Source organism: Zhenhengia yiwuensis (genome assembly GCF_014384995.1).
GTDB classification, from domain to species: Bacteria; Bacillota; Clostridia; order Lachnospirales; family Cellulosilyticaceae; genus Zhenhengia; species Zhenhengia yiwuensis.
Window position 1 is genome coordinate 1 of sequence record NZ_JACRSY010000027.1, and the last position, 44,462, is coordinate 44,462.

At 31.8% G+C, this 44,462-nt stretch carries 28 protein-coding genes and 1 pseudogene; 28 read left to right on the forward strand and 1 reads right to left on the reverse strand.

Features of this window, described 5'->3' with window-relative positions; translation table 11 throughout:
• The first annotated feature begins 908 nt into the window (after positions 1-908).
• The 28 genes and pseudogenes from H8718_RS14580 (at position 909) to H8718_RS21100 (ending at position 44,264) form a co-directional block, all read left to right on the forward strand.
• The gene (locus tag H8718_RS14580; RefSeq protein WP_330597731.1) at positions 909-1,808 is read left to right on the forward strand and encodes an acetyl-CoA carboxylase carboxyltransferase subunit alpha; all 900 of its coding nucleotides are present in this window, start codon (positions 909-911) and stop codon (positions 1,806-1,808) included.
• Positions 1,809-3,593: 1,785 nt separating this feature from the next.
• Complete coding sequence (locus tag H8718_RS14585; protein WP_249333453.1) at positions 3,594-4,691, forward strand: C39 family peptidase; 1,098 nt, start codon at positions 3,594-3,596, stop codon at positions 4,689-4,691.
• 1,986 nt (positions 4,692-6,677) lie between these two features.
• Entirely contained in the window at positions 6,678-6,953 is a 276-nt protein-coding gene (locus H8718_RS14590) for a transposase (RefSeq protein ID WP_249333454.1), read from the forward strand.
• A gap of 371 nt (positions 6,954-7,324) precedes the next feature.
• Entirely contained in the window at positions 7,325-8,923 is a 1,599-nt protein-coding gene (locus H8718_RS14595; protein ID WP_249333455.1) for an ABC transporter ATP-binding protein, read from the forward strand.
• A complete protein-coding gene (locus tag H8718_RS14600; RefSeq protein WP_249333456.1) occupies positions 8,920-10,515 on the forward strand; it encodes an ABC transporter ATP-binding protein in 1,596 nt (531 codons plus the stop codon). The genes H8718_RS14595 and H8718_RS14600 overlap by 4 nt, the downstream gene beginning before the upstream one ends.
• Before the next feature lie 15 nt (positions 10,516-10,530).
• Entirely contained in the window at positions 10,531-12,453 is a 1,923-nt protein-coding gene (locus tag H8718_RS14605) for a carbamoyltransferase C-terminal domain-containing protein (protein ID WP_249333457.1), read from the forward strand.
• Between the two features lie 165 nt (positions 12,454-12,618).
• Entirely contained in the window at positions 12,619-13,704 is a 1,086-nt protein-coding gene (locus tag H8718_RS14610; RefSeq protein ID WP_249333458.1) for a radical SAM protein, read from the forward strand.
• Between the two features lie 106 nt (positions 13,705-13,810).
• Positions 13,811-14,152: a carbamoyltransferase C-terminal domain-containing protein gene (locus tag H8718_RS21095; protein ID WP_408646581.1), complete on the forward strand. Its 342-nt coding sequence runs from the start codon at positions 13,811-13,813 to the stop codon at positions 14,150-14,152.
• A 153-nt stretch (positions 14,153-14,305) separates the two neighbouring features.
• Positions 14,306-15,433, forward strand: coding sequence for a radical SAM protein (locus tag H8718_RS14615; protein WP_249333459.1), 1,128 nt, complete (start codon positions 14,306-14,308; stop codon positions 15,431-15,433).
• Between the two features lie 25 nt (positions 15,434-15,458).
• On the forward strand, positions 15,459-16,988 hold the full coding sequence (locus tag H8718_RS14620; protein WP_249333460.1) for a serine hydrolase domain-containing protein: 1,530 nt from the start codon (positions 15,459-15,461) through the stop codon (positions 16,986-16,988).
• 1 nt (position 16,989) lies between these two features.
• Entirely contained in the window at positions 16,990-17,241 is a 252-nt protein-coding gene (locus H8718_RS14625) for an acyl carrier protein (RefSeq protein WP_249333461.1), read from the forward strand.
• Positions 17,242-17,244: 3 nt separating this feature from the next.
• Complete coding sequence (locus H8718_RS14630; RefSeq protein ID WP_249333462.1) at positions 17,245-18,486, forward strand: PLP-dependent aminotransferase family protein; 1,242 nt, start codon at positions 17,245-17,247, stop codon at positions 18,484-18,486.
• A 38-nt stretch (positions 18,487-18,524) separates the two neighbouring features.
• On the forward strand, positions 18,525-19,265 hold the full coding sequence (locus H8718_RS14635; protein WP_249333463.1) for a radical SAM/SPASM domain-containing protein: 741 nt from the start codon (positions 18,525-18,527) through the stop codon (positions 19,263-19,265).
• A 24-nt stretch (positions 19,266-19,289) separates the two neighbouring features.
• Positions 19,290-26,186 carry a non-ribosomal peptide synthetase gene (locus H8718_RS14640; RefSeq protein WP_249333464.1) on the forward strand — a complete coding sequence of 2,299 codons (6,897 nt, stop codon included), beginning with the start codon at positions 19,290-19,292 and terminating at the stop codon, positions 26,184-26,186.
• Positions 26,187-26,216: 30 nt separating this feature from the next.
• On the forward strand, positions 26,217-27,299 hold the full coding sequence (locus H8718_RS14645) for an aminotransferase class III-fold pyridoxal phosphate-dependent enzyme (protein ID WP_249333465.1): 1,083 nt from the start codon (positions 26,217-26,219) through the stop codon (positions 27,297-27,299).
• A gap of 18 nt (positions 27,300-27,317) precedes the next feature.
• Positions 27,318-31,640, forward strand: coding sequence for a beta-ketoacyl synthase N-terminal-like domain-containing protein (locus H8718_RS14650; RefSeq protein WP_249333466.1), 4,323 nt, complete (start codon positions 27,318-27,320; stop codon positions 31,638-31,640).
• Between the two features lie 18 nt (positions 31,641-31,658).
• Entirely contained in the window at positions 31,659-35,924 is a 4,266-nt protein-coding gene (locus tag H8718_RS14655) for an amino acid adenylation domain-containing protein (protein WP_249333467.1), read from the forward strand.
• A 106-nt stretch (positions 35,925-36,030) separates the two neighbouring features.
• Positions 36,031-37,152, forward strand: coding sequence for a glycosyltransferase (locus tag H8718_RS14660; protein WP_330597730.1), 1,122 nt, complete (start codon positions 36,031-36,033; stop codon positions 37,150-37,152).
• 2 nt (positions 37,153-37,154) lie between these two features.
• Positions 37,155-38,420 (forward strand): nucleotide disphospho-sugar-binding domain-containing protein, encoded by a 1,266-nt coding sequence (locus H8718_RS14665; RefSeq protein ID WP_249333468.1) that lies wholly within the window; start codon positions 37,155-37,157, stop codon positions 38,418-38,420.
• Entirely contained in the window at positions 38,413-39,153 is a 741-nt protein-coding gene (locus H8718_RS14670) for an SPASM domain-containing protein (protein ID WP_249333469.1), read from the forward strand. The genes H8718_RS14665 and H8718_RS14670 overlap by 8 nt, the downstream gene beginning before the upstream one ends.
• Positions 39,154-39,165: 12 nt before the next feature.
• Positions 39,166-40,350, forward strand: a complete 1,185-nt coding sequence (locus H8718_RS14675) for an ACP S-malonyltransferase (RefSeq protein WP_249333470.1) — start codon at positions 39,166-39,168, stop codon at positions 40,348-40,350.
• A 32-nt stretch (positions 40,351-40,382) separates the two neighbouring features.
• Positions 40,383-41,054 (forward strand): annotated as a pseudogene (locus H8718_RS20850) (ATP-binding cassette domain-containing protein).
• 264 nt (positions 41,055-41,318) lie between these two features.
• Complete coding sequence (locus tag H8718_RS14690; RefSeq protein ID WP_249333473.1) at positions 41,319-41,648, forward strand: ATP-binding cassette domain-containing protein; 330 nt, start codon at positions 41,319-41,321, stop codon at positions 41,646-41,648.
• A gap of 80 nt (positions 41,649-41,728) precedes the next feature.
• A complete protein-coding gene (locus H8718_RS14695; protein WP_249333474.1) occupies positions 41,729-41,893 on the forward strand; it encodes a P-loop NTPase family protein in 165 nt (54 codons plus the stop codon).
• Positions 41,894-42,462: 569 nt separating this feature from the next.
• Positions 42,463-42,618 (forward strand): hypothetical protein, encoded by a 156-nt coding sequence (locus tag H8718_RS14700; protein WP_249333475.1) that lies wholly within the window; start codon positions 42,463-42,465, stop codon positions 42,616-42,618.
• A 112-nt stretch (positions 42,619-42,730) separates the two neighbouring features.
• Positions 42,731-43,084, forward strand: coding sequence for an ATP-binding protein (locus H8718_RS14705; protein WP_249333476.1), 354 nt, complete (start codon positions 42,731-42,733; stop codon positions 43,082-43,084).
• A gap of 134 nt (positions 43,085-43,218) precedes the next feature.
• A complete protein-coding gene (locus H8718_RS14710) occupies positions 43,219-43,902 on the forward strand; it encodes a 4'-phosphopantetheinyl transferase family protein (RefSeq protein WP_249333477.1) in 684 nt (227 codons plus the stop codon).
• Between the two features lie 284 nt (positions 43,903-44,186).
• Entirely contained in the window at positions 44,187-44,264 is a 78-nt protein-coding gene (locus tag H8718_RS21100) for a hypothetical protein (protein ID WP_408646582.1), read from the forward strand.
• A 120-nt stretch (positions 44,265-44,384) separates the two neighbouring features.
• Here H8718_RS21100 and H8718_RS21105 read toward each other — a convergent pair whose 3' ends face one another.
• Entirely contained in the window at positions 44,385-44,462 is a 78-nt protein-coding gene (locus H8718_RS21105; protein WP_408646572.1) for an IS3 family transposase, read from the reverse strand.

Sequence of the window (44,462 nt, forward strand, 5' to 3'; positions counted from 1 at the left end):
AGGAAGACCACTTTTACGACACTCCATAATACGTGATGTCCAAAGATTTATTTTTTCTTGACTGGTCTTTCTCAATAAGAGTACCTCCTTATTTCAAATAGAGTTAGAGTAAAAGACTCCAAAACAATGAATGTCTTGGAGTAATTATCTCATTAATAAGGAAGTATGGAAATATACTCAGTTATTAACCGCTTACTTTAGATGAAGCTTAATAAGTAAATCTTTATCAAACAACTTTAACACTTCCTTCACTCTCCATACCTATAGGATATGGATTATTTTATTGCACTCGTGTAAAGTTTTCAACTGCACTGACTGTCAACTATTACGTTACCATATACATTTATTCAGGATGCAAAATACGAAACTCCTGAACAAGCTCAAAAAGATATCTTTAAATATATTGAAATGTATTCTAACACAAAGTGAACTCATTCTGCTCTTGGGTATATTTCACCTGCACAATTTGAAGCATTAAATTCATAAAATCAACTTAACTTTGTAGCTACTTTTTATTGACAACTCCAATAGATTCTTTTTATAAAAGTCTATCTTGTAGGGGATATTTTATACTGACTTAGTAACTACATTTTTATAGCACAAAAAGAACTTCTAAATATCTACCTCTAACATTGGATGTCAATAATGATTTGTATGAGTAAAAATGTTTTGGTATTTTAAAGTGATTAAATAATACAAAAACTTGACATAATTTAAAAATAAACTTAAAATAAAATTTATTATGTAAAAATGATAATAATTTATTTTGTTTTTTGATTGCAATTATTTGGACATATAATGCATGAGAGGGATTATAAGGTGAGATATATAATACAGAATATAGATATAAAAGGCAAAGGATGAGAGATGGATTATTTAATGAATGAAACAAGAAGCGATGTGCAGATATTAAAAAAAAAGAGGTACATGAAAAAAGAATAAGCTTAGAAAGTAAATCCCATAACTTACAACAAGAATGGGATAAAGTAATGCTTGCACGCAATTTAGGAAGACCTAAGGGAAGGTACTATATTGAAAATATATTTAATAATTTTATAGAATTACATGGAGATAGGTACTATGCAGATGATGAAACAATAATAGGGGGGATTGGAAAAATAGGAGAACATACAGTTACATTTATTGTACAGAATAAGGGAACTAATTTGCAAGAAAATATAAAAAGACATTTTGGAATGTCTTATCCAGAAAGCTATCGTAAGGCAAATAGGCTAATGAAACAAGCAGAAAAGTTTAGGCGTCCAATTGTTTGCTTAATTGATACACCGGGGGCGTATTGTGGAGTAGAGGCAGAAGTAAGGGGACAAAGTGAGGCTATTGCAAGCACTCTTAAACAAATGTTTTGTTTAAGAGTGCCGATTATCTCGGGAATCATAGGAGAAGGCGCAGGAAGTGGTGCATTAACACTAGCTATTGCTGATAGAGTATTTATGCAACAAAATGCTATTTATAGTATACTTTCACCTGAGGCATTTGCAAGTATATTATGGAAGGATGTAAATCGAAAGAATGAAGCCTTAGCAAAGATGAAAGTAACAGCAAAAGAGTTATTAGAAGATAATATCATTGATGATATATTATTAGAGCCTAACGGTGGGGCACATAAAGATCCAGAAGGAGCTGCCAGTATTCTTCAACAATATATTATAACACAATTAAACATTTTGAAGCAGCAGTCACCTGACAAATTAATTGAAAATAGATATAATCGTTACAGAGTATATGGACTATATAGGGAGGAGATTAAATGTGAAGAAGTAAAAGGTATGTGGTCTAGAAAAAGATGAGAGAGTATTAAGAAAAATATGAAAATTAAAACCCATTAATGGCTTTCTATGATAAAATAAAATCATAGGAGGCTATTTTTAATGGAAAAATGGGTGAAGGTAAGAAAAATATTATTGAGTGAACACTATGTTTGTAATATTTATTGTATTCAAAATAAAATTAAAAATTTATTGTGAGGTACCATTTAGAATATGATGGGAGTAGAGATAAATTATCATCTAGGTTGTGAAAACTACAAACGTTCTGCTAGTACTAATGCACATAATCGTCATAAGCCAAAGGCTTTTAGGAGTAGGTATGGTGAGTTTCAAGTTGAAGTTCATTAAGATCGTGAAAGTTCTTTCAGTTAATCTTTTTTAGTCCATCTTTGATAACTTCTCCTTATAATACCTAATACTTTACATGAGGGTTCTAATTGTGCACCATTTCTTCTAGCTTTATCAATAAGTTTAATAGAGTACTTGCAATATGATAAATTGTTTTGAATTGATTTATATTGACAAGTATAATTTTATGTTATTTAATATTAAGGTATAGTTTGATAAATTTAAATTTAACTATATATTTCATTTTAATTAATTTATAGAAATTTATTTTAATTTTATGGCAGATAAATTATAAATAGTATTACTATTACTTAATAGGAGGTGCATAGAGTATAAGAAAGAAGAAGTTTTTATGTGACTTTATTAATACAGATATTAATCGTTAAGAGGTTTTGAACAGTTACTTTAGAAACTGCACTAAATATAAAACTTTTAATTAGAGTGTTACAGGTAAAATGGAGAGAGGCTACTTACAGTGCCCTTTGTCAAAACAGCCTAAATCATTTCCTGTCGAACCATATCTTACTACTATTATAATAGAAGTAAGGGTATTTCCCTCTTTTAGGTATGACGAATAGACCTACATTGAGATGCCACCCTATTACCATAATAAACCTCATAGGTTGTCTTATAACTGTGGCTTTGGTGAGGGTGTTCTTCATTATAAATCTATTAATTCTTACAAGGAGTTCCCTTGGGATTTGATGATGGTAGATGGAGTTTTCATTATACATCAATATTCTAAAGAATCTTTTAATTATGATATTATCTGCTCTTCTTCTTTTTCCATCCATGCTGATTTTAATGCTATGATGGTTTAAAAGATTGATGTACTCAGGGTTTGTAGATTAACTACCTTGATCACTGTTCATAATTTTAGGGGGGCATATTTAGTACTAGTTTTTTTACACAATCTACTACAGACTCGACTTGTAAGGTATCAGAAACAACTATATAGTGAGAATGCCTATCAATGATAGCAGTAAGATGCATAAAGCTTTTGCCCATTAGAATATAGGTGATATCAATGGTAAGGTGATGTAAGAGATAAGGATGAACTTTGTACTATTTATTAGGCAGTGATCGATTAAGGTTTTGGATAGATGGCATAAATTCTTAATTCCTGCATATAAAGTCTGACAAGCTTTCTAGCTATAAAGTAACCTTGTGTAATAAGGGGTGCTGAATTTTTTTATTCCCTAAGGTGGAGGACCGATATGAATACGGTCAATCGTATTATAAAATTGATCGCTTTTTTTTCTTATGGACAACCTTTTCTTTCTAAAAAGAAGCCTCTTTTTATTAGAAAATGCATTTGATACATTGACTAAAAACTCTTTCTTCCAGTTACGAAGCATATTTGGAGCGATTTCATGCTCATAGGCAATCTTCTATTGATTTATGTGATATAAAGATAGAGATTGTATCTGTTGTATAGAAATTAATAGAGGTGAAAAGATGAATAGATTAGAACAAAGTTATCATTATGATGAAGATGGTGAAATAGATGAATTTTGTACATTGTTAGATTGTGCTGAACAAATCCTGTATTTTGCATTAAAAGAATATAAGGAAGAATATAAGGTAGATTATAAAAAGTTTTTTTGTCAAGATATAAATTTACGGCTAGAAGAAACCCAAAAAATTAGTTTACATTTTAATAAAGATTATGGAGATGATAATCCATTTTTTATAGAGAAAAAAATAGAGGTAGATCAAGAAAATGTATTTTTAAAATTAAAAGAGGAAATAGATAGAGGCAGTTTAATAGTAATCAGAACAATGATTGATATGCTACCACATTATGAAGCTTATAAGCCTGATATAATAGGAACAAGAGATGGACATTTCTTTTTGATAGTAGGGTACGATGAAAATAAATTCTTTTATGTAGATAGCCCGTTTATGTTAAAGGAAAGCTGTTGTATAAAATTAGAAAACAATAAGGCAATTGGTATAGTAGAAGAGGATGTTCTAGCAAAGGCTTTTGCTGTTTTGTGTGAGGCTAGCACTCTTTCCGTACAATCAGAACATCTATTAGATTGGAATATGGAAGATAGAATAGAACTCATATTAAACAGAATTGTAGAAAATTATTATTTAGAACCCCAGATAAATACTGATAATAGTACAAATAGACAAAAATATATAGGTAGAAGTGCACTTGAGCGAATTTTAGAATACTCTCAGTCTGAGCAACCAGTAGAAGTTTTATCATTAATATTAAAAGATTTTTACTTTACACATTTAATGTTAGCTAAAAGAAAGATATTAAGGATGTGCTTAATGGATGAAAAGAAATATTCTCAGTGCAATACTACAGAAAAGTTAATAGGATACATAGATCAAAGCATAAGAGAATGGGATAAGTTTAAATTGGTATTAGTCAAGAATTTGCATGTACCGAATAAAAACTTAAAACAGATAGTTTCAGATAAGGTCAATAAGCTTATAACAATAGAAGATAGCATAGTTAAGGAGATTCGTGAACTTATTAGTGAATCCAAACAAAATAGCTATACCAATAAAGACGTTTTAGTAAAAAATTATTACTAAAACGAGTGAATACAAGGATAATAGATTGAAAATTAGACATTTAATCTAAGTTATTCACAAGTTTTTATTGATACCCTATATAAGGGGGGGATTAGTTAATGAGCTGCTCTTGGTAGGTGTAAAGAAGTCCCTTTGTATTAGTGTTAAGTTACTCAAACCTAAAAAGGAGACTTTTTATGATTAGTTTGTTACAAGGATACCTTAATTTCAACTTTAAAATACAATTTAATTTTGGAGGTGGAGAGTTAACTTCTGATGCAAGGACTTTAGTATATATGAATTTGAACATAAGCTTGGATTTTTACCGTGTCTGAAAGATAACCTCCATATTGAAGATGATGATTATGATAATAGGATTTGCCGTAGTCAGTCTATTATCATTCAGAAAATCTATCAAATGTTGATAGGTTATTATCTTAGTGATGACTATGCCGATACTTTAAGATATGAATCGTTATTTACCGGATTTGGAAGTGTAGTCCGGAATTTCAGCAAACATATTATCTAGACTTAACATATGATTGAGTGATGATACAGTTGAGAAATTAGAAGTAACATGTAAAATCTTACAAGAATGCATTCGCACTTATGAAAAGCTAGAGTCTATGGTTTTAGAGTTAGATTCTAACTGTTTTGATACTTATGGGAATTAAGAAAAAACAGGTTTTAATTATTATTACACTACTTTACAAGAAAACTAGCTAGCAATATCCTCTGAATCTAAGTATTCTCGGAGTGAAGAAAATACTATAGCATTTTTCCTAAGTTGTAGTGTTTTCAATAAACCGTTCATCAATTAATTCATTATGTAGTTTTGCACTAAAACTATACTTTGTTTCTTGTAGGTTTTGAAAATGGTATTCACTAAAACTACTATATATAAATGGGAGTAAGATGGTTAGTGTATAGGTAGGCCCTACTGAATGAGCATACTTTTCTAAATCTACTTCTTGTGATTCTATTACTGTAAAAATTCTTAGAACCTCTAGTGGAATTAAAATATAATCTCACAAATTCAAAAGATGTTGTATTGGGTGTTGCATAAATTGCATAAGAGTTGTTAGGTATTGTACTGTTGACTCTAATAGATTTTCAGATAAACATTCTTCACTAAAGCTAAGTTTTTTTGTAATCTACTTTATCGCTCTTTTTATGGGGCAACCTTTCTTACCAATAGGAGTTTGTGATAATTCATAGGTATCATATCTACTTTTGAAGCCCCTATAAGTTCAACAAAATCAAAGGCAAGAATACGTGACAAAAATGGCTTTTTTGTATACCATGCATCACATAATACAATAACTTAGTAATCTTTAAGTTGAGGTGTTATTTCTTCTATTAACTCAGTGGTTAGTTCGAGTTTAGCCTTTGACTTGGCGTAGAGCTTGCAATTTATAAGAATGTTGACGTATTTGATAGATTCATTAATAAGTCGGGGTAATCCTATAGTCAATGAGAGAAAACAATGTCCATTTTAAAAGATGTGCCACTATAATCTGCATGATCAAACAAAGTACCACAACACTCACAGTTCTTTCTAAGCTTAGTTTGTAATGTATTATCCGTCATAAGATATACTATTACCTTATCTTTTACATGAGATTGAATAAGCGAAAGTGCTTTAGAAACAGTACAGATGGTGATCTTAGAAAAATCCAGATTTTCATTTGCTAAAAAGTAGTAAAGACTATTAAGGCATCCTTCTAAATATTTCTTTATAAACTTTTCATAGATGAACTTAATAGAAAGTAGTTCTTGAAATGAAAGGATTAAGCAGATAAAAATAAGGAATTTATTAAAGTTACGTTTATAGAACTTAGAAATTAATTACTTGTAAAGCGGTGTGATCATTATCTCATAACGGGTTATCATCAACTTTTTATATTTGATGCTTTAACAGTAGATATACTTAAGGATGTACAGAAATTTGCAAATAATTTTTTGAAAAGTATAATAAAATAATCCAGAAATGCAGCTATTATAAAGATGATTCATAGGAAGAGTCTTGTTAATCTAGAAAAATTTAGTGGTGAAATGGTTATAAGGCACACTTTCATTGTAAGTGACATGATGTTTGAGCTAAAACAAATGCTCGCTCTTTACTTTAATTTGGAGAAATTTATTAAAGAAGGTAAAACTGGTTTTGAAGTTAACCACATGAGCAACACAAGTTTTGTAGCAAACAAAAATAAGCTACAGATTTCAATGCCTGCATACAACTTTAATAACTGGTTTCAAATGCTATGTATGGCAAAAAGATGAATGGAACCGATTCGAACAAAGATTATTAAAGTAGCTGCTATAGAGTTATTATACATGCTAGAAAAAGAATATTTAAGCTATATAGTAGCCAACCTTACAAAGAAATATTTGAAAATATCTTAGTTAGGCTAAATACATTACCTCTTCTAGAGTAGAGCTGTGAAAAAATAATACAACTTAAAGCTGGAGCTTTCTATGGTGAGGGGAACTTTACATATTTCAAGAGGAAATAGGCATTTAAGTGAAATAAAATACCTTATATCAAGCTGAGTGATACTGTAAGCTTTAATATAAGTATCAAGATATTTGTATGAGCAATATAGGTTTATTTAATAATAAGTACATTTTATTTTATGGAGGGAAAAATACATATGGAACAAAAGAGTTCAAAATCATGGAGGTATTTTTTTAAAGAATTAATATATGCCAATAAGGGGAGTTCTTTTGGTAGTTCGTTTTTAATTCTTGTTTTATCGATTGTTACCATCATAAAGACAAAAGTAATTGAGAAGCTAATTGATGCAACTTCAGCATTTCTATGGGATGATATGATGAAGCAACTTATTGTTCTAATAGCAATTGTTGTAGTTAATATTGTAATTAATTATTGGAAAATTAAGTTGTCTACCTATTTTGGTGCATCGAGCAGTAACTATATGAAGAACAGCATCTGTTACAAGGTTTTACATAGCAGATATGAAGATATTAGCGCAGAGAACAGAGGAGATATTTTAAAGACAATTAATAATGACGTAGAAACAGTAAGTAATTTTTTAAGTAATGATATGACTACCCTGTTATCCCAGTTTGTCTTGTTTTTCGTAGTATTGGGTTACCTCTTTTTTGAAAATCCTATTATAGGGCTTGTAACTTTTTCCTATACACCTATCGGGATGTATATAACATATCAGATAAACAAACGGATGGGAGCTTATTATCCTAAAATTGCACAGGCAGAAGGTAATGCAACAGGAGCATTAGAGCAGGTTATTTCGCAGATTGCAGTAGTTAAGAGCTTTAAAATGAATGAACGCCGATTGAATAAGGTAAAAGAACGGTATATGGATGTACAGGGATTTGGTTTCGCAATTTCTAAATATAATGGTATGATGCAAACAGCCTGTTCAATGGTATATGCTGTGCCTCATATTGTATTTTATATTTTTGCAGGCTGGCTTGTACTTCATAATCATCTTACATTAGGTGCAATGGTTTCTATCGATCAGTTATTAGATTATGTGTTAGGACCAACAGTATTTTTTCCATTTATTTTAGATGGTTTAAATTATACCAAAGCTGCCATTTCAAGAATACAAGATTTTAGTAAACGGTTAACGCTCGAAGAAGATAGTCAGATTGAGTTGATGGAAGGTTCTGAAGTAGCTGTTGAATTAAAGGAAGTATCTTTTGTGTTTGGCGATAAAAAGATTTTCAAGAACTTTAGTTTGAATGTCGATAAGAATAGTATCACAGTTATTTCGGGAAGGTCAGGGAAAGGAAAGACAACTCTTTTTGATTTAATATCTGGAATCTATCAACCGAACAAAGGAGAGATAAATGTCAAGGGAAAAGTGTTTAATATGACTCAAGATACTTACATATTTACAGGATCAGTAATGGATAATGTTAGAATTGTAAAACCAGATGCAAGTGACGAAGAAGTGTTGGATGCATTAGAAAAGGCTTGCGCAAGTGAGTTTTGCAAATGTCTTGCAGAAGGTTATAATACTCAAATTGGCGATGGTAATGGAGAATTGTCAGGAGGACAGAAACAAAGAATAGGCCTGGCAAGGGTATTCTTATCAGATGCACAGATACTTCTACTTGATGAGCCTACAAGTTCACTAGATGAGGAAACAGAGCAGAAAATTATTGAGCAGTTCAATCTGATGTCAAAGCATAAAATTATTTTTATTTCAACACATAGAGATTCTCTATTTAAACTAGCAGATAGGAGAGTAGAACTATGATTACAAGAATTATTAGTTTAATGGAAAATAAGAAAGGTAGTTTTTTTCTTGCGGTAACATGTTTTTGTATGCTGGAAGTACTCACAAGTGCATTTTTACCATTTTGTATTAAGGGCATTACAAATGGAGCATTACAGCTAGATTCACAGAAAGTAACGATGTCTGTACTAGCATATACAGGTGTATTTTTAACATGGTGGATTGTATCACCATTATGCCAGATTCTAATAGATAGGAACCGTTACCATACAATGAGAAAATTTAAATGTAGCATGAGTGAGCATTTAGTGAAACTTCCTATTAGCTATTTTGATAATACTCCAACAGGAGAGATAATTTCAAAAGTAACTGGTGATATGTCCTGCTTAGAATCTATGATCCAGGATAATTTACAGAATGTAATTCGAAAATTATTAGGTGGTATCGTAGGACTTATTATTATGATCATCATGGATTACCGCTTTGCCCTTATTGTATTGGTATTAGGAAGTATTTCAATTTATATTACAAAATATTTTACAGAGAGAATGGAGGAAAAGAGCAGAAATCTTTTAGAACAGCAGGCAAATACATCGATTGACTTTATGGAGATGATTAAGGCGTGCAAAAGTATAAGACTATTAACATGTCAGAATCAAAAACAAAAAGTAATTGCTGATGCAGCAGAAAAAGAAAAGAAAATCCGAATTGAGAATGGAAATATTAATGCAAAAATGAATTCCATTATTCTTGCAATTGATATTATTGTGTATTTGATTCTGTTATTTGTTGGATGTCTGTTTGTATATCATTCATGGGCTAATTGGGGAAGTATTGTTGCATTGATTAGTATGAAAAGCAATACAGATATGTTATTTAGTGAGTTCCCTGTTGAATATGGTAAGTATAAAAATAGCATGGCGGGAGTTAAGAGGTTATTTGCATTATATGATTTAAAGGAAGAAGAAAATATCACACGCGAATATTTAACGGCAGAAGAAGGAACTAGACTGGCATTAAAACTGCAGGATGTATCATTTTCCTATGATGGAAGCGTTAGTGTATTACAGGATTTTAATATGAAAGCAGAAAAGAATAAGCTTACATTAATAGAAGGAGAAAGCGGAAAAGGAAAATCAACAATTATCAAACTTATTTTAGGTTTGTATAAGGTTTCAGATGGACAGATTCTATTTAACCAGGATTGTTCAGATGTAGCATATGTACCTCAGGAAGCACAATTATATCGTGATACAATTTATGAAAACATTAGTTGTGGCAATGAAAATGCTACGAAGGAAGAAGTCTATTTAGCCGCAAAACTAGCAGGCGTGGATGAATTTGTGAAAGGTTTGGAAGAAGGCTATGATACCCTTTTAAATGATGATGGAGATAAATTATCTGGTGGACAGAAACAAAGGATTTCTTTAGCAAGGGCGTTAGTGAAGAAGTCAGATATCTTACTTTTAGATGAAGTGACATCGGCACTGGATAAGGACAACACAGATAAATTGCTTGAGACAATTGAACATTTAAAACAATATTGTAGCATTATTTTTATTACACATGATAGGAGCATTGAAAGAATTAGTGACGAAGTTATTATGCTATAAGTTGTATAGGAAGAGGTGGGGAAAATTTTAAAGGATGGTTATTATTTATCAACGTATATTGCTATTAGTGACTATTGTAACCTTTACGATGTTTACACACAGCGACATGATCAGAACGTTTCATTATGGAAGAAAAAAGGTGATGACATAGAACTGGTACATTTTTGGGAACTGGAAAGAGAATCCAGACTTAAACATCACGAAGTAGCTTTCTATGACAAAAAACATGCAAGAGAATCTATAAACAAATTGTTGGAAAGGTACGATCTAAGTTTAGATGATATGAATGAGGTTTGGGGAACACCCCTGTTAGCAGAAAGCTGGGACTATGTGAATGATACAGAGTATTCATATCATAGTCTTTGTCATTTATTTTCTGCTATTATGCTGGATTCAGAACTGTTTTATAATGAAACTATTTTAGCATTATCAGTAGATTTAGCTTCTGATTATGATACGGAAGAACCAAGAAGTGACTTGGAATATACAGGCTGTGTTGTTAGAAAGGGGAAGATAGAGTATTTTCATATTGAATCTCCTGGTCCATTATGGGCGGTAGCATCAAGAGAAAGAAAAATGCAGGAAGGAACGTTGATGGCGCTTGCTTATGCAAGTAAAACGAAAAAAACTTCATCTATTAAATTTGATGAGGTACATATTAGAAATGCAGAACGAAAATATTGTGAAGATATTTTTGAACAAAGTATTGGAGCAGTGAAAGGTGAGAACTGCGAGGCAGAACATCTACTTGACTATGATAAAGAATATACTGCCAAGGATAATATAACCAGTGCTGTGATGAAAGAAATACAGCACTTATCTGAGCATATTATGGAACGGCAGATTGTAGAGATTATTGAAAAATATGGACTAGATCCAGAGTGTACGTATTTAGCTATAAGCGGGGGATTTGGCCTGAATTGCCCAACGAATGCATATTTAATGAAACGTTTTGGCTTCAAAGGTTTTATAGCACCTCCTTGTATTAATGATTCAGGGCAGTCATTAGGAGTTGCTTTATATATGTTTTATCGTAACATGGATAAAGTGAATTTCAAATTTAGAAGTGCTTTTTATGGTGATAGTTTTCATGATGAAAATGAAATATTGGATTACCTGGATAAGGAAGGATTTATTAAAAGTGTTTCTGCCATTGAGTATGATGTTGCAGTGCAAGATATCATAGAGGATCCGATTGTATGGTTTGATGGCAAGGCAGAAATCGGTCCACGTGCTTTAGGACACCGAAGTTTGATAGCAGATAGTAGATTTCAGAAAAGTAAGGATAAATTAAATATTATAAAAAATAGGCAAATGTGGAGGCCAGTTGCGCCAATTATTCTAGAAGAGTGTCTAGATGACTGGTTTGAAGATGCTTACCCATCACCTTATATGCTACATACATTTCAGATAAAGAAGAATAAATTGGATAAAGTTAAAGCAATTTTACATAATGATAATAGTGCAAGGATTCAGACTATTTGCAGGATTGAAGAGACAGAAAATCTATACAATCTAATTCAAGCATTTTATAAGGCAACAGGGATTCCGATTATTTGCAATACCTCACTAAATGATTGTGGTGAACCAATCGTGAATCGCCCATGTGAAGCACTTCATTTTGCACTGAAAAAAGGGATCAGGATTGTATATATAAATAACAAGAGAGTCGAATTAAAAAATCATGCTAAATATGCTAATCAGGCGTTATGTGAACCAATAGTAGATATTTATTTAACAGAAGAAGAGAGTAAAATTGAAAAGGAAAAAGTCAATCCATATCGGCTATCAAGGAAAGAAATAGGGTTTTACTATTGGATGAACCTATTTAAAGAATATAGCCTAAAAGAAGAGAAAGATGTTAAGCAAGTTAAAAGAATTATTAGAATGATGGTAGTAGCAAAAGGAGAAGACAAAGTCTATATTCAAAAAGTATAAAAATTTTAGGGAGGAAAATTTGTTAGTTAATTTTTGCTTGGAGATTGAATTTTACCATAAATCGGTGAGGAGGTATATTATTTTATGACAGAGAAAAGCCTGTATTTATGCACACTCCGACAGATTGTAAACGCCTATTAATAATTAATATGAGAGGTGAGTGTAATGGTTGAAAATCAAAAATCTAAAGAGAAGAGTTTTAACGCTGAAACAAATATCAGAAAAAAAATAGATTATTTTAACGCAAGGTATATTGGTAAAACAGTGAATGACTGCCCTATAATGCAAAAATCTTTATATTTAGAAGATAATGTATATAATTTCTGTTGTATTGGAAGCAAATCTATTCCTTGTATTGGTTTAATTGACGAATTTATGGATAAATTCACAAAAGAGTTTTTTGTTAATAGATATATCGACTGTTTCGATGAGTTACAATCTAAAACATGTAGAATTTGTGAAAATTGTGCTTTTTTAAAAAAGCAAAAATTTATTCCACTTAAATATGATGATCTATATTTAAAAACAATTGGTTTTGGTACTTTTCATAGATGTAATGTTGGATGTGTGTATTGCGGTGATATTACAAGAAATATTCCTGATGTTATTAATATATCAGAAGTTTTTGATAGACTTATTTCAGAATGCTTAGTTAATTCAGAGACACAAATAATACTTGCTAACGGAGAACCGACTATACATAAACAATTTGAAGAAATTTTGTCAAAGGCTTTTAACTTTGATACTAAAATTCAAGTTCGTACTAATGGGTTGTTATTTAGTGATGCTCTTTATAAAGGTTTACATTCAGGTAAAGCAAGTGTAAATATAAGCGTGGATTCTGGAAAAAAAGAAACTTATGCGAAAATCAAACGTGTTGATTGCTTTGATATTGTTTGGAAAAATATAAAAAAGTATCGTGAAACAGGTGGAGAAGTTCAAATTAAGTATATTATTTTTTCATATAATTCAAGCAAAGAAGAAATAGAAGCTTTTGTAAATAAATGTCTTGAAGCAAATATTAATTATGTAGTTATTTCTGCTGAATTGTATTCATTACGTCACCGTATAGAATGTGACTGGGAATTCGGAGAAAAAGAATTTGAAGCTATTTTCTATTTAAATGAACTTTGTAGAAAACATAATATTTATGTACATACTGAATTATATTTTACTTTAGAAGAGCAAGTGAAAAGGTTTCAAATTCTAAGAAACAAAATAAAGAAAAGAAAAATCGAATCTAACTTATAGTAAAACAATATTAATCTTAGTTTCTAAAATCAATGCGATTAAGTTTAAGTTAAGAGAATTATGGAGATTATTGTATGAAGTTTCTGGTTGACTGATATTTTAAGTAATTAAACAAAAATTCAAGCTATTACAAAATGACGAGATAGAAAATCTATACAATCTAATTCAAGCATTTTATAAGGAAACAGGGGTTCCGATTATTTGTAATACCTCACTAAATGACTGTGGTGAACCAATCGTGAATCGCCCATGTGAAGCACTTCATTTTGCACTGAAAAAAGGGATCAGGATTGTATATATAAATAACAAGAGAGTCGAATTAAAAAATCATGCTAAATATGCTAATCAGGCGTTATGTGAACCAATAGTAGATATTTATTTAACAGAAGAAGAGAGTAAATTTGAAAAGGAAAAAGTCAACCCATATCGGCTATCAAGGAAAAAATAGGGTTTTACTATTGGATGAACCTATTTAAAGAATATAGCTTAAAAGAGGAGAAAGATGTTAAGCAAGTTAAAAGAATTATTAGAATGATGGTAGTAGCAAAAGGAGAAGATAAAGTCTATATTTAAAAAGTATAAAAATTTTAGGGAGGGAAACATGAAATATTTTATCAAGGAACTATCTTGTTTAAATAGGAGAGACGAGATTAAAATTTTATGCAGAAAGCTAGATGCAATTGGCTATGAGCAGGTATTTGCACCAGAAGAAAGTGATTTGAGTTTTATTTATACTTGTGGTTCTGTAGACACATTTGTCAGTAGGAGCGCAAAAACAATTGAGGAATTCGTTAAGAAGTACAAGGAACAGAAGGTTATTGTATGTGGTTGCCTTCCAGCAACATGTCCAGATTTATTGAAACGAATATTTGGTGGAGTAACATGTACACCAACAGATTTTAGTGCTTTAAGTGATGCCTGTGACATTCAGATGACACGAGAAGATATGAAAGAGGTAATTTCATCTTATGATGAGAATATGCAAATTTCTAATATCGTTGTTGTAAAAGGTTGCGTCAGAAAATGTTCCTATTGTGTTATCAGTCGTGGTGTTGGAAGTATTATGAGTAAGTCATTAGAAAAAATAGAAATAGAAATAATAGATCAGTTATCAAAAGGTGTAAAGCGTTTTCAGTTACTTGGAGATAGTGTTGGTGATTACGGAATTGATATTGGATTGAGTATCGAAGATTTACTTAAAAGGATAGATGCAATAGATGAAAAATTTGAAATTTATATCCGAGACTTTCATCCATTTATGTTTCTGAAGTACTACGATACGATTAGGGAGCTGGTTAAGAAAAAACGTCTTGTTTCGTTAGAGGTACCAATTCAATCTGGAAGCGAAAGAATACTTAAACTTATGAATCGACCTGTAGATGTAACAAAATTAAAAGAGAAACTGATTGAAATCGCCCAGTACGATTGTAAGTTAGGGACAGACCTTATAGTTGGATTCCCTAGTGAAACGGATGAGGATTTTGATATGACAATGGATTTTATTAAAAAGGTTCATTTCTCATCCATTTCCGTTAATGTTTATAGCGATCAGCCTAATACAATTTCAAGCAAGATGCCAGAAAAAGTAAATAAAAAGAAGATATTTACACGTTGTATGATGATACATGATAATGGTTTAAATGCTGAAAATCAAGAATATATGGAATATCAAATTGGAAAGATATTTAAAGTAGAAAAAATAGCCAATGATTTTGAGTTTAATATATAGTTAGTAATTTAAAGGAGTTAATTGTGTGTTTACTGAGCAAGATATCAAAGCTTTGTGCAATAGAGAATATGAAACAATTGTTCGAGAAATACCACGCACAAAAATTGAGTGTAGCATAATCTATAATGATAAAATAATATGGAAAAAGCAAAATAATATGGACGAAAATATCAAGTCTGTGCATCTATATTCTATAAGTAAGCTGTATACGGCACTGCTTTGTTGTATTGCTAGACAAGAAGGTAGGCTAGACTTTGAAAAGAGTATAACAGAGTATCTAAAAGATTTTTCATTATTTTATGGAAGTAACGATGTATCAGAAGATGTAACTATAAAGAGATTGCTTACAAACTCTTCAGGTCTTTTTAATAATGCAAGACTAGGAAATAATTTTTACTCATGTGAAGACCTAGAAAAGCATGTAAATAGTATTTCAGGATGCAAACTTTTATTTCTGCCTGGGACGAATTATAAATATTCAAATACAGGATTTAATATTTTAGGTTTTATTCTGGAATGTATCTATGGAGAAAAATATGAAACTTTGGTTGAAAAAAAAATATTCAAGCCATTAGGAATGGAACATGCAGAATTTTCATCTACCAATAAATGCTTAAATCCTTCTACTGGGTTAATCGCAACATTTGATGATGCGTTAAAAGGAGTAAAAGCATTGATAAGTAAAAATTCTCCTATTGATTTATTATCGGAATTTGATTTTGCAAATAGCCTATATCGTATTAAAGATAAGCAGATTTCAGGTTTTGGATATGGATGCAAGGTATTTAAGTGTATGGCATCAAGTTTTTGCATAGTAACAGGTTCGTATTTAAATGAATATGTAGTCCAAGTGTGGTCAAAAGAGTATAGGCTGGGCATGCTCTTATATGCACAGAATGAGATTACAAAATTAATTGAGCTATTTGACAAACATGATTTATTCTGGGAAACGCTATTGGCATTGCAAGATGCCAGAAAGATTAAATCAGTTAATCCAGTAGCATGTAACACAAAGCCAGAGATCAATATTAGCAATCATGAGATAAAGAATTATATATCCAACGAAGGCAGTTTTATTTTTTTGTTTTTTTTTAATGAAGACTGTATATGTATATCAAATGATAAAAAAAAATGGATAAAGTTAATGCGACATGGAAATCAATTTGTAGGTAGTTCTTATACAGTAGAATTTGAGGTAGAGTTAGCTCGATTTTATATTGATAGTGATACTGAGTTTGGGACATTTTATAGAAATGATATGGAATTTACTTTGAAAGAAGGGGATAAAGATTGGTACCAGAATGAGTATATTTTAGATGAATCATTAGAAGAGAACGAAATGAATAGGCAAAATATTCGTGCCTTTAATAGAGTAAACAAAATTTATTTTACATATCAAAAAAATAGAATGTATCTAAATGGCTATAGTTCACTAGGTAGAATAGAGAAAGATACACTAGTAACTCCATATGGTGAAAAAATAATAATATATAAAGATTCTATAATGATAGGAAATGTTAAATACATTATAAAAAATAAGAAAGGAAAGAATTAATATGAGTAAAGATAAAATTTTTGAAGTAGTTACAGGGAAGATTAAAGAAATTATAAACAACAGTGAAATGGAGATTACAGTAGATAAAAAAATTGAAAGTATTGGTATGAATTCAATTGATTTTATTAGGTTATTAGTGTTTTTGGAAGATACCTATGATATGGAATTTAGCGACGATGATTTAGTAATCGGTGATTATGAGGTAATCGGCGATGTAATCGATAAAATTTATACTATGCTTGAAGAGGTATAAAATATGGATAATGAATTAAAGATATTAGATTATATAAAGAAAAATGAAGAACTTAGCAGAAAAACGATTCGACTTGTGGCAAGTGAAAATCTTCAAATGGTTGAGGAAAGACTTCCTTTCTTATTAGATATGTTTGCACGATATTCATTTGATAATGATTCTGTGTGGAAATATCCATCTTTTGAATTGGACAAGATTGAAAAAAGAGCAGCAGACTTATTGAAATTATATTTAAATTGTAAATATGTAAGTTTGAAAGCTATATCAGGATTAAATGGCATGCTTACTACAATTGCTTCTTATAATGAGATAGGAGATGTTGTTATGTCCCTTGACCCTAATGATGGTGGGCATTTTGAAACAAGTGCTATCATAAAGAAAATTGGATTTAAGAGTGAGTATCTTCCTTTCAACAAAGAAACGTGGCAGATTGACTGTGAAAAATTAAAGGAGTATGAAAATCTGGATAAGATCAGGATGGTCTATATCGATTTGTGTATGGCAGTATTTCCACAACCAATCAAGGAGTTAAAGAAAGTACTAAGTAAAGATACACTAATTGTTTATGATGCTTCACATGTTTTTGGACTTATCATAGGAGATAAGTTCCAGAAACCTTTAGAAGAAGGTGCAGATATTTTAATTGCCAATACACATAAAACATTTCCAGGGCCTCATAAGGCAGTATTTGCAACCAATAGAAGACTATTAAAATGGCAATTTGAGCAGACAGGAAACTGCTTTATCTCTCATCATCATATGGCAGATGTTGCATCCTTAGGTTTAGTACTAGAAAAAGGAAAACAGTATTTTATTCAATATGCAAAGAATATCCTCAAAAATACACAGACTCTTGCTAGAAAATTAGAAGCGAAGAATGTAAATGTACAATTACTGGAGTTAGGATACTCAGCTTCCCATCAGCTGTGGTTTGAATGTGGCGGAAAAGAAGATGTGGATCTTGTAATTGATTTATTAAGTCAGGTAAATATTACAGTGAATGGTGCAGTGTTACCATCATTAAATGGCAAATGGGGAATCCGTATTGGAACACAGGAGATAACTAATCGTGGAATTACAGAAGAGGGAATTGAAAAGATTGCTTCTATTATTTCCAAAATCGTGAATGATAAGGAATTATCAGATGATATAACTGCAATGCAGGAATATGTAGTTCAAAATTGTTTTGTATCACCTATTGCATATAAAAAGGTAGATAAGATAATGGAAATCCTAGAGCAGTAGGATAGATATAAAAAAATTGGAATACAGGAGGGAAAATAATGGACTTATCACAAACAAGCATACTATCATTTGAAATCGGTGATGATTGTAATCTGAAAAAATGTCATGATAAATGCCCTATTAATTACCGTAAATATGTAAATGACAAAAAATCTATAGATGTTGATTTAATCGTAAAGAGCATTAAGGAAGCGCAGGATTTAAATTTTAACGGCTACATAGCATTTCATAATTATAATGAACCATTATTGCATAAAAACAAACTATTAGAAGTGATTAAACGGACAAGAAATGGTAAGTTCTTATTGTGGACTAATGGATTACTGTTAGATCGAAATGATATGAAGAAAAATGAATTTTTGAAGAAGTTTAATCTCATTTGCATTACTTGTTATGACGAGAAAGACAGAAGCTTTTTTGAGCAGATTAAGCAATGGCATGGGGCAGTTGAAATATATGATTGGGAATTAGATGATAGACAGGATGCCTATACAAGGGATTATCATAATGAAATCGGCTGTAAGCGGCCTTTATTTGAATTGCCAATTGATTTTCATGGAAATGTTCATTTGTGTTGCTTTGATTGGAATACAACTTTTGAAATAGGAAATATCACAAAAAATACTTTAACGGAAATAGTAAATAGTGATGTTTATCAAAAGCTTCTTAAGGATACAAAACATAAATTACTGAATGTTGATGATTGCCCAGAAATTTGTAAAAGGTGTAATGTTCCTTGGCTAAGATATACACATTATTATGATATTTATACTGGATAAGGCTGAAGCTTGGAGGTTTTATATATGAAAAATAACATAGCACAAGTATTAATGATGTCCAAGGTACAGCAGGGAATTCTATTTCAGTCATTATCTCAGAAGGAACCTATTTATGATGAAATAGTATGCTTTAAATTACGAAAGCACGTAGAGGCAGGAAAGGTAAAAGAAAGTTGGAATCATGTACTGGAGCATAATATTATTTTAAAGAGTATTGCTAAGTGGGAACGGATGGAAAAGCCAGTACTGGTTGTAATGAAAGAAAAAGAGGTTAACTTTCGTAATATTATAACTGAAGAGAGTATAGATGTAATTCTAGAAAATGAAAAAGAAGAGAAAATTGATATACAAAAAGATGCAATCAAAATAATATTGGTTACAGAATCCAATGGTGAGCAATATATGATTCTGCATTCTCATCATCTGTTTCTGGATGGATGGAGCACAAATTTAGTCATAGAAGAATTTGAACAATGTTTTAAAGGCAAAGAATGTAAAAAGGTACTGACCTATAAAGATTATCTTCAATATTTACGCAGTATTGATAATAAGGGCGGAATTGAATACTGGAAGAAACAAGGAAAAGAGGCAGTTTTTCACATGTTTCTTCCATATACACATAACACGATTAATTGTAAGAAAAACTATGAGGGAATAATAAGCAGAGAGTTAACAGAAAAGCTTAATCACTTTAAAAATGATAAGCATATTACTCTATCTACATTTTTTTATGCAGCATGGTCTTTGTTTTTATTTCAATATAATCAATGTGCAGATTTTGGTGTAACAAATTCTGGAAGATACTGTAGTGATAAAAATTTTGAGCAAGTTGTAGGATTATTTATCAGTACATATCTGTTTCATATAAAGCCTCAAAAGAACCAAAAACTTGAAGAATTTTATAAGCACGTTAATAGAATTCATTTAGAATCGTTAAATTACCAACATATTTCAATTATTGACTTACAGGATATGTTTTCAGATAAAATGAAAGAAATGAATACTCTTATTGTTGTAGAAAATTACCCTGTTAAAGTAGATTCAGACCTATTAAGATTGCATAAAGTTATTGAAAATACACACTATGATATAGTGTGTCAGATTTATATAGAAGACTGCATACGAATGAAACTTATTACTAATCCAGCTAAAAACATTGATTTGAAAAAAATATACAAAGATTACTACAACATAATCCTGAAGATGCTCTCTGCCACATCCAACAGTAAAATTGAGGAAATCCTAGACAATAGAAAATGCGAAGTGTCTACAATATCCTCATTTGAGATGAAACCATTGGCATTATACTGGAATGAATGGGGAAGAAGGAATAATCTTCATGTAATGACAAAAGCAATTGATATTAGAAATCTTGCTTTTGAAAGGATTTTAAAGAATCAGCATATAGTATTGTTTTTAGCATTAGAGTTTCTTGTAGAAGGTCAGTCAGGTAAAATGGCTGAAAAAATTGCAAATGATGTTTTAGTAAATATAAGGAAAATGTTACAGGAAAATCAGGAGAGTGAGATTCAGATCTATGGTATGAAAAATATGATACCGTGGAAAGTTTCTAGTGAACTAGAGACAATGTTTGAGCAGATATATGCAAAATTTATAGAAGGAATCCGTACTTATAAAAATATTAGGTATTATGATTTAGTTGAAATGTATACTAGGCAGGAAGCTGAGGATGCATATGATTTTTATAGTTATCGTGAAGCAAATATACCATATTCATTGGATTTTTATTTGGATCTTTCAAAAAAAGTATTTCGAAATATAAATGTGAAATATGCTAATGAATATAAGGTAATTGTTTTAGATTGTGATCACACTTTATGGAAAGGAATCGCAGAAGAAACTGGAGTAGAAAATATTGAAATTTCACAAGCATATATGGATTTTCAAAAATTTCTGCTAAAAAAGAAACAAGAGGGTTTTCTATTAGCTTTATGTAGCAAGAATGAGGAAAAAACTGTAAGGGAAGTGTTTGCTCAAAAAACTGAGATGCCTTTGTCATTGGATGATTTTGTTACACTTAAAGTTAATTGGAAAAATAAGAGTGAAAATATACGTGAAATTGCAAATGAACTGAATCTGGGATTATCCAGTTTTATTTTCATAGATGATAGTATATGGGAATGTAGTGAGGTAATGAGGAATTTTCCAGAAGTATTTTCTATTCTTATGCCAGAGAATGAAGAGGATATTATGCCTTTTATATTATCAATTTGGGCCTTTGATAAGAAATTGATAACAGAAGAGGACAAAAACAGGACGCTTTTTTATAAACAGCAATTGAGTAGGGAAGAAGTAAAGAAACAGGCAGAAAATCAGAATGAATATCTGAAAAAATTAAAATTAGAAATTCGTTTTTGTAATATAAATGAGTTTAATTTATCTAGGGTATCACAATTGAGCTATCGTACTAATCAGTTTAATTTGAATGGAGAAAAACTAGATGAGCAAAATATTTTAGATTCTATAGCTAAGAAGAAAAAAACATTCTCTATTTGTGTAAAGGATCAGTTTGGAAGTTATGGAATTGTAGGATATCTGGAAGGGAGTATAGCAGAAACAAAAGTATTTTCTGTCACCAGATTTTACTTAAGCTGTAGGGTTCTAGGCAGGAAAGTGGAAGAAGCAATTTTACAGTATCTATTTTCTGCAGAATTTATGAGTGGAATTGATAGCATTCAATTTATGCTAGTTGATACAGGAAAAAATTCATATATTTTTAAGTTTCTAAATAAAGTTGCAGAAATTATGAATCACGATGGAAAATATATTATTTTTAAAGTTAGAAGAGGTTCTTTTTGGAATCCTAAATTATTAAAACATATAGTATGTTTAGAAGAAACCTATATGGAACAGCAAGAAAAACAGGTGCAGGAGATTGAAAAAACAGAATTGCTTGAAATAGACTCTGACATAAATAAAAAAGAAATCATTATAAATCAGAATTATATACAGGCATTAAGAAACCAGAATGAATTGGGAAAGATAGAACCTGTACTGATTCATACAGAGAAGGAATTCTTATATGCTACACAAGAAAAAGAAGAACATGTGAAAATTCCAGATGATGTACTTCTTTCAGAGACATATAAGAAAGTATATGAAATATGGTCTGAAGTATTGCAGACAGAAAAGATTGGCGATTTTTTCTCTTTAGGCGGACATTCCCTAAAAGCAATGACATTAGCTGCTAAGTTAAGTAAAAAGTTGAACCAGAATATTAGTGTCGCAGATATTTTAAAGTATACAAAGTTTGAAAAATTAGTGCAGCATATTACGCAAGGTTCGGAAAAAGAAAACATTACTATTCCACACAGAACAGGGAAGCAGTTTCCAATTCCAAATTTCGAATCACATATCTATGCAATGCAGCAGGTATGTGATGGGACCGTATTGAATATGCCATTTTTATTTCAAATATCAGGAAAACTTGATGTAAAACAATTAGAAAACAACATAAAAAAAATTATATCAAATAATAGAATTTTAACAGCGGCATTTCAGGGTAATAAGGATAATCCAGTGCTAGTTTTACAGGACAATATTGAGTTTGAAGTGGAACAGGTAATGCTTGAAAAAATACCTGATACAATCTACTTTACAAGTCTTATAAAGCCATTTGATATTACAGAGGCTCCGCTACTACGAGTAGTGGATATCCAGAATACCATAAACCAGGAAAGATATTTATTAATTGACTTCCATCACCTTCTAATGGATGGTCAGTCATTGGGAATTTTTATTGAGCAGCTAAATGCATTATACGCTGGGAAGAGTGCAGTGCAGACAACTGATTATTTAGATTATGCAGAATGGTTTCAGAAAAAATATGTGGAACATGTTTTGGAACAGCAGAGGTCATACTGGATAAATGAACTGAAAGATAGTAATTTTGGTTTTCGTGTGCCTGCTGAGGTATCAAGAGGAAATAGAATGGATTACACAGGAGAAGCTGTTTATTTTCAATTAGATAAAGAGATGACTGATTTAATCAAACAGTTATCACAACAATTCAATGCATCGGAATTCTGCACATTATTCGCTATTTACTGTATTTATGTTTATAGAATAACAAGTGAGAGAAGCTTCAATATTGGAGTACCAGTTAGCTTACGTGATCAGGATGCTGTGTTTCATACCATTGGCATGATGGTAAATACACTTGTAATAAGAGTTGAAATAGATACAGAAGATACGTTTGAAAGTTTTGTACAGAAAATAGCCACAAAGATAGCAAACGGAATTGAAAATAAGGAATTTATGCTTCAAGATCTGCTATCTTCAATGAAAGCAGAAAATAGGGAAATAGAATCCCTATTTGATATCATGTTCGTATTTCAAAACTTTGAACTGCCGGAAATAAAGATACCTAATGTGAAAATGAAACATATGCATTTAATGAATCCAGTTGCACAGAATGCACTGATTCTGGAGGTTATTGCCACATCTGAAGGATATAACTGCAACTTTACGTTCCACAAAGACAGGTTAAAGAAGGAGTGGATACCATATAAGATTCAAAGCTTTATGACTTTATGCAGAAGTATTTTACAGAATAGTACAAGGAAAATAGGGACTTATCCATTGATGGATAAAGAAATGATTTATCAGGTGAAGATGTTTGGAGAAGGTAGGGCAGTTCATGTTCCAGAGTCTACTTTATTTAAAAATTTTTACCAAGTGGTACAATCCAGAGGAAAATCATGTTGTGTTATCTATCAGGATAGGAATTACTCCTATGAAGAAATTTACAACATGGTGCTAGGTATGGCAGAAAAGATAAAAAGACATGGCATTAAGCAAGGCGATGTAGTTGCAGTTTATTGTGACAATGCATTCCATGTTGCAGTAGGAATACTTGCAGTATTTTTCGTAAATGCTGTGTATCTTCCATTAGCAAAGGATACCCCATATGATAGAATGCTGAAAATATTAAAGGAAAGTTCGGCTGCTCTTATCCTATGCAGTAAGGAAAGTGGTTTACCAAAAGAATATAGTAAATGTAACTTTGATATTCAAAATAGCAAGGCAAAGGAACAAAGTTATAGTGGATATATGGATGATTTAGCATATATCATCTATACATCTGGAACGACTGGGCAGAGTAAGGGAGTAAAAATCAGACATAGTGCAATTGCAAATGCAATTAACTGGAGGGTGCGGGAATATCAATTCACACCTCAGGATACTTCCATCTTACTGTTAGGCTTTACATTTGATGGTTTCATGACTGCATTTTTTACTCCGCTATTATCTGGTGCACCAATTGTACTGATGGATAATGTGCTGGATACCCAAGCTGTTTATGAGCAGATTATAAAGTACAAAGTGACCAATATGATTTTGACTCCTACTATGTATAATATGTTATTGGAACGTATTGAGGAAAGCAGGGAGGTAAATCATCTTGGAAAGATTACGTTAGCAGGTGAAGCATTAATGCCATCCTTAGTTTCTAGGAGCAAGAAAATATTGCCAGAAGTAGAACTGATTAACGAATATGGACCAACAGAAAATAGTGTTGTTTCTACCTATAAAAGAGATGTAAATGAAAATAATATATCCATTGGTAGTTCTATTGATAATTGCCAGGTTAGAATTGTTGACGAACAGGGAATGGACTGTCCGATTGGTTGCCAAGGAGAATTGTGGTTGTCTGGTGCGGGACTGTCTAGTGGTTATCTGGGGGACGAGGAACTAACAAACAAAAAGTTTGTAAGAGAAGATAGTGGAGAAATCTGGTACCATACTGGAGATCTTGCATGTTGGCTGGAAAATGGAGAGATAAGCATTTTTAACCGAAAAGACCAGCAGATTAAAGTACATGGATATCGAATCGACCTAAGTGAAATTGAAAAAAATATTTTAACAATGACTAAGGTAAAAAATTGTCTAGTTGCAGTACATAACAAGGAATGCATTGTCTGCTATTATATTTCAGAGCAATTTATTCCTGTGATAGAATTTATAGAAATTGTTCGGGAGAAGCTGCCTAAATACATGATTCCACATGAATACGTTCGGGTATCCTGTATTCCAACAAAAAGCAGTGGAAAAGTGGATATGAAGGAAGTAGAAAAGTATGCATTATTGGATTCCAGTAAGAAAGTTTTAGACTGTAAAATTTGTGCAGAAGTAACTACTTGCTATGAAAAAGTCTTGAACAAGAAGGAAATAGGCTTGCAAGAAAACTTTTTTGCTATAGGAGGTAATTCCATTCGGGCCGTATCCTTGCAGGAAATGTTAAATTCAGTGTTTACATTGAACTTGTCAGTTGTAGATATATTTACCTACCCAACAATCGAATTACTAACGGAATATATTATGGCTTGTAAAAGCACAAGTGAAAAGGCTTTGGGTGACATACCTTATAAAAAAGAATATGTAAGGCAAGGTGTAAACCAGAAGAAAATGCGTTCTGTAGAAGATCCAATCAGTGAGATAGGAATGAAGAACTTAAAGGACTTAGCAGAAAGAAGCACTAGCGAAGAATCAATTGTATTTATGGCCTTAGTTTTGTTCTTTATGCAGGATTACATAGAAGAGAAAAACGTTAAATGCATTTTCGAATATAAGGAAACATTATACCGAATACAGTATGACATTGCCATTGATATGGAGTTTTACGACTATGTGGCAGATTTGAAAAGCCAGATCAAAGCAGAAAACGTAATTTCTGAAGGTGATGATATAGAATTACCAATGTATAGTACATTGATATCATATGATTATTCGGAATACCGTGAGACATGCATGCAAAACATAGTATGTTATGTAAAAAGTTATAATAAAACGCAAAAGAGCTTATGTATAAAGTATAATAGTGGTTTACTTGATGAAACAGTTGCGACAGGTATTGTATCTGATGTAGTTGGATTTTTAGAGCAGTATGAAGAGGAATGATTTTAAAGTACAAGAGTGGTGGGAAGCAGTATGAGTGAGAAACAAGTGATTTACGTAGATGACTGGAATTGTGTGTATCGTCAGATTCCATATTGTATTGTAGAAAATTCAAGAAAGATCATAGAGAGGGGAATTTTTTATCAAAATCGGGAGCTATATCAGGAATTAGGTTTAAAATTGAAAAAAGAACTGGGTTCGTTAGGGGAATATGAAATCATTAATTACCTAAGTGGAAGCCAGGCAATTGATAATGCAGTCATAATCTGCAAAAAGTATTTGAATATAACAGCCATAATAAAGATGAAGCATGTATATCATGGAATTGATATGATGCAAGTGGAAGAGAATACAGCACAGTATATGGACTTACCTTTAGAATTTATTCTTATAGACAAGAATAAAAGGTTGGATATATCCAGTATTATATCATGTAGAAATGGATTAGTTATAATCGAACCAATGTACTTATTTGCCAAGTATGGTGAAAAAGCAAACAAAATGATTCATTCTATTTATGATGCAGCCAGAAAAAATAATCATTTAATTCTATTTGATGAAGTACGTTCTGGAGTATGGTCAATGGGAACTTTTCTTTACGCACAGCAGTTTGAACAAGTGGTTCCAGATATTATATGTTTTTCAAAAGGATTAGGATTAGGTGTGGCAACATCAGTTGCATGCTTTTTAAAAGACAGATTTGAAGATAAAAAAATTCTGAAAAATGAAGATATAATCAAATCGAATTTATCGCTAAGTGAACTTGCAATGCAGAGAGCCAATGATTTGTTAGATTATTGCATGAAAGAAAAAACTACTGTTTTAGCACAAATCAATGCATTCGAGAAAAAAATGAAAGAGTCTTTCCAGGCATGTATAAATAAGACCTTTATTGAAGAGATACATATAAGAGGGCTAGTATACATTATTGTATTTTCAAAAGATGTTAATAAATCAAAATGCCAGCTATTTCGACAATATCTGCTGGCTAATGGTATTATTGTTCGCCATATTGAAGAAAATTTACTCTATTTAAACTTTGCGATCGATTCTCTGTTTGAGGAAATTGATGTGGTCACACAGAAGATATGTGAGGCACTAGAGGTTCTTTGTTAATATGAGAAGGGGGATAAAATGAAACTTTCAAATATGAAAAGCTCTGAAAGGGCAGAGAAAAAAAATAAAGAAGAAAAGGTTGCTATTATTGGTTTAGACTGCAACATTGGAAATGCAAATTCGCCATATGAATTCTGGAATCGGATTCAATCAGGAACGGATATGGTTGGAACCATACCCCTTAGAAGAAAGAAAATAGCAGATGATATTTTGAATTTATATCAACATAGTTCTTTTCAGTCAGAATATGAAGAGATGTGCTATTTAGAGGATATTGATAAGTTCGATTGCGACTTTTTTCACATTACACCGAGAGAAGCTTCTTTAATAGATCCTAGCCAGAAACTGCTTCTGCAATCTGTTTTCAGATGCCTTGAGGATTCTAATCGAAAAGCAGAAGAATTTAATGGGAGCAGTACAGGTGTATTTATTGGATATGATGATGGAGATCTGATTCGATACAAGGATATTATTTATCGGGCAAAGCCAGAATTATATAACATGTCTATAGCGGGTAATCATTCAGCAATCCTAGCAGGAAGAATATCTGATTACTTTAATCTCACAGGTCCAGCATATAACGTCAATACTGCGTGTTCCTCATCATTGTCTGCTCTTCATCAAGCCTGTAAGAGTATTTTAAATGAAGAATGTACACAAGCCATCGTAGCAACCGTGAATCTTACTCTAGTTCCTGTAAAGGCGGAGAATCACCAGCTCGGAATTGAGTCGAAACAGAATAGAACAAGGGCATTTGATTATTTATCTGATGGTACAGCAAAAGGAGAAGGCGTTATTACTATGTTACTGAAACCTTATTCGAAAGCTGTAAAAGAGCACGATCCCATTTATGCAGTAGTAAACAAGACGGCAATCGGCCATGATGGCAAGTCTAGCAGTTTGACTTCACCTAATATGCTGGCACAAAAAAGGCTGATTGAAAGAGCATGGAAGGAAGCTGGTCTGGATATCAACAAGCTTGCTTATCTGGAAGCCCATGGAACTGGAACCAAAATAGGAGATTCCATTGAGATAGAAGCATTAAATCAGGTAATGTCAGATATGACACAGCGCAAAGATTATTGTGGGATCGGCTCTGTAAAAAGCAATATTGGACATTTAAATTCAGCAGCAGGTTTGGCAGGAGTCTTGAAAGTTGTATTGTCCTTATACTATAAAGAAATTGTCCCAACAATACATTATACGTTTCCAAACTGGAATTTAAATTTTATACAATCTCCTTTATATGTTGTGAAAAAAGGACATAAGCTTTCGACAGATGAACATTTGATGGCTGTAAATTCATTTGGTTTAAGTGGCACAAATGGACATGCAATTTTTAGCAATGATTCAGTAGGCAAAACAGAGCAGATAAGCTGTGAATATTACTTGCTAACAATATCTGCATTAAATGAAGAATCTTTAAAAGCTCTTATAAAAGAATACATTATCTTTTTAAATAATCAGTCAGATCAGGACTTATTTGATATTTGCTATACTGCAAATACAACGCGTGAACATTATGAGTACAGAAAAGCTTTTGTGTTTAAAAATATAGAAAATTTACGTTTTCAGTTATTGCAGGTATATGCCAAACCTTTTGATAGAAAGACAAAGGAAAAAGAAAGCTGTTTTGGACTTCCTTTGAAAGGGATTCTAGTTGAACCGAAGGAAGCAGATAAGAATAATCTGGTAAGGCTAGCAACATATTATGAGGAACAAGGAAACGTGAATTGGGACGACTGTTATGCCCCATATTCATTTTCGACAGTACATATTCCAGTATATTCGTTTAAGAAGAGAAGCTGCTGGTGGGATTATGATAAGAAAGATAAAGAAATAAAGGAACCATTTTGCTATATCCCAAGGTGGGAATTAGAAGTGGAGCCAGAAGAGGGTAATCTTGGTGCATTTGGAGACTGTCTCATTGTGAAATCAAGAGATAAGCTATCAGAACGTCTTGCAACATATCTGCAGACAAGCATTCAAACCACTTCTCAAAATTCTTCAAACGTTACAGTAATCAACTATAATCAGATTGATGAGATAGAATGGAATAATATGAGGAATAGTGGAATTACTATTTTCTATTTAGCATCTCTATACGAAAAATTAGATTATGACAAAGATTATGATCAGGCAGTAGAAAGCGGTATTTTAGCTTTTCATAAGATTTATTTATGTTTACGGTCAGCAGAAGTGAAGATAAACCAGATTATCTGTATTGGTAATTATGGTGCGATGGTGAATGAAAATGATACAGATATAAATGCATTTAATTCTGCTTTTTATGAATATTTAAAAAGTGTAAGTGCAGAGCATAAAGGAAAAATGACAGTAAAATGCATAGATGTTTCAGATGATTTGAAAGAAGAAAATATAACCGATTTATTATCTATAAAGTCTGGTTATGAAAAAGTAGCAGTTAGGGGAAATAAGCTCTATCGAGAAACTTATGTATTGGACAGTGGAAGTGAATATGAGAATCCATTTGCAGAAGGTGATACTTATCTTGTATTAGGTGGTTTTAGTGAAAATGCCCTTCATTTATGTAACAGGATTTCTCAAATAGTAAATGTTCACTTTTATTTTGCATCGCGCAATCCAGAGCATCATCTTAAGGATGAGGCAGTTAAAAACATGCTTGCACTGATTCGGCAAAATGGAAGTACCTATGAAATAAAAAGCTGTGATATAACAGTAGCAGATGAGGTGAAAAATTTAGTTAAGTGTGTAGTTGTGCATGATAAAAAGAAGATACAGGGAGTCATTCACTGTGCTGGGATAGAAAGCCATGGTTTGCTAAAAGCAAAAACTACAGAAGGCATGCAAAAAGTAATAGAACCTAAAATAAAAGGTCTTTTATACCTAGACAGATTTACAAGGCAGGAAGAGGTAAAATTTTATTTTTGCTTCTCTTCGCTAGCATCTGTTACGGGAACTGCTGGACAAGGAGATTATGCATATGCAAATCGGTTTATGGATGCCTATTCTATGCAGATGGCTCAGAAAGGAAAAAGGGTTATTAGCTTAGATTGGCCAGCATTTCGTGATGCAGGTATGGGACGTCGAAATCCTATTAGCACGAGGGATATGCTGGTTGAACCATTATCCTTTAAAAAAATGTCAGACTGGTTTGTTCATGCACTCAAAAAATATAATGGACATATCATCATGACAGAAAAAGAATTATTTGCTGAAGCACAAATTGCAGCAACAGTAGAGAAAAAAACACTTGTGATTGAGGATTTAAAAGATATCAAAAGAGGTGTAATAGAAACCTGGAAAGAGGTCTTAGGGTATGAGGAGGTAGACGAAGAAAAAGATTTTATTATGCAAGGAGGCAATTCAATCAGTGCAATTAATCTGGTTGCCTCTTTAGAAGCAAAATTTCCGGTTCATCTTCCAGAAGATTTTTATGATAGTGTTCCAAATATAGAAGAGATATGCAGGCTGATTGAGAGACAAATGAATCTGAAGAAACAGTGCGTGGAAGTACAGGGTATAAAACCATTTAATCAGTTTATGTTTAATAATTGTTTTTACAGTGCATTGTTCTCAGTATTACAGAAATACGAAATCTCAATCCCAGATTTCATTTTAAATTTTGAGCCAAGATGTTTGCAAAAAAGAAAATCGTTTCAAATTGAATTTGTAAATAAGGAAAGTTTAGAAGTTCTACTAGAAAAGTTCAATCTGGAACTTAAAGAATATGATGAGAAACAGAATCTGATAGATTGTCTGAAGAAAGCAATAACGTCTGGAAATCCTGTTATATTGGGCGTGGACTGTTATTATATTTCTATTCGTGAGGACATGTTCAAGAAAATACACTATGCACATAGTGTTACTGTTTTTGGGTTTGATGAATCTACAGAAGAAGTGATAGTGATGGAGCAGATGAATTTCGAAAGCTTTTCTTATCAGAAACGTAGAATTTCTTTTGAGGATATTTCCAATGCGTATTTTGGATACAAAGAAAATTTTCCAGATAAAGAATTAGATTATGTTGAGTTATACCCTTCAGAAGAAAGAAAAGGAAATTCCCAGAATGCAAAATTGGTTTTATGGGACTATAAGCAGATTCTTAACGAGATAGCGGGCATATTTTCTTTACCGACTAAAGGACAGAAAGATGAAGCGATAGAAGTGAAAATTTTAAATGAAACGATAAATTTCCTAGAGATTACAAGATATTTAATTCTTGAACTGCAGGAAGAAAAAGAAAAGCAAGATGAGATAGAAATGTTATTACGCTCCTTTCAAAAATTAAGAATTAGATTTGTGAGAAAAAAGAGTAACTGGAAGCAAGTTTGTGCAGATGTATTAGAACTTATTTAAAAGAAGAGAAGGATAACAATGAAATATAAATTAACAGAGTATCAGAAAAGTATTTATTATAATGAATGTCTCTTCAAAGGGGAAGCATTACATAATATCGGTGGAAGTGTACATATACAAGGAAAGATAGAGTATGAAAAGCTGAACTGGGCATTTAACAGGTTAATAGAAAGCCAGACTTCTTTGCGTACCCATATTGTATTGGAAGATGGAGAAGTGTATCAGGAAGTGAAGGCATATAAACAATTTTATTTACCATTTGTTTTACAAAAAGATGGCATTTCCTACGAAAAACATAAAAAAAGTATTATGGAGAAGCCGATGGAACTTTATCAGAATGATTTGTTCTATTTTGAACTGTACCAGGTTTCAGAAGAGGAATATTTTTTAACTGTAGTATTGCATCATATTATATCAGATGGATGGTCCATGGAAGTTATTTTTCAAATGCTCAATGCTTTTTATGAAGAGGATGAGTCAAAAAAACAGGAAATCGTTGTTTACGAGTATAGCCAGCTTCTTCAGTTTACAAATGATTATAGGGCAGGAGAGCGTTACGAAAAGGATAAGGAGTATTTGAAACAAGTTGCAGAGACTATAAAAGAAACAGTAGAAGGTTCTGCTAACAGTATACGGCAAGCGAAACGAAAAAGATTTTATATAGAGAATTCAATAAGAGAAGAATTAAAACAGTATTTAGAATGTAACCAGATGACAGGAAATCAGTTTTTTGTTAGTCTTTTTGCATTGCTTTTGGCGTATTTTAAGCAAAGGAATCAAGTGTATATTGGTATTCCTATTTATAACAGAAGAAATTCTGTTCAGAAAAGAACTGTTGGAATGTTTACAAATATCATTCCACTTGTAATCAACACAACTGGGAAGGAAGGAGTAGATGATTACATAAAGCAGGTTTCGAAAGATATGAAAGAAGGATTTAAACATTCCTTATATTCCTATCAGGAACTGTTAAATGAGGTAGAAGGAAATAAATCTAATTTGGCATATCATTTCACCTTTAATTATTACAATATGAAGTTTGGAGAGCAGTTTTGTGGATTTAATGCAAATTTTATAAATCACTTTTCTGGAACCCAAATCTATGAATTACAGATGTCGCTTTGCGAATGGGGCAACATGGATAAACTAGAGTTGGATTTTGATTACAATGTGGAAGAATATTCGGAGGAAATGATAGATTATATGTATCAGACTCTGGTGTATCTATGTGAACAGATTATAAAAGGTGTAAATCAGCTGAAGGAATTAAATTATGTATCTGAGGATGAACTGGAGGAAAGAGCAAACTACAATTGTACTGAAAAGAAAATCCAGACAGAAAGCATATTTGGGCTGTTCAGCAAAGAAGTGAAGGAGCATCCAGATTTTCTAGCGGTATGGGAAAATAATAAAAAATATTCGTATCAGGAATTTTGGAGACTTGTTTTCCAATGTATAAAATACCTTAAAAAGAAGGGAATACAGGAAAATGATTATGTTTGTCTACATGTAGAACACTCTGTTTATTTATTGGCTGCAATATATGCAATTATATATATAGGAGCTGTTTTTGTACCACTTGACAAAAAATGGTCAGATAAGCGGAAACGGTATATTTTTGAAAAAATCAGTGCAAAGTTTGTTCTTGTAGATGATGTAGATGAAGAAATTTCTTATGAGGATATCGAAAACATAAAGGTAAGAGATTTTGAGAAAGAAGCAGAAGAATTGGAGGAAAAGGAACTCCCAAAATGCTGTGTAGGTGAAAGAGTACTTTATATTCTATTTACTTCCGGAACTACAGGAAATCCCAAAGGGGTAGAAGTAACAAATTCTTCATTACTTAATTATATTCTTTGGGCAAAAGATGCATATCAGGTTACAGGAAATGATATCTTTCCACTTTATTCATCTATAGCATTTGATTTTACCTTGACTACTATATTTGTTACATTCTGTTCAGGAGCAGCAGTAAAAGTTTACCTAGATGATGAAATCTTGCATCCAATTTTTAAAATTGTCCGTGAAAATATCTGTAGTGTTGTTAAGGTAACACCATCCCACTTAAATATTATTGCAAGTGAAACCTATACGAATAACAAAATTCGTGCATTTATAATCGGAGGAGAAAAGTTATTAATTGAGACTATACATAAAGTAGAAAAAAGCTTTCAACATGAAATTGCTTATTATAATGAGTATGGACCTACGGAGGCAACAATTGGCTGTATGAGTTACCAATACAATAAAGAACTGTCAAATGTAACTTCTGTTCCGGTAGGTGTTCCAATCCATAATGTAAAAATTTATTTATTGGATAAAGAAAGAAAACAAGTTGGAAGATTTGTTCCGGGAGAAATGTATATAGCTGGAGCTTGCTTGGCAAAAGGATATTATAGGAATAAAATATTAACGGACGAAAGATTTGTTGAAAATCCATTTGAACCAGGAACTAAAATGTATAAAACAGGTGATATTGCGAAATTTATATCACCTGACAATATAGAGTATCTTGGCCGTATCGATAAGCAAGTGAAACTGAATGGATATAGAATTGAATTAGATGAGATCTTAACGGCCATTATGCAAAATGAATATGTTAGAGACTGTGTTGTTGAAATTGTTACAAAGAACGGAAATCAGGAGATTATAGCATATGTTGTTTTAAATGCCTATGAAGTTAGTTTACTTTATGAATATCTTTCCGATTATTTAACCTCATATATGATGCCAAGAAAAATAATTCAGGTAGACCAGATTCCATTGACGACTAACGGAAAAGTTGATCATGAAGTATTAAAACAGATTAGGGAAAATGAAAGTACAGATACCGTGGAAGAAATAGGTATTGAGGTAAATGAAAAAGAAAAGATTGTCATGAATGTTTTAAGTGAACTGTTGCATATGGAAATCCATGATTTAAATGCAGACTTTATTGAATTAGGAGGAGACTCCATTAAAGCAATTATGTTTGCCCAGAAGTTAGAATACTACCATTACCAAATTAAAATAAAGGACATATTAATGTATCCTAAGCTTAGAGATATTGCAAAAAGAATGACAGATAATACAGCACAGAAAAAAAATCTAGATGATGTTCTCGCTGAAAAAATTGCATGGACTCCAATTGTTCGAAGATTTCTCTTTAACCAGAACTTAAGTAGAAATGGTAGTAACCAGTCAGTCGTGATTCAATTTAAAAAGCCAATTGCTATAGAAAAGATGTCTAGTTATTTCAAAATACTGCAAAGAAAACATCCTGTGTTATGTATAAACGTTAATAAGGAAAAGAAACTTTTGTATAATAGCCATCATTTAGAGCATAAGATTGAAATCAAAGAATATAAAGAGGGAGAATATTTCTTTGATCTAAACCGTGACTTACTGTTTGCAGTACAGAAAATAGATGAATGTACATTCAAAATTATAATAAATCATTTAATTATAGATTTTGTATCATGGAAAATATTTTTATCTGACTTAGATTTTCTGGTAAGGAATGGAGAGACGGAACAGTCTGTTGAATTAATAGGGGAAGAAATTTCTTATGCGGAATATACAGCAAAGAATGCATGGACACCGGATAGTGTTATTTTTAGTAGGCAGAGCACATTAGGAAAACAGAAAAAATATAAGTTTGTATATGAGGTAGCTGAACTTTTGCCATCTATAAGCAAAATTAATCTGCAGTACCAGATTTCATATGCTGATTTGATAAATGCAGTTTTCGCACAGACATTTCTTCAAATGTATAACAATTCAGTTGTAATAGAGAAAGAAAGTTTTGGAAGAAAACATATGGATGGCATAAAAATTGAAAATGTAATGGGCTGGATGACCCAGCTCGAATATATGTATTTTGAAAATGAGAAAGCAAAAGATGTATTTCATAGTGTATTAGAGCAATATAAAGAACCTAATTTAATTACAAATGAACTGCTTGGGCAACAAAGAGTCCTTCGAGTAAATTATTTAGGAGACCTGCATTTTACCTTCCAGGCGTTTTCCCTACAAGAAGAAAACGGGGAAAAGTTAAATTACGAATTTTGTGAAAATACAGATTATGATTATCAGATTGATATTTTTGAAGAAGGTCAAAATCTAAATCTGTTTGTCATAAGTGAAAAGGGTGAAAAAGAGGTCTACCGTTTTCTGGAACTGTTTTACAAGAACTTAACTCAATCACTTAGTTTTGAAAGTAGAAATGAAATAGATGAGATTGAGTATATTGATGAAGGTTTATCTATGGAGGATCTGAATTTGCTTTTAGAGGGGATGGAATAGGAGATCACATATGGCAAATATAATTATTTTTTCTTTTCCCTATTATGGACATGTAAACTATTTAACAAAGGTAGCGAAAATGCTTTCAAAGGAAAACCAGGTATATATGGATATTGATAAAAAGTATTCCTATATGCTCGAAGGAACAAATGTACATATATTAGAAACCAAGTTTCAAGGAGATACCAAAACAGAAGATGTTGGCTTAAAAAAGCAATTAGAGTCAGTCTTTTATTTTGCCGATGGACTTTTAGCTTGTGCAGAGTCGTACCTGAGGGATATGGATTATATAAAGAAGCTGGAGCCAGATTGTATTATACTGGATTCTATGGCTTATTGGGGAAAGAAGATAGCAGTAAATCTTCAAGTTCCCTATATCTCTTCTGTGACAATGCAGCCAATTGGGAAAGAGGACTTTTCAAAAGATTTAAAGCTTGTATTGCAAGGTTACATTGGGGATACTAGTATAAGTGAAAAAAGCTTAAAAAGAGAAATAAGAATGTATGAAGTAATACTGCAAAAAAAGTACCAAGATGAAGCATTTTATATTTTGGACTGTATTTGTGCAAATGGGATGTTAAATATCCTGTATACAGCCCCAGAACTTATTTATTATAAAAATGCCCAGGAAAATTCTTGCTTATTCTTAGGAATACTGTTACCTGAAAAAACGAAAATGGGGAATAGAACAAAAGAAAAGGGAATATATATTTCATTTGGCACGATTCTGAGATTAAAAGAGCTGATTGTGAAATGTATAGATGGAGTTAAAGATTTAGCATGTACTGTTTATGTTTCAGCAGGAGAATATGAAGAGGAATTACGTAACAAGTACAAAAGTTATCCTAATATTAATATTGGAAAATTTCTGAAACAGCTGGATTTGATAGAAAAGTGCAGTCTTTGTATATGTCATGGTGGACAGAATACGGTTATGGAATCCTTATATTATGAAGTACCTTTGTTAATTATCCCGCAGGTAAATGATGAATTTATCAATGCTGAATTTGTAAAAGAACGTGGCTATGGAGAGAAGATACTGAGCAAAGAAGTTACATCGGAGCTTATAAAAAAGAAAAGTATTGAGATTATGGAATCGAGGGATATAAAGGAAAAAGTAGGGAATGCATCTAAGCAATTACGTGTTTATAGCAATCAAGAGTACAGAATGAAACAAGAGGAATTATGTAAAGCAGTTAAATTGCTGTTAAATAAAGAAAGGAGATAGTTATGGGAAATATTGCTTTCTTTTCAATTCCTTTATTTGGACATATTAATTATGGCTTAAAGATAGCAGCACGACTCATGAAAAGAGGACATTCTATTTATTATTATTCAGGTATTGCATTTAAAGACTATATTGAACAAAAAGGAGTACAGTTCTGCCAGTATTCCGATGAGATTGAACAGCTGTTTTCACAAGGTAGTACATACAATCCTCAAGCAACAAAAGCTATTGATAATAAGAAGGTAGATTATTATCAGGAAATATATTATTTAGGGATTCATTTGTTTACTATTACCGATATTTTCATGAAAAAGGATATAAAGGAATTAGAAAAAAAAAATCTAAATGCAGTTGTATTTGATAATATTGCAATATGGGGAAAACTCATTGCAAAAAAGTTAGGTATTTTAAGTTTTGCTTCTGGAACACCATATTGTTTCAATGCAAAAATGATAGAAACCTATCCAGAAGAATTTGCAAAATTTATCTTACAGGAGCATGATTTTTCCTATGATTGTGTGACACCATTTATACGTATCTGTAATAAAAAGTTATGGCGGATGTACCCAGAGCTAAAGGAGGTATCTATTTTAGATAATTATGGAGGATGTGGAGATTTCAATTTTATTTACACTTCTAGCCGGTTTCAGATGCACGCAGATTTAATTGACCAAAAGAAAAATAGATTTACAGGCATCTTAGTGGATGAAGATGATATAAAGGAAGATATCGAAGTGTATATCGAGAAGGATAAAAAGAATATTTACATTTCTTTCGGTACTATTTATAATAGCACGGTTTTATATCAAGTGTGTATTAATGCATTGAAGGATATGGATGTAAATGTATTGCTCAGTATTGGGAAAGCCAATGATGCCTCAGATTTCGTCAGTCTGCCAGATAACTGGCATGTACGGAAGAACTGGCCACAGATCAAAGTACTTCAGAATATTGATGTTTTCATTAGTCATGGAGGTAATAATAGTATACGTGAAGCTGCGAACTTTGGGGTTCCAACGCTAATTATTCCTCAGACAGGAGATCATTATCTTACAGCAGAAGATATTAAGAAAAATAATATGGGGATTGTGATTGAGGGAGATGTACACGAAGACATCTTAAAAGAATCCGTGTATAAATGTCTGTATGATGAGGCAATAAAACAGAATTGCATGGAAGTAGCCAAAGAAATGCAACAGTTAGGTGGCCTTTCGCAGGTTGTGGAAGACATAGAAAACTATATGGAGAGAGGTGGAATTTATGATTAAAACATTTGATTTATCACAGCATAAATTAATTTCATTTGAAATAGGGACAGGCTGCAATTTAAAAAATATTCATTTAGAATGTCCAATCAACAAAATAAAGAGAGAATCAGACAGAAAGACCCTGACTCCAGATATTATATGTACTGCTATGGACCAGGCAAAAGAACTGAATTTTAATGGGTATTTTGCTTTTCATCATTATAATGAGCCATTGTTGTATATAGAAAAAATACAGGAGGTAATCGAAAAAAGACCATATTATAAATATCTGCTTTGGACCAATGGAACGCTGATTCAGGATATTCAGAAAAAAGGATATTCCTTAGCTATATTTGATAAAGTTGTCATAACCTGTTACAATATGAATGATATTAAATATTTTGAAGAAATAAAAGAAAAGTATCTAGATGTAACAATAGGAATTGCAGATATGGATGAACGGCTTAATATTTACAATAGTACCTACCAGAATGAGTTTTCTTGTAAGAAACCTCTAGTTGAAATGCCAATTGATCATTATGGAGAAATCACACTATGTACACATGACTGGAAAAATACCTGCAAGATCGGAAATATTATCAACGAATCTTTAAAAGAAATTGTGATGGGAGAACATTATCAGAGTATACTGAATAGTTCACGTAAAATAGGGATCGGCAAGAACTGTGAAGAAGTCTGCAGGCATTGTACATATGCGTATATTACGCTGAAACCGAATAAAACTCTTATTTAAGTAGGTGATGGGATGAAAACTGCAATAGGATTTAATGGACAAGGGATACAGAATAAAAAAGTATATCTGGAATTAAAAGAAAAATACAAAGAAACGGAAGTAATTATACAAAGAGCAAACCAGATACTTTCGTTTGATTTAGCATACGTACTGCAGCATGAAAAACTCATAAATGCAGTGGAATATACACAAGTTGTAGTCTACGTAATTAATTATATTATGTATCAATATATGATAGAACAAATGAATATTCATCCATCTATCGTTTTGGGACACAGTTTAGGGCATTATAATGCTTTGACGTGTGCAGGTGTTTTTTCTTTTGAGGATACTTTAAAAATTGTAGAACGAAGGGCCTATTTGACAAGCCAGTGTGTAAAGGGACGTTCTTGTGGGTTATTTGCAATTAAGGGTAAGCAGATTGATATTGAATGGATTAAGAACAAGTGTAAACAGTTATCGTATGGAGAAAAAGTTGTTGAGGTAGCCATTATAAATTCTTCTGAAGAAGTAGTGCTTGCGTATTATGATTACTTTTTTGAAGAATTAGTCGAATGTTTCAATGAATATTTCCTTATTAAATTAAATGTTTCAGCACCATATCATTCAAGTGCATTAAATAAGATAGCTGCTGAGTTTTATAAATTTTTAAGTGAATTTCCTGTGAATCAGCCTAAGATAGCCGTTGTATCCAATTGTACAGGCTCTTTGTTAGAAAAGGAAACTATAAAGAGTGATTTGGTTTTGCATTTGACCAGTACAATCAATATGCAGCGTTGCATTCAATATATAAGAAATTATGATGTTTTGGATCTAGTAGAAGTAAGCTTTGAAAGAGTCATTTCGAAAATTGCAAAGACCATGAAAAATATAAATACGTATACGATAGGCTTAGAGGAAGCACAGCAGAATTTCCATAACGCTTTAGCAGAAGGACAGAGCAATAATATGCTAACTTGTTTTTTGGAACTATATGGTAATCTCTTGAGTATGCCAGAAAGGGAGAAGTATATCCCTACAAGTCAGCTAGAGGAATATTATGCAATATTAAAAAACGTATATAAAGATGGAAAAGTGGATTATCAATGTTTTGCAGAATTCCGAAACAGATATCATGATATTGCAACAAGAAGTGAAGGACAACTAACAGATGATCAAACGTTATTGTTACAGTATCACTTAAGGATGTTTGAGTGAGGGGGGGTATGTCACAGATTACAATATCAAATATGAGTTATCAATATTCAAGTTGTTATAATCCAATTTTTGAAAAAGTAAATCTTGTATTGGATACTAATTGGAAATCAGGATTGATAGGAAGAAATGGAAGAGGAAAGACAACATTATTAAAATTATTAATGGGAGTTTTGGAGCCAGATTCCAGATATATAAAATTGCCAGGTGGAATTGATTATTTTCCATATGAAAATGTTACGGGATACACCAAAGTAATTGATATCATAAAAGAAAACATAGGTGGTTTACGTACAATGGAAATTGTAATAGATGAAATCATTAATTCAAATAACCAGGGCCTCTTTGATGAATATAACACGATTTTAGATAAGTACACATAAATGAATGGCTATGAAATGGAAGCAAATATTCAAAAGGAATTTGATTTAATGAATCTGAATAAGGAGCTGTTAGAAAGAGATTTTTTGACTCTTTCAGTTGGGGAAAAAACAGCCATTCAACTGATAGCTTTATTTTTAAAGCCAAACCATTTTATCCTTCTAGATGAACCGACAAACCATCTGGATGCTGTTCGGAAGGAAATGGTAATGGGGCATCTAAGCAAGAAAAAAGGCTTTATTGTGATATCGCATGACCGTAATTTTCTGGATAATGTTGTGGATCACATTATATGTATCAATAAAACAGACATCACAATAGAGTAAGGCAATTATTCTTCATGGAAACAGAACAAGGATGTAAAAGAGCAGTTTGAATTACGTATAAAGCTGAAGCTAGAACGTAGGATTGAGCAAAATAAAGTATGGTCAGCAAGAGGGGAAAAGCAAAAGTATGAGTTCAAATGCCATGTGTGTGAGAATGGAGCTAAAAAATTCCAGAGACAGTCAAGAAATTCTCAAAATAGTATTGAAAAGAATATAGACACAAAGAATGATTTGTTGTTAAATTTTGAATAGAAAAAATAGTCAGTGATTGAAGGGGGAGAATTTAATAAAGATTGGTTGATTAAGGTAGACAGATTAAATTTTACTTACCCAGATTCCAATAGGAGAATTCTAAACAATGTAAGTTTTGAAATAAAGGTTGGAGATCGGATTTGGATAAGAGGCAAAAATAGTACAGGGAAAACGACATTACTGAAACTTCTTAGTTCAGATTTAGAAAGTGATTCTGTAGAATATGCAGATGGCTTGAAAATAGCAAAAGTTGACCAGAAGACGACATGGACAGAGGGAATGGTGAAAGAGGTATTCTATCAGTTGGAGAGAGTAGATAAAGAAAATTTCAAATACTTCTAGAGTATATGCCAATGCTTCGACGTACCGGATGATTATCTAGAAAGACCAATTGAAACGTATAGTAATGGAGAAAGAAAAAAGTGGATATTGCAAGGGCGTTGTCGCAGAATATGAATCTTGTTTTTCTAGATGAGCCACTAAACTATATGGATATTTATTTTAGGGAACAATTAGAAGTAGCACTTTTAGAGTGCAATACAACATTAGTGTTTGTAGAACATGATGAGCGTTTTAGGAGAATATAGCTACAAAAAAAATGAATCTGTATTAGATTAAATTTTTAAGTATAATGGGATGGGGAAAATGAAGGGGGGATAATATTTATCAATATATATTTTTCTATAAAATAGTTAATTTATATGGTATTTTGATGTATAGGTATAGTTAGAATACTTAATTATATAAAAAATAGGGATAAAATTAAATTAGTTTCTTTTTAGGAACTAGTGAGGCAATCTAGGTTAATGCATCACGATATGGCTTTTTTGATAAGGCATAGAAGGCATGGGTTAGGTAGAAAGTTAATAAATTAAAAAAGTATAATTTAACCTGTATTATTCACCAAAATACCTTAACACCTTATATTTAGCAAATTAGATTTATTAGTTTAATATAGAATGTTTTTTTATTTGAAAAGTTATTAATTGCTACAAAAGGATAGAGTTTACCCTCCCTATAAGTAAGCTATGACCAAAAGTCTATGCGATTTCTATAAGCTATATTTCAATAATGGTAATACATGCATATTTATGTATAAATATTCTCTAAAAACTATCTATATTAGAATTTGTAGGATATCTAAAGGGAAAGTGCCTTGATGGTATTTGATAAACATCCCGAGTATGCAAGTAAGAGGGATAGATCATTTTGGGTATGGGGATATTATGTATCAACAGCAAGTAATATTACAGAAGAAGCAATAAAACTACATATTAAAGAACGAAGAATTAAAGAAAGTAGCCTCTTGTAGAGGCAGCTAGTAAGAATGATTGTGGCATCTACCTCTAAGGCGAGCAAGTAATTTGTCCTTATAGGGTAAATATCAAACCATAACATGAAGTGGTGGAATACTTATTTATTTTATGGAAATGAATACTAAGCTAGAGGTTGAACACAAAATATCCGATCTGATTATGGGTATTGATTTAGTTAAGGAGCAGATATGGATTGCACAAGGAGAATCGCTTAAACAAAATCAGGATGATATATTGTTTCGGGGCTATGCGATTCAAGGTACAATATTAGTGGAGTATTTTAATGGTAAGTTCATATTGGAATTCGAGAAGATTACCAAATTTGATATGCCTGGTGGGTTTGGTGTAAGGATATATTCTTCCTATGAAATAAATAATATAGTAATAACCTATTATGATTCTATCTGTGTAAGATATGTTGCAATGATTATGATAAAATACAGGCAGTCAATAGAATGTTAAGATGTTTAGATAAAATGCAGGTTGAGGTGTTTTAACTAACAGAGAAGTTGATGAATACCTTAGAGGATTCAAGGTTCTTAACAGGTGATTATACAATCACATTTTTTGACACCTTTAACAAGAAGAGGTAGAGTATGATAATTATAAATTGTATTAATATAACAGATATTAATAATGATAGCTATCAGCTGCTTAGAAATGCAGTTTCAGAAGAAAGGCGTATAAGAGCAGATCATTTTCATTTTATGGATGATGCGAAAAGATGCGTTTGTGCGGAATTATTACTCCAATATAGTCTTTTTCAGGAATTTGGACGATTAGTAGAGATGGAGATTATCTATAATAAATTTGGAAAGCCATTTTTGAATCATACAAAAGGTTTTTCATATAACATATCTCATTCTGGAAAGTGGGTAGTAATTGCGTATGGGAGTAGCGAAGTTGGAATTGATATTGAGAGAATTCAGATAGTGAAAGAGAATATTGTTGATAGATTTTTTGCGGAAGAAGAGAAGATTTTTATTCATGAGGGTACAGGAAATGAGCAGAAAGAAAGATTTACACAGATTTGGACACTAAAGGAGAGCTATATCAAATATCTTGGAACTGGGCTTTCAACTAGACTTAATTCATTTTCTGTAAATGTTTTAGATGGTATGGTAACCAATCAAAATGGTGATATCCAAAATAATTTAAGAATAAAAAGTTATCTGTTTGATAAAGACTATTACATATCAGTGTGCAGTAGAGATGAAGAAGTCACTATTCATGAGATTAAGTTGGAGGATTTGATTCAATTTATAAATAGCAGTGTATAGAAGGGAAAATGAACAAATTGAATAGTGATTTAGATAAAGAGACTATTTAGTTTAAAGAGCTTGATAGTGACGTGCTGGTAAAACTTTTGGAAGGGTATATTACTATACAATAGCTAAGAGAGCTGAGTGTAATAAATGACAATATTAATCCCCGAGTTATGCAAGGGTGAATAGAGTAAACAGTAGTATTACATTGATTATAATAAAGCCTCCTAGGAGGAGATTCTAATGACAATTTAAGTTTATCATACTGTAAGTGGAAATGCCAATATCATATAGTTTTTATACCAAAGTATAGAAGAAAGGTGATGTACGGGCAAAATAAAGGTGGATGTGCGAGAACAACTAAAAAACTCTGTTAGTATAAAAGGTTGAGAAAATAGAGGGGTAGTATGTTTTGAAGTGCACCCCAAATGTTAGACTTTATAGCGTAGTAACTTATGGAGTTGTCAATAAAAAGTAGACACAAAGTTAAGTTGATTTTATGAATTTAATTCTTCAAATTGTGCAGGTGAAATATACCCAAGAGCAGAATGAATTCGCTTTGTGTTATAATACAT

Bases quoted from the DNA above. Each gene is read 5' to 3' on its own strand.
- H8718_RS21105 (WP_408646572.1), bottom strand. From the start codon at position 44,462: ATGTATTATAACACAAAGCGAATTCATTCTGCTCTTGGGTATATTTCA.
- H8718_RS14595 (WP_249333455.1), top strand. From the start codon at position 7,325: ATGGAACAAAAGAGTTCAAAATCATGGAGGTATTTTTTTAAAGAATTA.
- H8718_RS14630 (WP_249333462.1), top strand. From the start codon at position 17,245: ATGGATAATGAATTAAAGATATTAGATTATATAAAGAAAAATGAAGAA.
- H8718_RS14645 (WP_249333465.1), top strand. From the start codon at position 26,217: ATGAGTGAGAAACAAGTGATTTACGTAGATGACTGGAATTGTGTGTAT.
- H8718_RS14640 (WP_249333464.1), top strand. From the start codon at position 19,290: ATGAAAAATAACATAGCACAAGTATTAATGATGTCCAAGGTACAGCAG.
- H8718_RS14670 (WP_249333469.1), top strand. From the start codon at position 38,413: ATGATTAAAACATTTGATTTATCACAGCATAAATTAATTTCATTTGAA.
- H8718_RS14705 (WP_249333476.1), top strand. From the start codon at position 42,731: ATGGAAATGAATACTAAGCTAGAGGTTGAACACAAAATATCCGATCTG.
- H8718_RS14650 (WP_249333466.1), top strand. From the start codon at position 27,318: ATGAAACTTTCAAATATGAAAAGCTCTGAAAGGGCAGAGAAAAAAAAT.
- H8718_RS14660 (WP_330597730.1), top strand. From the start codon at position 36,031: ATGGATATTGATAAAAAGTATTCCTATATGCTCGAAGGAACAAATGTA.
- H8718_RS14590 (WP_249333454.1), top strand. From the start codon at position 6,678: ATGATTCATAGGAAGAGTCTTGTTAATCTAGAAAAATTTAGTGGTGAA.
- H8718_RS14600 (WP_249333456.1), top strand. From the start codon at position 8,920: ATGATTACAAGAATTATTAGTTTAATGGAAAATAAGAAAGGTAGTTTT.
- H8718_RS14625 (WP_249333461.1), top strand. From the start codon at position 16,990: ATGAGTAAAGATAAAATTTTTGAAGTAGTTACAGGGAAGATTAAAGAA.
- H8718_RS14675 (WP_249333470.1), top strand. From the start codon at position 39,166: ATGAAAACTGCAATAGGATTTAATGGACAAGGGATACAGAATAAAAAA.
- H8718_RS14615 (WP_249333459.1), top strand. From the start codon at position 14,306: ATGAAATATTTTATCAAGGAACTATCTTGTTTAAATAGGAGAGACGAG.
- H8718_RS14710 (WP_249333477.1), top strand. From the start codon at position 43,219: ATGATAATTATAAATTGTATTAATATAACAGATATTAATAATGATAGC.
- H8718_RS14585 (WP_249333453.1), top strand. From the start codon at position 3,594: ATGAATAGATTAGAACAAAGTTATCATTATGATGAAGATGGTGAAATA.
- H8718_RS14610 (WP_249333458.1), top strand. From the start codon at position 12,619: ATGGTTGAAAATCAAAAATCTAAAGAGAAGAGTTTTAACGCTGAAACA.
- H8718_RS14655 (WP_249333467.1), top strand. From the start codon at position 31,659: ATGAAATATAAATTAACAGAGTATCAGAAAAGTATTTATTATAATGAA.
- H8718_RS14635 (WP_249333463.1), top strand. From the start codon at position 18,525: ATGGACTTATCACAAACAAGCATACTATCATTTGAAATCGGTGATGAT.
- H8718_RS14665 (WP_249333468.1), top strand. From the start codon at position 37,155: ATGGGAAATATTGCTTTCTTTTCAATTCCTTTATTTGGACATATTAAT.